Genomic DNA, 57,671 nt, shown 5'->3' on the forward strand with positions numbered 1-57,671 from the left:
AAATTGCAATTAAAGAAGGAATAGATATTAATCAAACTATAGCAGTTGGTGATGGTGCTAACGATTTACCAATGCTAAATTTAGCAGGACTTGGTATTGCTTTTCATGCAAAACCAACAGTAAAAGACAATGCACAAAGTTCAATTTCAAATATTGGATTAGATGGTGTGTTATATTTGTTAGGATATCATGATAAGCATATAGATTTAATAAAATAGATATTTTAATGACTATTTAAATAAAGCATTCATTAAAAAGTTATGAAAAAACATCTAAATTTGAATAATTCAATAAGTAATCAATTTTATAAAACCCAAACTAATGATTAGATCAGTACTACTTTTGTTGTTGACGTTTTCAGTACAATTAAGTGTGTCTCAAAATAAAACAAAACAAGAAGTTCTTCAACTTATGGCTGAAGACACTTGTGAATGTATAAAAAATGATTCTGTTGCATTTGCCAAAGATGTGAGTTTAGAAAAAAAAGAAATGGCTTTAGGTTTATGTATTTTTAATAGCTATAATAAACGTAAAGACGAAACAAATACATTTAAAGGTGATACGTTTGAAAACATTGAAGAAGTAGCTGAACAAGTAGGTATGCTTATGATATCTGTTTGCGGATCAGAGTTTATGGCAATATTTTCAAGTGATGAATTATATTCATTAGCAACTGATGAAGATGAAGATATGCCACCACCACCTCCAGCACCTAAAAATGAAAACGACTTTAATATGGAGGTCACATTATCATCTCTTCACAACGATGCCATATCACATATAACAGTGAAAGATGAGTTTGGTAAAGAACATAAATTTGTAGTTATTGAGCAATTTGAAGGATATGACTTATTAAAGACTAAAAACTTCAGTAAGCCTTTTAGAATTTATTATAGAGAGCAAAGTTTTTTCGATTTAAGTGAGAAGCGTTACGTTACAAAAAAGGTAGTTAAGTATTTAGAAAAAATATAGGTTTATGCTAGTAGATTTTAATACATTACCAGAAGAATCTCGTGTTTGGATTTACCAAGCTAATCGTTCATTTACTGATGAAGAAATTACAGAAATAGAATCTAAATTAAACGTTTTTATTGAAAACTGGACTGCTCATGGCAGCGATTTACAATCTGGATACCTTATTAAATATAAGCGTTTTATAATTATCGCCTTAAATCAAAACTTAAATAAAGCAACTGGTTGCTCAATTGATGCTTCAGTTCATTTTATTCAGCAATTAGAAAAAGACTATAATGTTGATTTAATGGACAAAATGAATGTATCATATAAACAAGGAGATTTCATTGCCTACAAAACGCTAATAGATTTTAAAAAAATGGCGAAAGACAAAGCTGTTTCTAAAAATACAATTGTATTCAATAATTTAGTTACTAATATTGCAGAGCTAAATGAAAATTGGGAAGTTCCTGCAAGTGAAAGCTGGCATAGTCGCTTTTTAAACTAGTAATAAATTATCTTAATAACCTTATTGATAAATCTATCTTAAAGTCTTACAATATTCTTTCTAAAAATGGTAATTTGGCACAGTTTTTAATCTTAAAACAGAAACAAATTACATGAAGTCCATTTTTTCCCTTAGTGCTATATTTTTTCTATCGATTTTCAGTATATTAAATGCTCAAAATAGTCCTTTACAAACTAAAGATGCTATTAAGCAACAAAAATGGGTTGACAGTATTTATAATAACATGTCGTTAGAGCAGAAGGTAGGGCAATTGTTTATGGTTAGAGCATTTTCTAACAATACTAAAGAGCATGAAAACTCTGTTTCTGAACTTATAAATAAATATCAAATTGGAGGTCTCATTTTTTCAAGTGGAGGACCAATTCGTCAAGCAAAACTTAATAATCAATATCAAGCTATATCAAAAGTTCCTTTATTAATAGGAATGGATGCAGAATGGGGTTTAAGTATGCGTCTAGATTCTACTTATGCTTTTCCTTGGAATATGACTTTAGGTGCAATTAAAGATGATAAACTTATCGAAGAAACTGGACGTTATATTGGTGAGCATTGTAAGCGAATAGGAGTGCATTTTAATTTTGCACCAGACGTTGATATAAACACAAACCCAAAAAATCCTATTATTGGTAATCGTTCTTTTGGTGAAGACAGAGACAATGTAACTGCTAAAGGACTAGCGTTTATGAAAGGCATGCAGGAAGCTAGTGTATTAGCTAATGCAAAGCATTTTCCAGGTCATGGTGATACTGATAGCGATTCTCATAAAACATTACCAACAATTACTTTTAATGAAAAAAGAATTGATTCTATAGAGCTTTATCCATACAAAAAACTAATAAAAGAAGGTTTAGCAAGTGTAATGGTTGCACATCTAAACGTACCTAGTTTAGAGCCTCGCCAAGGTTTTCCTTCTTCATTATCAAAGCATATTGTTACAGATATACTAAAAGATAGATTACAATTTAATGGATTAATTTTTACTGATGCCTTAGAAATGAAAGGCGTTTCAAATTACAGTAAACCTGGTGATATCGATTTGGCTGCTTTTTTGGCTGGTAATGATGTTTTGCTTATATCTGAAGATGTTCCTAAAGCAATTGAAAAAATTGTAGAAGCATATAATACAAATGAAATTTCTGAAGAGCGACTAGCGCATTCTGTAAAAAAAATACTTATGGCAAAATACAAGGTTGGGCTAAACAAATACAGTCCAATTGGAGTATCAAATTTAGTTGAAGATTTAAATCGTTTAAAAGACGATTTGCTAAACGAAAAGCTATATGAAAACGCTATTACTGTTGTTAGAAATCAAAAAGACCTATTGCCTTTACGTCGCTTGGAAGCACGCAAAATTGCTTATGTAAAGATGGGTGACGATGATGGCTCTGCCTTTTTAGACGAATTAAAAAAGTACACTCGAGTACATGAAATTAAAGCAGAACAATTAGATGAACTCATTATTCAATTACAAAACTACAATACAGTAATCGTTGGGTTTCATAAATCTAACGCAAATCCTTGGAAAGACTATAAATTCACAGATCAAGAGTTAGTTTGGTTATATGAAATTGCTAGAACAAATACAGTAATTTTAGATGTCTTTGCCAGACCTTACGCGCTTATCGACTTAAAGTCTGTTGAAAATATTGAAAGCATAGTAATGAGCTATCAAAATAGCGAGGTAGCTCAACGAAAATCAGCTCAATTAATCTTTGGGTCTATACAAGCTAAAGGAAGCTTACCTGTGTCTACAGGAGATAATTTTAAAGTCAATGATGGCATAAGCTATAATGCAATACAATCGTTAAGTTATGGATTACCTGAAAGTGTTGGAATGAGCTCAGAAAAGCTTAAAAAGTTAGATTCAATGGCGCTTTTGGCAATAAAAATTAAGGCAACACCAGGACTTCAGTTATTAGTAGCAAGAAAAGGAAAGGTTATCTATAATAAAACCTTTGGAAAACATACTTATGATGAGAACGAGCCAGTAAAATTTGAGGATATTTATGATGTAGCTTCATTAACCAAAATTTTAGCCACATTGCCTTTATTAATGGAACTTGAAGAAAAAGGAGTAATAACCTTAGACACTAAACTCTCTAAAATTCTTCCAGAATATCAAGCTTCAAATAAAAAAAATATCACAATAAAAGAAATGTTATCACATTATGCACGTCTTAGACCTTGGGAGCCATTTTATACAAAGACATTAGATTCGGCCACCAAAAAACCTAGTGCAGATTATTATAGAAGAAAGCCTAGTCCTAAATACAGTATAAAAGTGGCAGACGAAGTGTTTTTACGATATGATTATCCAGATACAATACAAAAAATTATAAAGGATAGTGATTTGCTTTCAACTTTACGATATCGCTATAGTGATTTTCCGTATTATATTTTAAAGAAATATATTGAAGGTTATTACGACAAAACATTAGATGAATTGGTTCAGGATCATTTTTATCAATCATTAGGAGCAAATTATACAACTTATAATCCGTCTTCAAAGTTTAGTGATGAAAATATTGTGCCTACTGAGATTGATGATTATTTCAGATATCAAAAAATACAAGGTTATGTGCATGATATGGGAGCAGCAATGCAAAATGGAGTAGGTGGACATGCAGGAGTTTTTAGTAATGCAAATGACGTTGCAAAAATTATGCAGATGTATTTACAAAAAGGATATTATGGTGGACAGCGTTATTTTAAACCAGAAACTATAGATAAGTTTAATACATGTTATTTCTGTACAAAAAATAACAGAAGAGGAATTGGTTTTGATAAGCCTCAACTAGGTGAAGATGGACCAACATGTGGATGTGTTTCAATGACAAGTTTTGGACATTCTGGATTTACTGGAACTTATGCTTGGGCAGATCCTGACGAGGATATTGTATATATATTTTTATCAAACAGAACGTATCCAAACGCTAATAATAATGTATTGTTGAAAGAAGGCATAAGAACCGAAATTCAGCGATTAATTTACGAAGCTATAATAGAATAACATGAAATGAGCCATAACAATAAGGTTGATACTAACCTAAATGGTAATGGCGAATAAAATAAATAATAGATGAAAATAGGAATTGTATGTTACCCAACATTTGGAGGTAGTGGAGTAGTTGCTACAGAACTTGGATTGGCATTATCTAAAAGAGGTCATGAAATTCACTTTATAACTTACAGTCAACCAGTACGTCTAGATTTATTAGGTAATAATGTCCATTTTCATGAAGTAAATGTTCCTGAATATCCACTGTTTTTATATCAACCATATGAGTTAGCTCTTTCTAGTAAATTAGTAGACATGGTTAAACTATATGGCATTGAAATTTTGCATGTTCATTATGCGATTCCACATGCATATGCAGCCTATATGGCTAAAAAAATGTTACAGGAAGAAGGCATTTATGTGCCGATTGTTACAACACTTCACGGAACAGATATTACACTTGTTGGTAGTCATCCGTTTTATAAACCAGCAGTGACCTTTAGTATAAACAAATCTGATGCTGTTACATCTGTTTCTCAAAGTTTAAAAGATGACACTTTGCGTTTATTTGATATAAAAAACGAAATAGATGTTGTACCAAACTTTATTGATTTTAGTAGACATAAAACACATTTTACTGACTGCCAGAGAGACATTATGGCAAATGAGAATGAAAAAATCATAACTCATATAAGTAACTTCAGAAAAGTAAAACAAATACCAGATGTTATAAAGGTGTTTTTTAACATACAAAAACAAATCCCAGCAAAACTGATGATGGTAGGTGAAGGGCCTGAAAGACTGGAAGCAGAGCAATTATGTGAATCTTTAGGCATTACAGATAAAGTTGTGTTCTTTGGAAATAGCAATGAAATAGATAAGATATTATGCTTTAGTGATTTATTCTTGTTGCCTTCAGTTACAGAGAGCTTTGGTTTAGCTGCATTAGAAGCAATGGCGTCTGGAGTTCCTGTAATTTCAAGCAATACAGGAGGAATCCCTGAGGTTAATATTGATGGTGTTTCTGGTTTTTTAAGTGATGTAAATGATGTGGAAGATATGTCTAAAAATGCAATTCGAATTTTAAGCGATAACAATCGCTTAAAAGAGTTTAAAGAACGAGCTAAGGATGAGTCTAAAAAATTCGATATATCTAATATAGTCCCTAAATATGAAGCTATTTATAAGCGTACATTGAAAAAATGTATGATTTTGAAATAACTACAATTTAATTTCAAAAAAACATACATCTGCATTATGATAATGACTAGGCAGCCCTTCATAATTTTTTAGTTTCCAGATTCCTAAAAAGTTAAAACCACTATTTTTATAATGCTCAATTAATCTAGTGTTATAACCACAAGTGTCTAATCTTATATATTTTTTATATTTTGCTTTGGCATATAATTTTGCCCAATCAACTATTTGTGATACAAATTTATGTCCTCTAAACTCTGGATTTGTAGCAATTCTGTGAATGTAAATAGAAGGATCAGTATCTCTATCTTCCCAAATTTCAGGGTCATTAAACGTTATAGCCCAAATACAGGCAATTTTATTATCAATAACCATTTTCCATTGTCTGCTGTCTTTAATTTCAGACATAACCATCTCTCTGTCAAACTCTGGCCATTGATTATCTGGAAATTTATCTTTTTGGTATTCCGTAGCTATTCTATATAAAGAGAAAATATTATCAATATCTTCAATTGTACTGTTTTGTATAGTCAAAGGATATTTTTTATAAATGTTTTTCAAATATACCTAATTAAATAAATCAAAAAAACCACCTAAATAAGGTGGTTTTAAATCTATTTTTAATTGATTTTATATTAAAATTGATATCTAATACCAAGAGCAATATCGAAATCTAAATCATTATTATCATACAACTCATCACCAAATCCTATTTCAGGTCTAAAGTCTAATGAAATTAATAATGGAATATCAAAATTATACTCAATACCTATATCTCCAGCAGCAAAAACAAAAGTATCTGTAAAATCATTACCATTGTTTGGGTTGTCAACGCTGAAAGATCCTAATCCACCTCCAACACCAGCATACCAATTAAAACCACCATCAATGTTCCAAACCCATTGGTATAAACCAGCTAATTTAAATCCATCATAGTTTTTTCCATCTCTCCAACCTAGATCAACTTCTAAACGATTATTATCACCTAAAGCACGTTGATAAGATACTTCAGCTCCAAAACCATCACTATCTCCTAGACGTAAACCTAGGGCGTTTTTCGAAATGTCTTGTGCATTCGATAATGTTGAAAATCCAATAATTGCAATTGCTAATAAAAATAATTTCTTCATAAGTTATAGTTTTTTTGTTTACATTAATTATATACGTTCAAATAGCTTAAAAAGACTATATAGAACAAATTCTTTAGTTCTCATACAAAAGTAACGCCAAAACATTAATTATATTAAATTTCTTTATAGATTTATAAACAATCTTTTTATTGATAATGATAACCAAAGCACAGTTTGAGAATTTTAAATCGCATTTAGATGGCGATTTTTTTATAGATGAGTTAATGAAATCTATTTATGCCACGGATGCTTCTGTGTATAGAAAACTACCTCTAGCTGTTGCTTATCCTAAAAATAAGAACGATATAAAAAAGTTAATTGCTTTTGCTAAAGAGCATAATACATCTCTTATTCCAAGAACAGCAGGAACATCTCTTGCAGGACAATGTGTTGGTGATGGAATTGTTGTTGATGTGTCAAGATATTTTACCAAAATATTAGATATAAACGAATCAAAAAAAACAGTAACTGTTCAACCTGGTGTTGTAAGAGATCAGCTAAATAATTACTTAAAACCTTTTGGTTTGTTTTTTGGACCAAATACCTCTACATCTAATCGATGTATGATAGGAGGAATGGTAGGTAATAACTCTTCTGGTACAACATCTATTCAATATGGAGTAACTCGTGATAAAGTTTTGGAGTTACAAACCATTTTAAGTGATGGTAGTGAAGCTGTTTTTAATACTATTTCTTCTGAAGAGTTTAAAAATAAAACCAAACTTAATTCACTCGAAGGTCATATTTATAATACGATTTATAAGGAATTAGAATCAGAATCTATTCAAAAGCAAATACTAGATAATTTTCCAAAACCAGAAATACACCGTCGCAATACTGGATATGCTATAGACGAGTTAATACATTCCGACGTATTTACTGATACTAAAGAGCAATTTAATATGTGCAAATTGCTTTCTGGAAGCGAAGGTACATTAGCTTTTACTACACAAATTACATTGCAGCTAGACGATTTACAACCGACTGAAAGTATTATGGTTGCTGCGCATTTTAAAAGTATAGAACAATGTTTAAATAGTGTTGAACTTGTAATGAAGCACAATCTATACACTTGTGAAATGATGGATAAAACCATATTAGATTGTACAAAGCATAATAAAACTCAACAGCAAAACAGACAATTTATTCTTGATGATCCAGAAGCAATATTAATGTGTGAGGTTAGGGGAAATACTTTAGATGGTGTTAAAAAGCAAGCAGAGTTATTAGTAAATGACATCAAAACATCAAATTTAAGCTATGCATATCCTATTCTAATTGGTGAAGAAATAGATAAAGCTGTTGAATTAAGAAAAGCAGGTTTAGGTTTGCTTGGTAATATTATTGGAGACGAAAAATCGGCTGCATGTATTGAAGATACTGCAGTTACATTACCAGATTTGGCCAATTACATAAGTGAGTTTACTCAATTAATGAAAAGTCACAACCAAAAGGCAATTTATTACGCTCATGCAGGAGCTGGAGAGTTACATTTACGACCAATATTAAACCTTAAAACTAGTAAAGGCGTTTCTGACTTTAGAAAAATAACAACTGATGTCGCGCATTTGGTTAAGAAATATAAGGGCTCGATGAGTGGAGAACATGGTGATGGTATTGTAAGAGCTGAGTTTATTCCAATGATGATTGGCAAAGAAAACTATCAAATTTTAAAACGAATAAAAGCAGCTTTTGATGCTAATAATATTTTTAATCCAGGAAAAATAGTAGATGCATATCCTATGGATGAAGGTTTGCGCTATCAACCTAATAGAGTAGAGCCAAAAATTGAAACGCTTTTAGATTTTTCGGCATCATTAGGTATTTTACGTGAAGCTGAAAAATGTAATGGTTCTGGCGATTGCAGAAGGCTGCCAGAATTTGGAGGTACTATGTGTCCAAGCTATAGAGCAACTAGAAATGAAAAAGACACTACTAGAGCAAGAGCCAACGCTTTACGTGAGTTTTTAACTAATTCTGAAAAACCAAATAAATTTAATCATAAGGAATTAAAAGAAGTTTTCGACTTATGTTTAAGCTGTAAGGCATGTGCTAGCGAATGCCCAAGTAGTGTTGATGTAGCGAGTTTAAAAGCAGAGTTCAAATACCAATACCAAAAGGCAAATGGAATTAGCTTACGAACTAAAGTATTCGCACATAACAATACTTTAAATAATTTTGGAAGCCATTTTCCAAAACTGACAAATTTTATGTTTACTAATGGTTTTACGTCTTCACTATTAAAAAAATCTCTCGGTATTGCTAATGAAAGAAGTTTGCCATTAATTTCAAATAATAGTTTAAATAAAAGCATTCAAGATGCTGTAAAACAAGATGTTAATAATAACTATATTAAAACAATATATTTCTTTAACGACGAGTTCACAAATCATTTAGATACACAAATAGGAATAGATGCAATTCAATTACTAACTACATTAAACTATAATGTTAAAATTGTAACTCATCACGAAAGTGGTAGAAGTTACCTATCAAAAGGATTACTTGAAAAAGCTAAAGATTTGACTAATAAAAATGTTTTAATATTTAAAGATTTAATCACTTCAGAAAGACCTCTTATTGGAATTGAACCTTCAGCCATACTTACATTTACCGACGAGTACATTAAACTAGCTGACGATAAAGTTTCTGCTGAACATATTGCAAAACATACATTTTTAGTAGAAGAGTTTATTCAGCAAGAAATAAAACTTGGCAATATTAAAACCGAACAATTCACTAAAGAAGCTAAAACCATTAAATTTCATGGGCATTGTCATCAAAAAGCTTTACGTAATCAATCATCTAGTTTTGATATACTAAATCTACCAGAAAATTATAAAGTTACAATTATACCTAGTGGATGCTGTGGAATGGCAGGAAGTTTTGGTTACGAAAAGGAGCATTTTGAAGTTAGTATGCAAATTGGTGAGCAGACACTATTTCCTGCAGTTAGAAGCGCTAGTAGTACTACAATAATTTCAGCAAATGGAACAAGTTGCAGACACCAAATTAAAGATGGAACACAGCGAGAAGCTTTACACCCAATTACAATTTTAAAGCAAGCTTTATTATAAGGGTTTGTTTATTGTAATTGCAGCAATTAAATCTTTTAACTCAACATCCTCCATACCTTTAATGTCTTCATCAGCAAAAAAAGCTGAGAGTTTATCATGATTATAATTATAAATCTTCCAGCGTTTAAACTGATACTCTAGTGCTGTGAAATTTTCAACCCAATCACCAGAATTTAGATACATTGTTTTTCCGTGTTTATTCTCTTTAAGCAGCATTTTTGGCTGATGAATATGGCCGCAAATAACATAATCATATCTGTTTTCGATAGCTAATTCTGATGCTACCTCTTCAAAATCATTAATATATTTTACAGCACTTTTTACACTATTCTTTATCCGTTTAGATAATGAATACTTTTCTTTTCCAAATCGTTCTAAACACCAATTAATAAATCTATTAAGTAATATAAGCAAGTCATAACCATAACCTCCTAATTTAGCTAACCACTTAGCGTTTTGGATTGACACATCAAATACATCTCCATGAAAAATCCACGCTTTTTTACCATCCAATTCTAAAACAACTTTATCTACTATCGAAATGTTTCCTATTGTTGTGTCACTGAACTTACGCAGCATTTCGTCGTGATTTCCTGTAACATAAATCACTTCAACACCATCAGAAGCCATATCAATTATTTTTTTTATTACTCTAAGATGCGATTTTGGAAAATAACGTTTGCTAAACTGCCAAATATCAATAATATCACCATTTAAGACTAGTTTTTTTGGTTGTATACTATTAAGATAAGTTAATAATTGTTTGGCATGACAGCCATAGGTTCCTAGATGTACATCCGAAATAACTGCGACTTCAATTTTTCTTTTTAATTTCAAAAGAATTCAAAATTTATATTTTATAATGCAAAGAACAGCTTTAAAAGTTATTAAATCTTTAACCCACAATTAATTATCTATGAGCAATTTGTTACCAAATTGTTACTTTAGTGCATTAAAAATTGTGCTCTTATGTAAATTCTATTTTTCTTTCTCTGATAATACAATTACATTAGCATAAAATACTCATTTATGGCTGGAAATTCTTTCGGAAAATTATTTAATCTAACAACTTTTGGTGAATCTCATGGACCATCAATTGGTGGTGTTATTGATGGTTGCCCTTCAGGAATTATGTTAGATTTCGATGCCATACAAAATGAAATGAACCGTCGTAAACCTGGTCAGTCAGAAATTGTTACACAACGTAAAGAACCAGACACAGTAGAGTTTTTATCAGGGGTTTTTGAAGGCCAAACGACTGGTACACCAATTGGTTTTATAATTCATAATACCAATCAGAAATCAAACGATTACTCACACATAAAGGATGTATATCGTCCTAGTCATGCCGATTACACTTACGAAAAAAAATATGGCATAAGAGATTACAGAGGAGGAGGACGCAGTTCTGCAAGAGAAACAGCTTGTAGAGTAGTTGCTGGAGCAATTGCTAAGCAAGTACTTAAAGACGTAAAAATTAATGCATTTACATCGTCTGTAGGTGATATTTTTATTAATAAGCCTTATCAAGAATTAGATTTTACTAAAATTGAAAGTAACGATGTACGTTGTCCAGACGAAGTTATCGCACAACAAATGATAGATAAAATAAAAGCTATCAGAAAAGAAGGCGATACAATTGGAGGTACAGTAACCTGTGTTATACAAAACGTACCAATTGGATTAGGCGAGCCTGTTTTCGATAAGTTACATGCTGAGTTAGGCAAAGCAATGCTATCTATAAATGCGGTAAAAGGGTTTGAGTATGGTAGTGGATTTTGTGGCGCAAAAATGAAAGGAAGCGAACACAACGACCAATTTAATTCTGATGGTACAACAAAAACAAACCTGTCTGGAGGCATTCAAGGAGGAATAAGCAACGGAATGGATATTTATTTTAGAGTCGCTTTTAAACCCGTTGCAACCATTATTCAGAAACAAAATACATTAGATAATAAAGGCAGTATCGTTGAAATGCAAGGCAAAGGTCGTCACGATCCATGCGTTGTACCTAGAGCAATACCAATTGTCGAAGCTATGGCAGCATTGGTGTTAGCAGATTTTTGGATGTTAAACAAATGCTATAAGTAGCTTATTCCTGCTTTCAGCTTAATCTTTTGTAAAACAAAAGGATATCGCTTCAATCAGGGCTAAAATAAATTCTCAATACTTGAGAAATAACTAAACAATTTTTTTATGAAAAACCTCGCTTTACATTGGAAAATATTAATAGGAATGGTTCTCGGAATCATTTGGGCTTTACTATCTAGCTCAATGGGATGGAGTTCATTTACTATAAATTGGATAGATCCATTTGGAACTATTTTTATTAATTTATTAAAACTCATTGCTGTACCATTAGTATTGTTTTCAATCATTGGTGGTGTAGCTAATATTGGCGACCCAAAAAGTTTAGGTAGAATGGGAGGAAAGACCTTACTTATTTACCTTACAACTACAGTATTTGCAATCTCATTAGGTTTAATACTTGTTAACACAGTAAAACCTGGTAAGCTAATTGACGAACAAAGCAGAATAGACAATCGTATTAATTACGAAATTTGGGCAGCTTCACAAGGTCATACCATAAAAGATGGCATTAATTATTTACATGATCCTGCATTTTTTAAAAGAGCTCAAGAAATTACTGAGTTAACTAAAAGCGATTTAAAAGAAGTTTCTGTAGCTGATAAATTAGAAAAAGCTGAAAAACAAAAAAACACGTCTCCATTACAACCTTTAATTGATATTGTTCCTGATAATTTCTTTTACTCTTTATCCAATAATGGGTTAATGCTACAAATTATCTTTTTTGCTATATTTTTTGGAGTTTGTGTGCTCTTTATTCCAGAAGAACAATCAAAACCTGTTTTAAACTTGGTTAACGGAGTTAATGAAGTCTTCCTCAAAATGGTTGATTTGGTTATGCAAGCTGCGCCTTTCTTTGTTTTTGCATTACTTGCTGGTGTTGTGAGCAAAATGGCAGGTGATGATATTGGTAAAGTAGTTGAGATATTTAAAGGTTTAAGTTGGTATTCTTTAACAGTGTTAGTCGGTCTTTTACTAATGATTTTTGTTGTTTATCCATTAATAATGAAAACTTTCGTTAAAAAAATTCCTTATACTGGTTTTTTCAAAGCTATGAGTCCAGCACAAACATTAGCTTTTTCAACGTCTAGTAGTGCTGCAACATTACCTGTTACAATGGAATGTGTTGAAGAAAATCTTGGTGTAAATAAAAAAGTAAGCAGTTTTGTATTACCAATAGGAGCTACAGTAAATATGGATGGAACCAGCTTATATCAAGCAGTTGCTGTAATCTTTTTAGCGCAAATGCACATGATAGACTTAACAATTGGTCAACAATTAACAGTTGTTTTAACAACAACGTTAGCATCAATTGGTTCTGCAGCTGTACCAAGTGCTGGTTTAGTAATGCTTATTATAGTTTTAAATTCTGTTGGATTAAATCCTGCATGGATTGCTATTATTTTTCCAGTAGATAGAATTTTAGATATGTTTAGAACTGTTGTTAATGTAACTGGAGATGCAACAGTATGTACAATTATTGCAGATGGTGAAAATATGTTAGATTATCACGACACTAAAAACCCAACTGAAACTTTCGATTTAGATTCATAATATAAAAGCTTCAAAGTTTGGTATTACCTAATCAGACATTTGTCTGAAAACTTATCTTGTGTTAGACATGCACTTGATAGGAATTTGATTCATTCCTAACTAACTGAAGTTAGGCTCAAATTGGTAAATCTCACTTTGAAGCTTTCTTTATTCATTTATTTATAAATTAACTCGCTTATACTTAGGGTATTTTACTGCATAAGAGAATTTATAGGTTTTTATGCTACCAGAAATTAATTTTACTTTCCATTCCATAATGCCTTTTTCACTATCATAGTTAGAAGTTCCAGTTTCTATATCTTCAATTTTTATATCTCTATTTTGGCTTATAGGAATTCTATCAAATAACACTAAATCAATATCAGATTGTTTTGTGTTTTTTACTTCAATTTCATAAGCTTTATTTACAATTTTATTACTGCCAATATATTGGTTCTTTTTAAAATCGTTAAGCTCATTTCGTTTAATAACCACATTTGGGTCAACACCTAAAGATACTGTTAAACTATCTGTAGTTGCTAACGGATTAATATTAGTTTTACCAGAATAGCTTCCTTCAAAATACACATTAGCTTCAGCAGGTAATAAATTGTACTGTTCCCAATTACCAATTTTAGCAGTTAAAAACACATTTTCATTTAATACTGGAGCAGCAAAATAAGCGTAGCTTGCAGGCACTGAATAGTTTTCAATTTCAATAACTGTTACATCACCATCAGTTGGAATGCTATATTGTTTTTTAATCTCAAAACGTGTATTTGTAATACCTTGTTCAATAACATCGCCTTTTGATGTGTAATTTCCTTTCTTGGTCGTTATTAACACCACACCATTTGAGCCTCTAGCTCCATACATTGCTATTGATGAAGCATCTTTTAGTACATCTACAGATTCAACATTATTTGGGTCTATATTATTGATTTGATATTCATCTGATAATATTCCGTCTACTACATATAGAGGTTGATTACCAGAAGCAATAGTGCCAATACCTCTTATTTTAATAAAAGAAGCACTTCCTCCTGTTGAATTTTCAATACTCTCACTTGTTACAGTAGTTAAAGATGAAGTAATTTGTTTCTTAGAAGTTGTGCCATACGCTGTAACAACAACTTCGTCTAACTGGCTTGCATCTTCATCTAAACTCACATTCATTATGCTAGAGTGAATTGGTAAGGTTTCACTATTCATTCCTATAAATGAATACACAAGTTCATTTCCTCCATTTAGCTGCAGTGAGTACTTACCATCGAAGTCTGTTTGAGTACCATTTGTTGTGCCCTTTACAATTACATTAACGCCTGGAAGTGGTAAACCACTTGCATCTAACACAAGCCCTGAAACGTTTTGAACCATTGGATTATATTTGTAGTTATAGCTTTTTGTTGCTCTATTACCATAAGCTGAATTATAACTAACAAAATTTAAATATTTTGGGCTTACATCTGGCTTTAAGTTATTGGTATTAGGATCGCTTGTAGATAGCGTTAATTTAATGTTATCCCAATTATTACCAGTACTTTGGTACACATGTGCCTTATAAGTTAATTGTAAAGGTGCATTTATTTTTTCTGCTTTTAAATCATAAATTGGAAACCAACCAGCATTTTTAACATTATATTTTATTACTAAGTCTAAGCTTACTGCAGTAGCAGTATTTAATTTTACTTTTATTTCACCTGTTTGCACTTTTTCGCTAACATTAAGTTCAGTTAGTTGTTTTTTTATTTCTGAAATCTCTTTTTGATAGATAGTTTTTTTCTTTTCAGAAGCATAAATTAAATTTTTGATTTCTGTAATACGTGTTCTGTAATATTCTGTAAACTGCTTAAGTCTTTCGAGATTTACAACTTGACTATCATTTCCTAAATGTCTGTTGCTCTGTATTAGATTAAGTTCTTCGTTGTATCCTGATATTAAATCGTCTTCAAACTGTATTTTATCTACAAAAGTCTTTATCGAATTTTGAAAAGCTTCTACATCGATAGTTTGATCTTGTTTTGCTAAATAATTTATACCATAATTAATTGAAAGAATAGACGCGTTTTTTAATCCTGAAATTTGAATACTATTTTCTTGAATATAAGGAGAAAGCTTATTGAATGTAAACTCGGTTGTGCCAACAGGAAGTTTAATTGTTGTTGTTCGTGTTATTTGAGCTCCACTCAAATACACTGTAACATTGTCTATTTTTGATGGTGTATTATTTGCAAAGCTTAGCGATGCTAATAATAAAAATGAAAGTAGTAAAGTCTTCATAAAGTGTTGATTTTTAAATTCTTTATAAAACTATATTTACCTGTCTTGAAATAAAACTTAACTTGAGTGAAGTATGATAGTTAGTTAGTGAAGTACACTTATGACTTAGTTAATATTTTAATTATACAAAAAATGCAACTCATAGAGTTTTTGTGCATTTTTACTTTTTTAATCAAATATTTTAAGGCGTTTAACGAGAATTTTATGCCTCAGCATAATCTTTAATTACATTTACAATAGTAAACTAATATGCTATTAATCAAACAAATAATTCCCTCATTAATTAGCAAATTAACTTGTTTTTGAGGTTAAATTAGTTTTTAAGTTTAGTTGTTAAATGTTAGAAAAGCTCTTCGTGCCGAAGAGCTTTTTTATGTTTTATAGGAATCTAATTATAGAAATTTTGACTTCAAATCTGGAGTAGGTATCATACACTCTTCTTTTTTACCATACCATTTGTAACGATTTTTTGCAATATAATCATAAACCCAATTTCTGATAATAGTTGGGATAATTAAAAATACGCTCAACAGATTGCGAGGAAACCCAAGTTTTGATGCAATTTTTAAAGCTGCTGTAGATTTATACGAAATACCATGCTCATTAGAGTAGAGTATTATAGAATCTATTTTATTAGTATCTATATTAAACTCCTTGATTATTTGTTGGCCAACTTCACTTTGTAACGCTGTAAAGAGAAATGCATTGTTTTTATCGTGCTTAATAATATATTGAACCGAAGCGTCACAAAGATTGCAAACGCCATCAAAAAGCACTAGTTGTTTATGTTTTGGTAATTGTATCATTTTACAGCTTCTACAAGTTCTAACTGATCAACACCAACATTAGTCGTAAACATTCCATAATTAATAACAGCTTTGTTTTTTTCAAGTTTATCAATACTTCCTACAGCTCTACCATCTTGCAATCGAACTCTATCGCCAACTTTAAATATTGGTTTAGGTTTAGGTGTAGCATCTACTTTTTTCTTAGCTGCTTTCTTTTTCTGGCGAATAACTTCCACTGTTTTTTCAGCTTCTTTAATAACCTTTTTTTCTTTCGCTTTCTGAATTTGCTTTTGTTTAACTGACACCTTTTTTCGTTTCGAATTCTCTATTTGAACTAATTTAAACAATTCATCCATTAATTCTCGCTTCTTCTTGTTGTCAAAATACTTTTCAGACAAATCATTCAATTTTTGTCCTAAATAAATCAAGCGTTGATTGCTATCATACAACTCTTGGTAGCTTTCTAGTTTCTTTTGAATTTTGGCGTTTATTTCTTCTAGCTTTTCAGCTTCCGATTGTGTTTTTCTCTCGTTTAGCTTTAATGACTGCTCTGTTTTTTCAAGTTTACTACGCTCTTTTTGAAGTTTAGCAATAGTAGCATCAAATCGGATTTTGCCTCGCTCAATTTTCTTTTTTGCTCTATTAATTAAGCTGTAAGGAATTCCGTTTTTTTGAGCAACTTCAAAAGTAAACGAGCTTCCTGCTTGCCCTAAAGCCAATTTATACATTGGTTCGAGACTTTTTTCATCAAAAAGCATATTTGCATTTTGCATAAAAGGTAACTCGTTAGCTAATATTTTAAGATTAGAATAATGTGTTGTTATAATACCAAAAGCTTCTCGATGATAAAACTCTTCTAAAAATGTTTCAGCTAAAGCGCCTCCTAATTCAGGATCACTTCCTGTACCAAATTCATCAATCAAGAACAAAGTATTCTTGTTGCATTTTTTCAAGAAATAATTCATCTGTTTTAATCGATAACTATAAGTGCTTAAATGATTTTCAATAGATTGGTTGTCACCAATATCGCTTAAAATTCTGTCAAACAAACAAATATTACTTCTTTCATGCACAGGAATCAACAAACCACTTTGTAGCATGACTTGAAGCAAACCTACTGTTTTTAGTGTTATACTTTTTCCTCCTGCATTTGGGCCAGAAATAACAATTATTCGATTATCTGAATGCAATTCTATAGATTGAGGATATGTTTTTAATTTCTTTTTCTGATTAGAAACATAAAGTAAAGGATGATATGCATTTTTTAACACATAAACCTTATCGTTATTAATTTCTGGCAAAATACCATTAATTGCATTCGCATATTTTGCTTTCGCAGAAATAACATCAATATCTGTTAGAAAAGCTTGATACTGCTCTAAAAGCGAAACATAAGGTCTTACAAACTCTGTTAATTGTTTTAATATTCGAGTAACTTCTTCTTGCTCATCAAACTCTAAATTATTGAGTTCTCGAGTATAACGAAATGTAGTTTCTGGCTCAATATAAACGATACTTCCTGTTTTACTACCTCCTAAAATAGCACCTTTAACTTTGCGACGATACATTGCCTTTACAGCTAAAACACGTTTGTTATCTACAACAGATTCTCTAATATCATCTAAATAATCTAAGGCACTATAGGTGCTTAAAGCCGAAGCAAAACTTTGATTTATTTTCCCCTTTATAACATTTATGCTTTGCCTTAAGGATAACAACTCATTTGATGCATTATCTTTTACATCTCCAAAGCGATCAATAATAGCATCTATTTGTTCAATCAATACTTTTGTGACTTGTATTGATGATGAAAACTGTGATAAAGTAGGGTAGTACTCTTCAAACTTTTTTAAGAAGACAATAATTTCGTTACAATTTTGTGAAATGGAAGCAATCTTCTTAAAACTTGAAGTCTCTAAAAACGAATTCTCAATTTTTAAATACTGAATTTCTTTAGTAATAGGCTCAAAACCATGATTTGGTATTCTATTTTCGTTATGTAAAGACGCTAAATATTCATTAGTATAATGTAAAGCTTCAACAACCATTTCTTTTGACGAATATGGCAAAACGGATAGTGTTTTTTCTTTACCTAATGCAGTAATACAGTATTCAGACACTTGGCCTAATACTTTATAAAACTCAATATCTTGTAATGTTTTTTCGTGAATGTTAATCATCCTTTGAATTCCTGTCATTTATAAAGGAAAGCAAATTTACGTATTACAATTGAGATGTGGAATTTTTGGGTAGTTCGCTTTCGGTTTTGTGTATGAAACGTAGCGTCTAAATAAACGCTAACTTTTCGGATTTAGCATGAGCCGAATTTTTTATTTTTATGTTTTATTTTCTTTTATAAATATAACCAAATAAAAAATTTGACGTACTTTGTAAATATACAAAAACCTCTCTAAAAGCCTATAATAGCTATGTTTTATACACGTTGTTGTGCAACGTTTTTAATCTCCACTCCAATCTGGATATCCTATTTGTCCCCAAAAATATCCGCTATCTTTATTGATAATATAAATAACAAATTGATGTTCCGTTTGAACAGTTTTCAAATATGTATCTTGATTTTTGGTAATCGGTTCAACATTTTCATTTATATATGTTGACACGCTTTCAATCAGCTGGTCATCTTCTGAACCATATAATTTAGAGAGTTCGTTTTTAATTTTATTCGAATATTTATGCATTTCGTTCTTTGTAACAAATTCAAGTGCTGATTCTCGGTCAAATTTTAGATGAAGCCATATTAGTCCTTCAAGGTCATCTTCACAATCCAATATTTCAACATTTTCAGGGAATTTTATTCCGCTTGAGTTTTCGAAGAAATCAAATTCGCAATACGATTTTGTTTTTACATTTTTACAAGAGATTAAAGAAATACCAAGTGTGAATACGAAGATTAAATTCCGTAACATTTTAGCTCGACTTCCAGGTTTATTTTCATTTTCTAATTCAGCTCGTGAATTTGTTTTCAGTTTACTCAATTCAGAAGTATTTTCGTTTTTTGACAAATGTTTCACAACGGTTAAGATATCATTCGTCATATATTATGATTGATATCATCCAAAAGCGAAGTTAGTTTTTAAATGCATAAATATCAAGTCAATAAACTTGTTTTTCTAGTCAAAAAGCAAACAAACTGTTAGTAACTAATTTATTTTACTATTAGTTGAATAAAATGATAATCATATTTTTACAGTATAAGTATTAATTCATGGAGGTTAACATACATTCAAGCTGGAAAACTCAATTAGAAGAAGAATTTAATAAACCATATTTTAAAGATTTAACGAGTTTTGTAAAGGATGAATATTCAAAACATCAATGTTTTCCTCCTGGAAAGCAAATTTTTGCAGCCTTTGATTGGTGCCCTTTTGATAATCTTAAAGTTGTTATTATTGGTCAAGATCCTTACCATGGTGTTGGTCAGGCAAATGGATTGTGCTTTTCTGTAAATGATGGTATTTCTCATCCACCATCATTAATAAATATTTTTAAAGAAATTGAGTCTGATTTAGGAATGCCGTATCCAACTTCAGGTAATTTAGAACGTTGGGCTAAACAAGGTGTACTGTTATTAAATGCTACTTTAACTGTTAGAGCTCACAACGCTGGTAGCCATCAAAAAAGAGGTTGGGAAACATTTACAGATGCTGTAATACAATCTATTAGTGATAAAAAAGAAAATGTTGTGTTTTTACTTTGGGGAGGATTTGCTAAACAGAAAACAAAGTTAATAGATACATCTAAACATCATGTATTAACTACAGGTCATCCATCTCCATTAAGTGCAAATAGAGGATACTGGTTTGGTAATAAAAGTTTTAGTAAAACTAACTCCCAGTTGGAGCAAGTTGGCTTGGAGCCAATTGTTTGGTAGAAACTGTTCTTTTTTGCTCCTGCTTTATAATGTAAGGCTTTTCTACTTGTTCTTTTGTTGATGTTTTATTACAACTAAAAGCAAGGAGTAAAAAATTTAAGACAACAAGAAATGTAAGAGTTAAAGTAATTATCATTATCATATTCTGTTAGGTTATGCCAATAAAACATTGACGATTGGGTATGACAAATGTAATTAAAATTTTGAGAAATAGAAAGTTAACTAAAAAAACTTAATGATTTGTTAAATATGAGTATGTAATGAGTAGTATTTTTTACTTCAGAATTTTAACAATTTGATTGTAGTCTTTACGCTTTTTCATGATGTCTAAATCCATAAGTTCGTTTTGAACTTTATTCACAGTAGTTTCATTAATAATATCTTGAGACCATTCGGTTAGAGATAACCATTCTTGTACATCTTTAAGTTTTTGATTATATCTGTTAGCAATTGTCTTATCTATACTAGGAATATCTTTAAACTCGATTGTAGTATTATTAATGATGTCTAAAATGGTTTTGACATCTTCTTCGTTAGATTCTAAAAATTCATTGCGAACAGCGATTACAAAACAAGGCCAAGGTGTTGGACAATAATCTACACACTTAAAAATTTTATCATCGACCAAAGGTTTAGTAGTAAATTTCTCCCACATAAAGTAGTCGGCATCTCCATTTGTAAGTGCTTTTACTGCACCTTCTAAATCTTGGATAACTTCAAATTTTAAATCTTCATCAAGATTCCAATTGTTATTTTCAGCATTTATATATGCCATTAAATGTGACCCTGAACCATAACGACTAATAGCAGCTCGTTTACCTTTTAAATCATCAATAGATTTAAATTTTGAATCATGGGCAACATGTATTCCCCAAATTAATGGCGATTGCACAAAGATTTGCACAATTTTACTCGGATTCCCTTCTACAATATCTTTAATAATACCTTCGGTAAGAATGACTGCCATGTCGATATCGCCTTTACGCAATGCTTTGTTCATTTGCCCTGTGCCACCATGATAATCTTCCCAACGTAAGTTTATATCTTGAGCTTTATACTCACCATTTTTAAGCGTTAAATACCAAGCTAAATTAAAATGTTCTGGAACGCCTCCTATTTTTATCGTTTTCATTAATCTTCTTTTACTCAACTAATTTATTTAAAGCATACACTATTAAATCATCTACAATTGTTTTTGGGTCATTACTAAATTCGCCTGTAGCTCTATTAGCTATAATAGCATTCATTGATAATGCTTTGTGCCCAAGCAAGCTTGCTAAACCATAAATTCCTGCTGTTTCCATTTCTAAATTAGTAATAGGCATTCCTTTATAATTAAATGATGCTAGTTTATCATTCAAATCGTTATCCTGAATAGGGAGTCTTAAAATACGTCCTTGAGGCCCATAAAAACCTACATTAGTTGCAGTAAAACCTTTTACTGTTCTAGCTGAACTCATTTTATTGAATAGTGATTCGTCACATTTTACTACATAAGGAGATGATTTTGAAACAAACCAATTGGTATGATTTATAATTGCTTTAGATATATCGTCATACTGAACGTGCTTGCTTTCATAAAAATGCAATAAGCTATCAAACCCAGCAGCATAATCACTTATTAAAAACGAATCGATTGGAATTTCTTTTTGGATTGAGCCAGAAGTTCCTATTCTAATAATATCTAACGATGTTAATTTACTTTTAATTTCACGCTTTTCTAAATCTATATTTACTAACGCATCTAATTCGTTAAACACGATGTCTATATTATCAGTACCAATACCTGTTGAGATTACAGTTATTCGTTTTCCTTTGTAAGTGCCAGTTTGTGTATGAAACTCTCGTTTTTTTGTTTGAAATTCAACAGTATCAAAATATTTTGTAACACTATCAACACGATCAGGATCTCCAACAGTTATTATTGTATTAGCTATATGTTCTGGACGCAAATTAAGATGATAAACACTTCCGTCTGGGTTAAGTATGAGTTCGGATGCTTTAATAGGCATTTATATTTGTTTTTATAAGTTTATTTTGATCTTCATTAAAATGGAAATCAAATTTATTTACACCTCCAAAAGGCATATTGTTATTTAATTCTGTTGAAAAATTATACTGTCCTAATAAGGCTTCATGACCTTTGCGATTAAGAGTAATACCTTCTTGATTTTCATCAAAAAATATAGACAGTTTTTCAATCATTCTCATGAGTTGTATATCACCAAAGCCATAATAACCTTGATAATTTAATGCGTATCCTAATAAATGCTGTCTGGATTTAATAGGATACTTTTTTACAATTTCTAATATATTCGTCTCTAAAACTGATAATCCAGTTTTTGAATCTGGAAATCGTCTTAAATGCGCTTTTAGGCAATTACTCAAATACTTAAAAGGCGACTTTTTTGTAATATATGGTTTAAAAAGATTGTGATCTTTACCACAATAAGTCTTCCAAAGTGTTATTAATAAATCAATATCAGCTTCAGAAAGTTTGATTTTTTCTTCGAAATGATTTAAAAGCTGCGTTGCACTTAACTCTGATAAACCTTTTAAATCGTTTTCTCCTTTTATACGTCCACTAGACACTAAATACAAAGGTGCTTTATTATTTTTTTGTTGTAATAAACTTACAACAGCCATTAAATTAATATGGCAAAACAAATCATATTCAAACCAAAGGATGATTTTAGAATACTCGCTAGTATTGTTTAAGGTTTTAATTTCTGTTTTAAACTCCTCTTCATTAACCTCAATATCATAATAATCATGAAGAAATTGTTTTCTTATAGAAAAGAAATGCTCTGTATCAATTTGTTCAGATGTTGGGCCCTCACATAACATTTCCTGCCAAGTCAAAATGTCGTCAGTGAAATTTAACTCTCTTAAATAATCGGTTAGACTATTTCCGTTAGTAATATGAAGAATTTTGTCTGACATTTATCCACCTACACGCTTTACATTAAATCCTTTTTCTTTAAGAATTTGCATTATTTTGTCTCTATAATCGCCTTGAATAATAATCTTGTCATCTTTAAAACTCCCACCAACACTTAATTTGGTTTTTAGTTCTTTGGCCAGCAGTTTAAAATCTTCAGTAGCTCCATTATAGCCTTCTAGAATTGTTATAGGTTTCCCTTTTCGCTTTTCGTACTTACAAATAATTGGGTCGTCTTGAAGCCAAATATCAGAGCCTTCATCAACATTTTCAGGAGTTTCAGGTTCATGTTCAGGGAACAACTTTTTAAGTTGGTCTTGCAAATCCATTAAAAACTATTTTTTTATTAAGCCCAAATCAACTAGACGTTCATGTAAAAACTCTCCTGCTGTAATATCGTCAAACCCTTTAGGGTGATCTTTATCTATACAACTATCTAAAACGTCTAATTTCATTTCACTAATAGGATGCATAAAAAACGGAATTGAGTAACGAGAGGTTCCCCAAAGTTCTCTTGGCGGATTAACAACACGATGTATTGTAGATTTTAATTTGTTGTTTGTATGGCGTGATAACATATCACCAACATTAATCATTAGTTCATCTGGTTCAGCAATAGCGTCAATCCATTCACCTTTATGATTTTGAACTTGTAGTCCACGTCCTTGAGCTCCCATTAATAGCGTAATTAAATTAATATCACCATGAGCAGCAGCACGAACAGCATCTTTTGGCTCTTGCAAAATAGGAGGATAGTGAATTGGTCTTAATATTGAATTACCATTATGTATGTAATTATCAAAATAAGTTTCTTCTAAATCTAAATGCAACGCTAAAGCACGCAAAACGTATTTAGCTGTTTTTTCTAGCATTTGGTAGGTTTCTTTACCAATTTTATTAAACTCTGGCAACTCTTTAACCTCTACATTTTCAGGATATTCTTTAGCGCGTTCTGGATCGTCTTCAACATATTGTCCAAAATGCCAAAACTCTTTTAAATCGCCTTGTTTTTGACCTTTAGCGCTTTCTTTTCCAAAAGACACATAGCCACGTTGACCTCCAATTCCTGGTATTTCATATTTTTCTTTAACCTCAAGAGGTAATGAGAAAAAATTCTTAACTTCTTTATATAAATTATCTACTAATTTATCATCTAAAAAATGACCTTTTAAGGCCACAAAACCTATTTCTTCATAAGCTTTACCGATTTCATCAATAAACTTTTGTTTTTTAACTGGGTCTCCAGAAACAAAATCTTGAAGATTTACACTTGGTATAACATTCATAGTCGTAGTGTGTTTAAATTTTAATTATACGTAATACAAAAGTAACGAAAATACTGCTAAAAGTTACACGATAATATCTCTTAAAAAAAAGTAGCTTTATCTATATGCCAATCAATTTTTATTTACTTTTGAATTATAAATATAATACATTAAATAATGTTGACATCAACAAAGAGCCATATCAATTACGATAAGAAAAACATAGACAAAAGAATTCTTTTACAGTTATATAAAAACATGCTGAAGCCTAGACTGATAGAGGAGAAGATGCTTATTTTATTACGTCAAGGTAAAGTGTCAAAATGGTTTTCTGGTATTGGCCAAGAGGCTATTTCTGTTGGTGTAACAATGGCACTTCAAAACGATGAATACATCTTACCAATGCATCGTAATTTGGGTGTGTTTACTACTCGAGATATTCCTTTACATAGATTATTTGGTCAGTGGCAAGGCAAAGCAAGCGGATTTACAAAAGGTAGAGATCGCTCGTTTCACTTCGGTACACAAGAGTTTAATATTGTTGGTATGATTTCTCATTTAGGCCCTCAAATGGGTGTTGCGGATGGTATTGCGCTTGCAAATTTACTAAAAGGTAAAAAGCATGTAACAGCAGTGTTTACAGGTGAAGGCGGAACAAGCGAAGGTGATTTTCATGAAGCTTTAAACGTTGCGTCTGTTTGGCAACTACCTGTTATTTTCTGTATTGAAAATAATGGTTACGGATTATCAACCACCACAAAAGAGCAGTATCACTGTAAAGATTTAGCAGATAGAGGTAAAGGCTACGGAATTGATTCGTTTATTCTTGATGGTAATAATATTATAGAAGTTTATGAAAAGGTTTTAAAATTGGCCGACAGTATTCGTAAGCGTCCGAGACCTATTTTGATTGAATTTAAAACCTTTAGAATGCGTGGTCATGAGGAAGCTAGTGGTACAAAGTATGTTCCTGCAGAGCTAATGGCAGAATGGGAAGCTAAAGACCCAATAGTAAACTTTAAAAATTTCTTGTTTAACGAAAAAATTCTCACCACTAAAATTGAAGAAGACTATACTAACGAAATTAAGGCAGAAATTGAAGCAGGAATACAACAAGCATTTGGTGAAGATGATATTATACCAGATGAAAGTGTTGAGTTAAATGATGTTTACAAATCTTTTGACTATCAACATATTGAACCTAAATCTAAACCTGAAGAGATTCGTTTTATTGATGCTATTTCACAAGGATTGCGTCAATCGATGCAACAACATAAAGACCTTGTAATAATGGGTCAGGATATTGCAGAATATGGAGGTGTTTTTAAAATTACCGAAGGTTTTGTAGAAGAGTTTGGAAAAGACAGAGTACGTAACACACCAATTTGTGAGTCTGCAATTGTTGAAGCTGCTATGGGATTATCTATAGTTGGTATAAAATCGGTTGTTGAAATGCAATTTGCCGATTTTGTGACCTCAGGTTTTAATCCAGTAGTGAACTATTTAGCAAAATCTCATTACAGATGGAACCAAAATGCAGATGTTGTTGTAAGAATGCCTTGTGGTGGTGGTGTAGCTGCAGGACCATTCCATTCGCAAACAAACGAAGCTTGGTTTACAAAAACACCAGGTTTAAAAGTAGTGTATCCTGCGTTTCCTTATGATGCAAAAGGATTATTAGCAACAGCTATTAACGATCCAAATCCTGTGTTGTATTTTGAGCATAAAGCTTTGTACAGAAGTATAAGACAAGAAGTGCCTACAGATTATTTTACCATTCCATTTGGAAAAGCCTCGCTTTTACGTGAAGGAAATGCTGTAACAATTATTAGTTATGGAGCAGGAGTTCATTGGGCTTTAGAAACTTTAGATAAAAATACTGATATACAAGCCGATTTAATTGATTTACGCTCACTACAACCATTAGATACTGAAGCCATTTACAATTCGGTTAAGAAAACTGGTCGTGCTATTATTTTGCAAGAAGATTCTCTTTTTGGAGGAATTGCAAGTGACATTTCAGCATTGATAATGGAACACTGTTTTGAGCATTTAGATGCTCCTGTAAAACGTGTGGCAAGTATGGAAACACCAATACCATTTATTAATCAATTAGAGAATCAATATATGGCTAAAGGTAAGTTTGAAGCTGCTTTAAAGGAATTAATGGCGTATTGATTTCTAATTTAGTTAAAAGCTGATTGAATTTAATGTCTTTTCAATTCCATGCTTTTTGATATTTTCTTTTATCATGGTTTGTTCTATAATATCAAGCTTATCAATATCAACATTAATCATTGTTAACTTTATATTCTTACCACTTTTTCTAGCTTCAGATAAAGGTATATGAACTTTCTTTCGCCAACTTTTACGTTCACCAATAATCTCTCCATTTTTGTAAGTCTTTCTGTAAATATTGTCCTCATAGTTATTCACAAATTTGGGGTAATGTTTCATAGGTCTAATGATGCCTTTGGAAGCTTTCCCAATATAAAATCTATAATATAGTTCACCAATACTTCCAATTTCAATTAAATAAATTACTGGTTTTTTTGGGTTTTCAGTATGATTAATTATTTCTGTATAAAGCTGTTTTGCAAATTTTAAATTCTTTTCAAATATTGAAGTCATACTTCTATTTTTTAGCCACAGCTTCAACTTCGTCTAAAACACGTAGTAAATTACCACTCCAAAGCATTTCTATTTCTTCTTCAGTGTAACCACGACGCACTAGCTCTAACGTTACATTAAAGGTTTCAGAGGCATCACTCCAACCTTCAATTCCGCCACCACCATCAAAATCGCTACTAATACCAACATGCTCTATTCCCATAGTTTCTACCAAATAGTCAATATGGTCAACAAAATCTGATACATTAACTGCAGGAGGCGCATCTTTCATTTTAGAAATTTTATCTTTAATTAATGGTCTTATTTTAGACAACGCATTAAAGTATGTTTCACGTGCTTCTGTTGTTAAAGCTTTCATATCCTTGCGATCTACCCATTTAAGTCCCATTGAGTCTAAATGTTTTATGGCAAGTTCTTTTTCAAATTCTGCTCGCTTTTCGTGCTTTTCGGTATTTAAATATGACGAAAAGGCAACTGTTTGCACAACACCTCCATTTTTTACAATCCATCCTAATTGTTCATCATCTAAATTACGACTATGATCACATAATGCTCTAGCAGATGAGTGTGACGCAATAATTGGCGCTTTACTTAACTCAACCATTTGTTTCATAGCGTCTTTTGATGGATGCGATACATCTATCATCATACCCAAACGATTCATTTCTACAATAACCTCTTTACCAAGATCACTTAATCCGTTATGTAACCAAACTCCATCTTCTTCACCTGTGTTACTATCACTTAACTGACTGTGGCCATTATGTGCTAGCGACATATAACGTGCTCCCAGATTATAAAATTTCTCAACATTTTTTATGTCTTTTCCAACAGGATAGCCATTTTCAATTCCAATCATTGCTACCTTTTTTCCAGATTTTACAATTCGTCGCACATCGCTTGAAGTTGTAGCTAATTCAATATCATTTGGCGCTATATCCTTACATAGTTTGTGTATTGCATCAAATTTTGATATTGCATTATCATAAGCGTTTTTGTAGCCTTCGTCTGTTAATGTATCTTGTCCTGTATACACTATAAACCAAGCTACATCTAATCCGCCAGTTTTCATTTTTGGTAAATTAACCTGATTATCTAAATTCTGAGTGTAGTTTATTGAATCAGTAAAGTTTTTAATATTGATATCGCAATGTGTATCTAAAGTGATAACACGCTCATGGATTGCTTTTGCACGTTCTATTAACGCAATTGAATCTTGAGCTGCATCATCTGTATTTGTTGATTTGGAATCGTTTTTACAAGACATAATGGTTAGCATTAAACTGGTGAGAATTAAATATTTTTTCATAATCGAAGAATTGTTTTGCAGACGTGAAGTTACAAAAATGTCTTAATTTTTGATTTATATTGTATATTTAAATATTATACATAAAGCTATGGCCTCAAGATTATGTTATTTTTTTATTTGCCTACTTTTTTTTAGCTGTAATAAATCGGCTATTGAAAATGAGAAGGAATACTCTTGGGAAACCATAAGAGTAACGGCATCTGCTTACAACTCTGTTGCAAGCCAAACTGATTCTGATCCTCATATTGCTGCTTGGGGAGACAGCCTAAAACCAGGAATGAAATATATTGCTGTATCTAAAGACCTATTAAGAAAAGGCTTAAAACACAATACACCTGTAAGAATTGAAGGGTTTAAGGGCTTGTATTTGGTAAAAGACAGAATGCATCCTAAATGGAAAAACAAAATAGATATTTACATGGGAACTGATGTAAAATCTGCCAAACTTTGGGGACGCAAAAAAGTAATTATAGATTACCGAACAAAAGCCCTTGAATAATTATTTAGTTTCTGCTTCCGAAATTAAAAAAGGGTAGGCATCTTTTACTTTTATTAATTCTGCCTCTGTTAATTTATTTGCCGATTTACCTAAAACAGATTTAGCATAATCTTCACGAAGTTCGTAATAAGCTTGTGTTAATATATCTTGCACAGCAACATACATTTCATAAGATGTAAGCTTACCATTTTGTAGCGAAATTATAGCTTCGTTAGGATTATCTGACGATTTAGCATCTTTTTTGCCATTGCAATAAACACAAGAAGCATCACCATTATTGTCTAAAAACGCTTTGGCTACTTCTTTTAAATCAGATAGTGCAACAATATTATCTTCAACAAAAATTTCGTCGTCATTATTAATAATAACTCTTAAAATGTTACGCTCGTTAATGTCTGTATCGCATGTTTGTCCAGGAGGACATTCTGCTGGTAGTTTTCTATTAATGCCTTTATCAGCAGAAATAGTAGTGGTCACTAAAAAGAAAATCAATAATAAAAATGCAATATCTGCCATAGAACCTGCATTAACCTGTGGTGAAGTGTTGTGTCTCATAATGATAAGTTTTAGATACTTAGATTATCACAAATATGATACCAGAAATAAGCACAAAAAAAACTGGTAAGTGATTAGCTTACCAGTTCGATTTTTTTGATTGATTGTTTTCAGTTTGCAAAAGCAAACCTTAAGCTTTTTCGTTTTCCATATCGTCATAAAGACCATTGGAATCTTTGATTATTTTAGATAAAGTCTTCATAATTTACAGATTTAATTGATTGATGAATATAAGTTCGTTAGTTTCTATAACGTCTTTTACTGTTCCAAGTATAACTTTTTGAATGCTCAAAAGTTCCTGTTAATTGATTGTTGCTTAAAGTTCTCATGATTTTATATTTTAATTGATTGATGAATTTAATCTTGTTAGTTTCTGTAACGTCTTTTACTGTTCCAAGTATAACTTTTTGAATGTTCAAAAGTTCCTGTTAGTTCATTGTTGTTTAAAGTTCTCATAATTTCTATATTTTAATTGATTGATGTTTATACCTAATAGACGACACAAAAATAAATTTGTTACAGTACTTTGCATAACAAGGTAATGATTTAACATATTTTAACAATTAAATAGTTAGCTTTCAATAGGGTAGAGGTAAAATAAAAATGTCAAATTGACTTTGTTTTATTGAAAAAATGTCAGTTTTATGCTAAAAAATGTGTTTGGTATTTTTTTTGAACTATAAGAATCAAAAATAAGTTTAACATAAAAATTTGATTAACTATGAGTACTTTAGTAACAATGCCAAAAAATGGCAGCGAAGTTTCAACAAACAGAAACAATTCTTCTTTACCAAGTTTTTCATCTTGGTTCGACAATTTATTTGAAAGTGGATTAGGAACAGGTTTTCTTTCCAATTTCAATACTGGGATAACCCTTCCAGCAGTAAACATTAAAGAAAATAAGGACGAATATTTTTTGGAAATTGCAGTCCCAGGAATGAAAAAATCTGATTTTAATATTGATGTAGATAATAATACATTATCTATTTCATCTGAGATTAAAGAAGAACATGAGGAGAAAGATGAAAGCTACACACGTAGAGAGTTTGGCTATTCTTCATTTAAAAGAACCTTTACATTGCCAGATACAGTAGAATCTGATAAAATTAAAGCAAAATATAGTGAAGGTATTCTTTCGGTTCATCTACCAAAAAGAGAAGAAGCAAAACAAAAACCTGCAAAACGTATTAGTGTTTCTTAATTAATTTTAACATCTAAGTAAAAGAGAAGCCTTTTTTGGCTTCTCTTTTTTATTTAATTGCTTTTTATTAAATGTTTTCAACAATAACAACCAATAACTCTAATAATGTCTTAATTTTGTACGAATTTTTTTGAAGAAGCTAAGTGTATGTCAGATGTAATTGAATTAAACAACGAACAAGAAACTAAGAAAAATCTATACGATTATCAGCTAGCTGATCTCAATCGTATTTTTGAAGTGTTCGATAATTCTCCCGAAAATTATAATTTACTATATCAGTTACCAACAGGTGGTGGTAAAACTGTTATCTTCTCTGAAATTGTACGTCGCTATATTCAAAATCACAATAAAAAGGTTGTTATTCTAACACATCGAATTGAGTTATGTAAACAAACCTCAAAGATGCTTTCTGGTTTTGATGTTAAAAACAAAGTCATAAACAGTAAGGTTAAAGAACTACCAGACCAAGACCAATACAAGTGTTTTGTTGCCATGGTAGAAACGTTAAACAACCGTTTAAACGATAAAAAACTAAACCTTGAAGATATAGGGTTGGTTATTATTGACGAGGCACATTACAATTCGTTTAGAAAACTGTTTAAGTTTTTTGAAAAATGCCTTATCCTTGGTGTAACTGCAACACCTTTAAGTAGTAATATTAAATTACCTATGAAAGACAATTACGATAAGTTAATTGTTGGTGATGATATTTCTACCTTAATAAAAAATGGTTTTTTAGCTAATGCAGAGCTTTATAATTTTGATGTTGAGCTTAATGGTTTAAAAATTGGAATTAATGGCGATTATACTGTAAAATCATCAGAGGCTTTATATACTAATTCGCATATGTTAAGCAAATTAATGTTTGCTTATGAAGAAATGTCTAAAGGAAAAAAGACGTTGATTTTTAATAATGGTATTAATACATCAAAAGAGGTTTATTATTCATTTAAAAAGGCAGGTTATAATATTAGACACCTAGATAACACGTCTACAAAACAAGAACGAAAAGATATATTAAAGTGGTTTAAAAACACTCCTGATGGCATACTAACTTCGGTAAGTATATTAACTACTGGTTTTGACGAGCCTACTGTAGAGTCTGTTATATTAAACAGAGCTACACGATCTTTAACTTTGTATTTTCAAATGATTGGTCGTGGTTCTCGTATTTTAGAAAACAAGACTACTTTTCAAGTATTAGACCTAGGTAACAATGTAGTACGATTTGGGCCTTGGAATCAATCGGTAGACTGGCAACATATTTTTAAATATCCAGATATGTATCTCGATAATTTAAGAAATGATGAAGACATAGAACGTGATTTTGTTTACGTCATGCCAGATTCTTTACGTGGAAGATTTAAAAAATCGCCTTCTATTGAGTTTGATATGAAAGATGAGTATCAAAAAGCATTAGGTGAAGGACTAAAATCATTTACAGCTATAGAGCGATCAATTGAGCAACATTCTAAAATATGTATTGAAAATTGTGAGACAGTACAAGAAGCTAGAGCGTTAACAAAAATTCTTCAAGATGATATTGCGTATCGTATAAAACAATATTCATACTGTATAATGAATAGTACTCAAAACTATAAAGATTGGTTATTTGAAGAATATAATAGAAAGTTAAGATTAAGTTTTAACGGAAAGTTTTAACGTTTTATTTAAAATTTTAGTGGTATTAATTCGTTAGTTTCGACATTAGGTATGATTTTTGATTTCATACAACTCTAAAAAAACAGTATATTTATTCAAGAGGAATTTAGGATGAAACTTAAGCTAACACTACTTTTTACTTTATTAATTACAAGCTCGCTATTAGCGCAAGTAGATGGTGAAAAGAAGTCTACTGCAATTCCTGCAGTAGAAAATAAAGATGAAAAGAAAGAAGAAACACCTAAACCTGCTCCAATACTAATTAGTCCTAGTGAAAAACCTAGTCTTACTAATACTAGCAAAGAAAATATTAGTGGTATAAAAATTAAAAATCCTACTTATAAAAACCCAAATAAGCAGTTTTCAATGATTGATAATAGTACACTTATTAATCCTAGTACAATTTTTGAAAAAAAATGGGCTGATGAAAAGAAAAAACGCGAAGCAGAATCTTTAACACCTGAAAAGTTAGGAGACCAATTTTTAGGAGATTTTAAAATTACTGGCGAATTTATTAATGTTATTTGTCGTGATTTTGGTGAAGAAGATGGTGATTTAGTTCGTGTTATAGTTAATGATGATGTTTATGTGGCTAGGCTTGAATTATTGAACGGTTTTAAATCATTTAAAATCCCTTTAGTTGATGGCATCAATAAAGTTGATTTTTATGCCATTAATCAAGGTTTAGTTGGCTATAATACTGCTGAATTTCAAATTTTTAGTGATACTGAAACACTAATTTTTACAAAGTCATGGCATTTGTCAACTAATTCTAAAGCTACGCTTGTTTTTATAAAACAATAACTTCTTTTTTATCCAAATTTATAGTCCTTTTACAACTTCTAATTAAAAATAATGAAGTAAATTTATGTACAAATAAATGCAAAGGCTTAAATATAATGAGCAAAAATAACCTACCTAAAATTGTTATTATTGGAGCTGGATTTGGAGGTATATCTATAGCTAAATCTTTTAAAAACAAACCAGTTAATGTGTTGCTGATTGATAAGCACAACTATCATAATTTTCAGCCCTTAATGTATCAGATAGCTACAGGTGGACTAGAACCAGATAGTATTGCATATCCTGTAAGACGAATTTTTAGAAACCAAGCTAATTTTAGTTTCAGAATGGCTAATGTAATTAGTGTAAACACAGAGTCCAATTTACTACACACAACCATTGGAGATGTTACTTACGATTATTTAGTTATAGCCACAGGAAGTACAAATAACTATTTTAATTTCGAACCAGTAAAACAAAAACTACTTACTCTTAAGTCAATTCCTGACGCATTAAACATACGCAGTTATATCTATCAGAATCTAGAAAAAGCATTAGTAGAACAAGATAAAAGACCTATTGAAGACATCATTAATATTGCTATAATTGGTGGTGGTCCAGCAGGAATTGAATTAGCTGGTGCTTTAGCAGAAATGAAACATTATGTATTACCAAAAGACTTTCCAGATTTAGATTTATCAAAAATGGAGATAAATTTATATGAAGCAGCTCCTAAGCTTTTAGGTGCTATGTCTGAAGATTCTTCAAAAATGAGTTTAAAATATTTAATTAGGCTTGGTGTTAATGTTCATTTAAACTCAAAAGTTGAAGCTTATGATGGCACAAAACTATCACTTGAAGATGGAAGTAATTTTATTACAGATACTGTTATCTGGACAGCAGGAGTAAAGGCATCACCAATAGATGGCTTATCAAAAGAGGTTATTACTGGCGGAAACAGAATTTTAGTAAATGAATATAACCAAATAGATACTACAGAAAATGTATTCGCTATTGGTGATGTTGCTGCCTGTGTAACACCAGAAAATCCAAAAGGCCTACCAATGTTAGCTCCTGTTGCTCAACAACAAGGTAAATTGCTCTCAAAAAATTTAATTAAACTAATCAATAAAAAACCAATGACGCCTTTTGTTTACAAAGACAGAGGTGTAATGGCAACTATAGGTCGCAAAAAGGCAGTTGTAGACTTACCTAAATGGAAATTTCAAGGCACATTTGCCTGGTTGGTTTGGATGTTTATACACATCATGTCGCTTGTAGGTTTTAGAAATAAGTTTGTAGCATTTTATGATTGGATGTCAAATTATTTTACTTACGATAAGCCATTAGGACTAATTATCAGACCATATAAGCGACAAGAGTAAACTTTATTATAAATATTGAATTCTATAACTTATCTTTGAGGAGTTTTGGGAATTACCTTAATAATTCTTATCTTAACTCAACATTGTTTCCACTGGATTAATCTTTAGGTAAATCAATCTCATCAATTGCCTTTCCAAATTATTTGTTTAGTAATTCAATTCACTTAATATTAATATTTTATAAAAAAGAATGGCAAAGTCGCAACAGACCTATAGCAAAATTGAAAAAGAAAAAGCTCGTGCTAAAAAGCGTGAAGAAAAACAAAAGAAAAAAGAAGCTCGTAAAGCTGAAGGTGGAAGTGGAGGAATTCAATTCGCTTATGTAGATGCTTACGGAAATTTAACTGATACTCCACCAGATCCAGCTGACAAGATAAAAGTTGATGCTGAAGATATCGTTTTAGGTGTTCCTAAAAAAGAAGAAGGTGAAGAAGAAGATCCACAAAGAACTGGAAAAGTATCATTTTTTGATAGCTCAAAAGGTTTCGGATTTATTATCGATACCGAAAACAACGAAAAATACTTCTGTCACGTTAGTGGCTTATTAGATGAAATTTTCGAAAATGATAAAGTTACGTTCGAACTAGAACGTGGTATGAAAGGTATGAATGCTGTAAGAGTTAAGAAAGTTTAAGTAGTGATTCTACTTTAATAACTTCTGCCATTTGCATTGTACCTAAATGATGGTGGCCAATGCGCACTCTCACTAGGCGTAATGTTGGAAAACCAACTGCAGAAGTCATTTTGCGTACTTGTCTAAATTTACCTTCAGAAATTATTACAGAAATCCAACTTGTTGGACCATGCCTATCATCTCTTATTTTTTTAGATCGTTTTGGAAACTCAGGAATTGAGTCTAATTTTCTAACCTTACTAGGTTGAGTATTATATTTAATTCCTTCAAAACCAATTTCAACACCTTTCTGTAATTGTTTTATGGCAACATCAGTAATATCGCCATCGACTTGCAAATAATATTCCTTTTCAGTGTCACCTTTATTAATCTCGTCGCTTAATTTTCCGTCTGTAGTTAATAATAAAAGTCCCTCGGAATCTTCATCTAACCTGCCAATAGACATTGTGCCATTTTCAAAAGGAAAAAGCTCAGAAATGAACTTCTTTTTTTGTTCATGCTTAGCATTACTACCAAACTGACTCAAATAACCATAAGGTTTAAAAAGTTTATAGTGATGGTGAAGTACAACTTTACTATTATCCATTTAAAATACTAAAAACAAGTTCTTTAGTTAATTTTTTACCATTAGCTTTAGCTTTAATATCTGTAAAGTTAAATCTAAAATCACAACCTGTTTTATACTCACTACAACCATAAGCAGCCTTGCCTTTTATAACAGTACCTTTTTTACATTTAGGACAAGAAATTACATCAGGAATTACTTTTTTAGCTGCTTTTTTTACTTTCTTTTTTGTGTGATTTTCTGCAGTAATATTAGCCTTTTTAGTTTCGCTTCTAACTTCATAAACCAACTCATCAACCATTTTCTTCATGTTATTAATAAACGTCGCTGCACTATAGGTGCCTTTTTCAATGTCTTTTAATTGCTTTTCCCATTGACCAGTAAGTTCAGCACTTTTCAATAGTTCATTTTGTATAGTATCAATCAGCTGAATTCCTGTTGGTGTTGGTAATATTTGTTTTTTATTTCTAACTATATACTTACGCTTAAATAATGTCTCTATAATACTTGCACGTGTTGACGGTCTTCCTATACCATTTTCTTTCATCAAATCACGCAACTCATCATCATCAACTTGTTTTCCAGCAGTTTCCATAGCACGTAGGAGTGAAGCTTCTGTAAATTGTGAAGGTGCTTTTGTTTGTTTCTCTAAAAATGATGGCTCGTGTGGTCCTTTTTCTCCTTTTACAAAATTTGGCAATATATCTTGTTCTTTTTTAGAACTATCAGCAGTTTCAAATACAACGCGCCATCCTTTTTTTAAGATTTCTTTTCCTGTAGTTTTAAAAGATACATCGTCAACTTTACCAATAACAGTAGTATTTGATACAGAGCAATCATCATAAAATACAGCTATAAAGCGTCTTGTAATGATATCATAAACCAATTGCTGATTTGGTTGCATGTGGCTTTCAACACCTGTTGGAATAATTGCGTGGTGATCGGTTACTTTTTTATCATTAAAAACCTTAGTCGATTTCTTTATTTTTTTTCCTAAAAGAGGTGTTGTTAATTCTGAGTATTTTGTTAAGTTTTTAAGTATACCTGCAACTTTAGGATATACATCACTAGGCAAGAAAGTGGTATCAACTCTAGGATAAGTGACTACTTTTTGCTCATATAATTTTTGAACAATATTAAGTGTTTCTTCAGCTGAAAAGCCAAATTTAGTATTGCAATACACTTGTAATCCTGTTAAATCGAATAGTTTTGGCGCATAATCTTTACCTTTCTTTTTCGTGACAGAATCTACAACAAATTCATGCTCTTTAACTTTATTGGCTAGTTTTTCACCATCTTCCATGTTTAAAAAACGTCCTTCCTCATAACTAAACAAAGTATCTCGATACATAGTTTGCAATTCCCAGTAAGGTTGAGGTACAAAATTTTCAATTTCTTTAAATCGACCAACTACCATAGCTAATGTTGGTGTTTGCACTCTACCAACTGATAATACTTGCTTATAACCACCATGTTTTACAGTGTACAATCGTGTAGCATTTATTCCTAAAAGCCAATCACCAATAGCTCTAGAAAATCCAGCATAATAAAGATTATCATAATTCTCTGATGGTTTAAGGTTATTAAAACCTTCTTTAATAGCTTCGGTTGTTAACGATGAAATCCAAAGTCGTTTTATTTCGCCTTTATAATTAGCTTGTTGCAAAACCCAACGCTGAATCAGTTCTCCTTCTTGACCAGCATCACCACAGTTTATTACCAATTCGGCAGCATCAAAAAGCTTTTTTACAATATTGAATTGCTTTAAAATTCCTGCATTATCAACCACTTTGGTTTTAAATTTCTCAGGAAGCATTGGTAAATTATTTAAATCCCAACTTTTCCAATATGGCTTATAGTCGTTAGGTTCTAAAAGTGTACAAAAATGCCCAAAAGTATACGTAACAGCATAGCCATTACCTTCATAATAACCATCATGTTTGGTGTTTGCTCCTAAAACAGAAGCAATTTCACGAGCTACACTAGGCTTTTCAGCAATACATACTTTCACTAAATCTGCGGATTTTAAAGTTTATAAGAGGCTGCAAAATAAGAAATTTTACAAGCAATTTAAGGTTTTTTTTAACAGTTGTCTAAAATGATTATTTAACAGTAATGCCTATATTTAAGACTTTTAAAATCAACCACACATGACAATACAAAAAACTCTTCAACTATTTGTTATAATAGTATGTTTACTATTACCAACAACTAACTTTTCTCAATCTAAAAAGAAGAAAAATAAAAAGACAGAAGTTGTTGCACCAACACCACCTAAAAAAAAGGATAATGGTATTAAAGACTACAGCGAAGTTATTACCAAAGACGCCATTACAGACGAAGGATTATTTAAAGTTCATAAAATAAAAGATAAATACTATTACGAAATCCCTTTCAATTTACTCAACAAGGATATGTTATTGGTAAGTCGCATTGCAAAACTCCCTTCAGGATTAGGAGGTGGTTATGTAAATGCAGGAACTGAAACCAATGAACAAATGGTTGTTTGGGAGCGTTTCCAAGATAAAATACTTATTAAAGTAAAATCGTATAATGCGGTTGCAAATGATAGCTTGCCAATAAATATATCTGTTAGAGCCAATAATTATGAGCCTACACTATATGCTTTTGATATTGCAACATTCAGTAAAGACTCAACAGCAGCTGTTGTGGATGTCACTAAATTTTATAGTAGTGATGTTAAAGCGATAAGCGGACTTTCTGCAGATATGCGTGATGCTTATAAAGTTAGAAACTTAGATGATTCTCGTAGCTTCATAACTTCAGCAAAGAGTTTTCCGATGAATATTGAGATTATTCAAGATTTCACTTACAATGCTTCAAAACCACCTGTTCATCCAGAAACTGAAACGATTAGTTTACAGATGAATCAATCAATGATTTTACTGCCTGAACAACAAATGCAACCACGACTTGCCGACCCAAGAGTAGGTTGGTTTACTGTAAGTCAGTATGATTATAGCAGCGAAGCTTTAAAATCTGATCAAAAAACATACATACGTCGTTGGCGATTAGAACCAAAAGACCCTGAAGCATACAAAAGAGGTGAGTTGGTTGAACCAATTAAGCCAATAGTGTATTATTTAGATCCAGCAACACCTGAGAAACTGCGTAAATATATCAAACAAGGTATAGAAGATTGGCAAAAAGCATTTGAAACTGCAGGTTTCAAAAATGCTATTTTAGCTAAAGACCCTCCAACAATAGAAGAAGACCCAGAGTTTAGCCCTGAAGATATTCGCTATTCTGTGATACGTTATGTAGCAAGTACTACACGTAATGCCACAGGACCAAGTGTTTCTGACCCAAGAACTGGTGAGATTATAGAAAGTGATGTTATTTGGTATCATAACCATTTACGCTCTTACAGAAACAGGTATTTACTAGAAACTGGTGCTGCAAACCCTTCAGCAAGAACTTTAGACACTCCAGATGAAGAAATAGGAGAGATGATGCGCATGGTAATAGCTCACGAAGTTGGTCATGCTTTAGGTTTTCCTCATAATATGGGAGCAAGTTGTGCTTATGATGTTGAAAGTTATAGAAATGGAGCATTTACACAAGAATTTGGTATTGCCTCAAGTATTATGGATTATGCTCGTTATAATTATATTGCGCAACCTGGAGATACAAACATTCGTTTTATAAGACAAATTGGACCTTACGATCACTATGCTACAAATTGGGGTTATAGATGGATTCCTAATGAAACTACAGAAAGCGAAACTGCTACTTTAGATAAATGGATTATGGCAAAAGATGGAGATGTAAGATATAAATTCGGAAAACAAAGTAGTCGTTTTGATCCATCTGCTCAAACTGAAGATATTGGAAACAACTCTATAAAAGCGAGTACTTATGGACTAAAAAACCTTAAATATGTTGCAGAACATTTACCAGAATGGACAAGTGATAAAACCAATGATTATGAAGACTTAAATGAGTTATATGGCGAGCTTTTAGGTGTTTGGAGTCGTTATGTTGGCCATGTAGTTACTCATATTGGAGGCGTTTATGAAGACACTAAAAAACCAAATCAAAGTGGAGTAGTGTACACACCTGCTTCTAAAGACGATCAAAAAGCAGCTATGGCTTGGTTGCATGAAAATGCTTTTGCATCTCCAACCTGGATATTAGATGTCAATACATTACAATCTACCGAATATACTGGTTATACTGAGACTTTTAGAAGCTTACAGGCAAGACATTTAAATAATATTCTAGATTTTGATGTTTTAGGAAGGTTAATCGATGGGGAAGTGGTTAGTGCTGAAAATTATTCAGCTCTAAATATGTTACAAGACTTACGTAAAGGTATTTGGAAAGAACTAAACAGCACTAAATCGGTATCTGTTTTCAGAAGAAACCTTCAACGTGTATATATAGATAGAATGCAGTATTTAATGACTGAAGAATTAAAACCAAGTCGTTTTGGTAGTTATTATAATGTGAACCAATCTGATGTAAGAGCATTAGTAAGAGGCGAATTAAACACTTTAAGAAATTCAATAAAATATATAAAGAATAGTGTTTCTAATACAGAAACTAAGTATCATTATGAAGATTGCATTAAGCGTATCGACATGATTTTAGATCCAAAATAATTTATGACAAACACTCAATTAATATTTAAAAAACGACCAATAGGAGTTCCTGATGCAAATACATGGTCTATAGAAAAAAATCCTATTCCTGAACCCAAAGAAGGTGAAGTGCTTATTCAGCAGCATTATGTATCGTTAGATCCAGCAATGAGAGGTTGGATGAATGAAGGCAAATCGTATATAGAACCTATAAAAATTGACGATGTAATGCGAGCAGGTTCAATAGGAAAAGTTATAAAAGCTAATAATCATCCAAAGTACAAGGTAGGAGATTGCTTAACAGGTTGGGGAGGTGTTCAACAATATGTGGCAACAACAGCAGAAAACTGGTATAAAGTTGACGATACTTTAGCACCAATGCCAATGTATTTAGGCACTCTCGGAATGCCAGGAATGACAGCTTATTTTGGAATTTTAGAAGTCGGAAAAATTAAATCTGGTGATACAGTTCTAATTTCAGGAGCAGCTGGAGCAGTAGGCAGTGTTGTTGGGCAAATTGCAAAACTTAAAGGTTGCACAGTTGTAGGTATAGCTGGAGGAAAAGACAAATGCGATTATATGATTAATGAACTTGGATTTGATGATGCTATCGATTACAAATCTGAAAATGTAATGTTGGCTTTAAGAACAAAATGCCCTAAAGGAATTGATGTGTTTTTTGATAATGTTGGTGGCGATATTTTAGATGCTGCCTTAGTACATTTAAGAATGCATGCTCGTGTGGTTATTTGCGGAGCCATTTCGCAATATAATGCAACCACTCGTGTAAAAGGACCAAGTAACTACTTGTCATTATTGGTAAACAGAGCAACTATGCAAGGCATGGTGGTTTTAGATTATGCCAAAGATTACGGAAATGCAGCTGCTGAAATGGGCAAATGGCTAGCTGAAGGCAAATTAAAAAGTAAAGAAGATGTATATGAAGGCATTGAGAATTTTCAAAGCACTTATAACAGATTGTTTACAGGAGAAAAAAACGGAAAACTAGTACTTAAAGTACTTTAACTATATTAAATCGATTCATACAACAACTAACTTATGAAAAAATCAACCTTTCTGTCGTTTATAGCATTACTATTATGTTTACAAACGATACATTCACAAAAAACAAAAAAAGAAGACAAGCAAGCCTTAGACACAATTAAAATTAGTGGTTTAAAATGGCGAAGTATTGGTCCTTCATTAACATCAGGACGTATTTCTGATATTGCTGTTAATCCAAACAATCCATTCGAGTATTATGTAGCGAGTTCTGCTGGTGGAGTATGGAAAACAATTAATTCAGGAATTGAATACACACCAGTTTTTGATGGTGAAGGCTCATTTTCTATTGGCTGTGTAACTATCGATCCTAATAACACAAATGTTGTTTGGGTTGGAAGTGGCGAAAACAACAACCAACGCTCTGTAAATTATGGCGATGGTGTTTACAAATCTACTGATGGAGGCGCAAGCTGGACAAATATGGGATTAAAAACATCTGAACATATTGGACGTATTGTAGTGCATCCAGATAATTCAGATGTGGTTTATGTTGCTGCTATTGGTCCACTTTGGAGCAAAGGTGGTGAGCGTGGTTTGTACAAAACTACTGATGGTGGAAAAACATGGAAAGCAGTATTAACTGTTGATGAACATACAGGTGTAAACGATGTGGTTATGGATCCTCGTCATCCTGAAGTGTTATATGCTTCTACGTTTCAACGCAGACGTCATGTGTATACTTATGTTGGTGGAGGACCAGGTTCTGGATTGCATAAAAGCACAGATGGTGGTGAAACATGGACAAAAATTCAAAACGGATTACCAACAACTGAATTAGGTAGAATTGGTTTAGCTATTTCGCCAGCAAATCCAGAGTTTATTTATGCTATTGTAGAAGCAGCTGATGGAAAAGGCGGATTTTTCAAATCGACAAACAGAGGTTCTAGTTGGGAAAAAATGGGAGATCATAGTACTAGCGGAAACTATTACCAAGAAATTATTGCCGATCCAGTTGATGAAAACACAGTGTATTCAATGGATACTTGGATGAGCGTTACTAAAAATGGAGGTAAATCGTTTGATATTGTAGGTGAAGATTATAAGCATATCGATAATCACTGTATGTGGATAGACCCAAACAACAACAAACATTGGCTAGTTGGTAGTGATGGAGGTGTTTATGAAACCTTTGATGCTGCTAAAACTTGGGATTTTAAAGAAAATATTCCTGTAACTCAGTTCTATAAAGTGGCTGTTGATAATGCTTATCCGTTTTATAATGTATATGGAGGCACTCAAGATAACTTTAGTATTGGTGGACCATCTAGAGTAATTACAGATCATGGTATTACTAATTTCGATTGGTTTATAACAAATGGTGGCGACGGATTTGAATCTCAAATAGATCCTGAAAACCCAAATATTGTATATGCACAATCACAATACGGATTTTTAGTACGTTACGATAAAAAAAGTGGTGAGGCTGTCGGAATTCAACCAAAGGAACGTCAAGGCGAAAATGCTTATAAGTTTAATTGGGATGCGCCATTAGTTGTAAGTAAACATAAAAGTGGAAGGCTTTATTTTGCTGCAAATAAGCTATTTAAGTCTGATGATTATGGTAATAGTTGGAGTGTAATTAGTGATGATTTATCACAGCAAATAGACAGAAATACACTTAACGTTTATGATAGAGTTGTAAGTATTGATGCTGTTGCTAAAAACGGTTCAACGTCACCTTATGGTGCTATTGTAGCGTTATCGGAATCGCCAATTGATGAAAATTTAATTGTTGTTGGTACTGATGATGGATTAATTCAAATTACTGAAGATGGCGGAAAAACATGGCGAAAAGTGAGTGCTATTTCTGGAGCTCCAAATATGTCGTATGTAAATAATGTGCATGCTTCAAAACACAATGCTAATGTTATTTACGCTGCATTTAACCACCATAAATATGGCGATTTTAAACCTTATCTGTTTAAGTCTTCCGATAAAGGTCGCACTTGGACTTCAATAAGTGGTAATTTACCAGAACGTGGCTCTGTATATGCTTTTGAAGAAGATCATAAAGATGCTAATTTACTGTTTTGCGGCACAGAATTCGGTGTGTATTTCACTCCAAATAGTGGTGGACGCTGGAAAAAGCTAGGCAATGGTTTACCAACCATATTAGTAAGAGATATTGCTATACAAGAGCGTGAAAACGATTTGGTATTAGGAACATTTGGAAGAGGATTTTATGTTTTAGATGATTATTCGTCATTACGAACTATAGAAAATGAAAATCCGAAGGAAAAAGCTATTATTTATCCAATTCGTACAGCATTAATGTGGGAAAAAAGTACGCCTTTAGGCTTGCCAGGAAAATCTTTTCAAGGCGATAATTTTTACACATCACCAAATTTAGGCCCAGAAGTGATGATTACGTATTATTATGATGATACTTATGAATCGTTGAAAGACCAACGTCAGAAACGTGAAAAAGACCTTATTAAAGGTAATAAAAGCACGCCTTATCCTAGTTATAATGCGCTTAAAGCCGAAAATAATGAATCTGCACCACAATTATTGTTTGTATTTAAAGACGCTAGCGGAAACATCATAAAAAAGGAAACAAAATCACCAACTAAAGGTTTACAGCGTTTTCATTGGGATTTAAGATACACACCACAAAACCCTGTAAATTTCAATACACCAGCATTTTACAATCCGTTTTCTGGTAAAAATGAAGGTACATTGGTTGTACCAGGAACTTATACTGTAGAAATGCAGTTGTTTAAAGATGGTATAACAACAACACTTGTGCCTGCAACAACTTTTGAAGTAAAAGCATTAGACAATACTGTTATGCCAGCAGAAAACAGAGCTGAAAAAGTGGCATTCCAAAAGCAAATATCTGCTTTAGAAGCCGATTTAGAAGTATGTCAGTATTTAATGGGAGAGATGAATACCAAAATTAAATACATAAAAGAAGCAATAAAACGCTCAGAGCAGCCTATGGATAAGCTATACCAAACTACGTTAGCTATCGAAAACAAGCTTAAAGACATTAATATTCAATTATATGGCGATCCTGTGAAAGCAAGATTAGATATCGACCAAGTACAAAGTCCTGCAAATAGATTAGGAACCATTGGTTACGAGCAAAAATACTCAACAGCAACGCCAACACAAACGCATAAAGATAGTTATGCAATTGCAAAAGCTGAAATTCAAAGTATCAGACAGATGATAGAAACATTATCTAAAGTAGATATTAAACAATTAGAAGAACAACTCATAAAAGCTGGTGCACCATATACACCAGGACGCGGACTTAAAGATTAACCATCGAGACTTTTTTCTCATTAAACAGCTAAATGAACCTTGTGTTTGTTTAACTGTTTTTTTTATGAGCCATTGCAACAGAAGAGTAGTTACTTTATATGATTCGTATAATTGATGTAAACAGATAAATACTCGTAAATGTTTTGAATATTGAAGTATTGGAGCACAAGTTTTGAAATATTCTATTTTACATAATATAAATTATAGTACAAATGTTCATTTTTGACTTTTTGCTTAAAGAGTATAATAGTATTCCATTTGATAGCTATAATGTTATTATGTAAAATATCCCAGTAACATCGCGTTGCTATTGAATAATACTAACTTGGGTCATTAAACAAGAATCGGTGTGCTACGCACAGTTAATTATTTATTTGTATCTATAATTTGTCGTTATGTAAAATAGCCACTGCCAAACGCTCGATTGTTTTTATAAAATCAAATTGCTTGTTGCAATTTATTTATAACTCAATTTCCAGCCGCTTGCCAGCGCCAAAATAAAAGCTAACCTTTTTACTGTTATTGAAATTTTAGCGTATTTGATTAATTGTGCACAATATTTTTTTCTAAGCGATTCTCATGGATTGCCATAAGAGCTTAAATTTTATGAAATCGAGTTTTTTACGAGATTCACGAACTCCTTTAAAGTTTCTGCAAATAATTAAATGAGTGAGTAAAAATAAAATTCCAAGCACTTATTCTATTCTCGTTACTATTTAATCTTTTTTTGGATTGTAATTACTAATATTATGTAAAATAGAAATTGAAGATTTAAACTATTTAAGTTTTGGTTATATCTTTTTTTCTTGGATAAAAAAAGAAACAAAAAAATCATGACTGCATATAATTTTGGAAACAATTACGGTTCGTTACGCTATATTTTAGGAAACATTGTAACTTAACCAAGATTTCTGAAGAAAACGTTTCAAACGCAGAAAAACCAATAATAACAGTAACTAAATCCCTAAAATATTACGCTCCTCTCTCCTATTGTTTTAGCCAAAATTTTATGAGGTCGTTTAAAATCTATTCGGCATAATAAATTTTCTCATTCTTTCAGATTCAGCGCTTCTGTATTGCTCTTGAATCTTACTCTTTATGTAATCCTTAATAGGAATAATGGCTAATTTATCATGAAACCTATCAACGTTTTCGAGAAGATTTGTCCATTTTTTTGCATAAAGTTCTCCCCAAATTACTTCTCCTGATTGAACTCCTGCATTTCCTATCCAGTCAATATTTTTAAAGAAATCTAAACCAGAATTTACACTTAAAAAATTATGAAATAATTCTTCATACTTTTCAACCATACACTCTCTTATAGTATCAAATATTATTTGAATGCTCTTACTTTCGAATGCATTTTTAGTGATAAAATCTTTGATAAAAATATAAGCGTTTTGTTTTTGTTCATCGCTTTTCAGATTATGAAATAATGCCGAAACAGAATGTTCAACAAATCCAAAATATAGCTCTTTTCCAATTAATAAGTCTATTATTTCCTCAATATTGGAATAGTCTTTAGAATTATCCCAAATGAATGATATTTCAAGCCCTTTAATATCTCCATGCACATCATATTTTGTGTAAAAATGAGAGAAAAAATCAAAAAGAAATTTAGGGTACTTACTATAAATATTTTTGAATCCAGTTTTTTGATAATCAAAAGACAACCCTGATTTACCTAACTCAAATTGTTGAAAATAAGATTTTTTTAAAAGGTCATAATCTTCTTTAAAAATATTTAAATTATCAGTGAACGGATAGTCGGAATAGGTTATTCTAATTGATTCGTTTTCAATCTTCAAAAAAATAATATTGATTACTTTTTTTAGAAAATCTTCATCTATAACATTAAATTTCGATAACTGATCTAAATATATATAGCTCGGTTTATTTATACCTTGTATTGTGTCTAAAGCCTCATTATAATAATACTCATCAATATGTTCATTAGGTAATCTCACTAATGAATCTATTTTCCAATGATTACTATATTCATTGTTCCATTTTTTTAGCAGTTTCCAGAGTGATAAAGACCATTTCTTTGATGTATTATTTATTGTAAATAATGTTTTATATAAGGTTCTTATATTATAGTTTTTATCTAAATATTGCTCGAGTAAATCGAATCCAACTTCATTATTATTAATAAAATTTTCAGAAATAATTATGTCAATTGAGTTTTCAATTTGTGAATTACTTACCTCACTAACTTTTAGAACATTTTCAATCGAATCAAAAAAAGAATTAAAATTTTCATTACTTGAAAAAGTGAAATGTTCCTTTAAATTTTCTGTTTTTAGTTCCTCATATTTTCTCCAATCAGTATAGTCATATTCATCTTTATCTCTCAATCTATTCCAGTCAATTCTTCTAAAGTTTCTATATTCAAGTGTATCAAATTTTGGTTTTAGTTTTTGGTATGACAAATTTGTAATACCTTTTTCACGATTTAATGAATTTATAAGTTCATTAACTACAAAGGTTTCTTTAAATGATTTTGGAGAAAAATATTCAGAAATAAATGGAACTAATAAAGTTAAATCAAAATCAATTATTTTAGGATTTCTATTTCTATATTCAGGTTTATATTCATTTATAACTTTCACAACTTCACTTCTACTTTCTTTAAAGCAGTAGAAAAGAGTTTCCCAGATATTCTTTCGAATTTCTCTAATTTCTTCACTATCTGTAATTGGATAATCATAAATTGTAATTGAATTTTTTCTGCCACCATGAGTTATATGAAATGAGTGTTTTAAAAAAGTCTTTGCTAATTCAATGAAAGCTACAGAATAATGATAAAAACCTTCTTCAATTTTTACTTTCAATAAATTTATAAACGTTGACTGTCTTTTGTAAGCGTAATTTTCATCAGGTTCATCAAACAATAAAGTTTCTCTAATTCTTCTAACAAATTCAGGTAAATGTTCAGGTTTCTTCCTAACATATTCAAATCCTAATTCAATTGACGGTATAAAAGAATCACTAAAATTTCTAAAAAAACGTGATAAATAATCTATAGTTAATTCTCTATTATGAACAAAATCATTTCTTTCATAAAAGGCAGAGTATCTTGGGTTTTTAGGTTCGTCAATTAAGTTTATTTTATTTAGGAAGTATGCTAAAGTTGCATCAGGTTTATAGAACCAAAAAACATCTAAAAATTCTAATAATTTTGAATGATCACCTTTATTTACACCAATATATTTATCAATTACAGGATTAATTTTAGACAAAACCTTTTCATAACCGAACGAATTATTTGCAGGGATAATACTATCTTTAATATTATATTTATGTGTTTCGAAATAATTAAATAGAAGAGTTTCAAATGATAATAATCCATCTCTAATGAAAACAATATAAAAGAAATATGTAGCCATTACCTGTTCTGAAATACGAATGTGATTATATTGAATCTCTACAAGTTCCTTTTGATGCAATTGTTCAATTGCTTCATTGAATTTATAATAATCCAAATTGAAGTCTAATAAGATTTTATTGATAAAACTTCTATTTTCTCTATCAATTGTGAAAAAGAATGAAACAAGAGCTAAAGAATTTAGTAAATCTTTATTAGAAAATAAATCAAAATCAATTGCATAACTTTTGAAATAAGATTCAAACAAGTCTCCAACATCACCAAGTAAAAATTCTATTTGTTTTTCTAAAGCTAACCGAGCTCCCATTATAGCAAGACGAGCATTTCCATCTGCAATTTGAACAATCTTTTTTTGATATTTACTGTTTTTTATTTTGAATGAATCGCTTTCTAATATTTCAATTATTTCTTCATCAGAAAACTTTGGAATATCTATTGTTTCATAATTAAAATCATGACATAAATTGTAAATATCTGATAAGGCATAATTTCTAACAGTTATAACTAACTTTAAGTTCCCTTTTTTCTTTGATTTAAAAAAACCAAAAATTTGAGATAAGTTTGGCAATTGTCTATTAGCATCATCAATCAAAAGAATATAGTTTTTATCTTCTTTCAATTGAATTTTTAGATCTTCATAAATATCAACATCTTTTTTTGCAATTACATAAGATATATATGAAGGGTTTTTTTCTTTAAAAACATTAATTGCTTGTATTCCAATCTTTGTTTTGCCAACGCCTGCTACTCCAGATAATATTAATAAATTGTTAGAGGTTAATATAGATTGAATACTCTCAAGTTCTTTTTGTCTATGAAAAAACAAATTATCAAGTGGTGTAGATAATTGATTAGCTCTATTGTTATACTCACTTATGAACGTTTCAAAAGGCAATATTTGTCCTGTGTCTAAAGACATTTCAAGGAAATCTCTTGCTAATGAATAATATTTAGATAGAATATCTAAAGCTATTGTATCAATACCTATTAATTCAATATTTATCTCTTTTTCTGATGCATACGTTTGTAACGATGTCTCTTCGGATACTTTAAGTCGACTATTAAAACATACTATTATTTTATTAATTTTACTTAATTCAACACCAGTTTTAGATTCATCCAAACACTTGTCAATATCGTCTTTTATTTTTGTGACTATTGATGTCGCTTGTGTTGTATATTCAATATATGCTAATTTATTGCCTGATATTCTCATAAATGAATCTGGAGTGCCGATTATTGTTTTTAGTTTTCCTAATTGACTTCCAGTACGATTCAAACTTGAATATTCATTCTCTCTCATAGTCAAGTATGTGTCACAAAGATTTTGAAACCCAGCTCCATCAATAGCTAATAGCTTTTGTTCTATTAATTGTAAACGTCCTGACATATTTTTCTATATTTTTTAGATTAAAAAATTATTTTTTAAAAATCTTTCGGAATGCATTTATATATTTATAAATAATCTAATAATAATGAAAATACCAGATTTTAATAAAGAATTTTTTTGCATCGCAAATGTCGATGAACCAGTATTATCTGCGATAGTTTCGAGTTATGTTTCCAAGAAAGGTTTCTACACTCCAATGTTCGAGTTTTATTCTGTTACATCAGCTGATTCCAATAAATCTGATTCAGAAATTGATGAACATCACTTAACAAGAAGTAGAGCTCGTCAATTCAATATAAAAATAGGAAATACAATTAGAAGATTAAGAGGTTGTGATAATATTTTATTAATAGGTTTAACAGAAAATCAACAAAGCTATTTGAAATTTCCAAAAGATTATAATGTAATTGAAATTAATGACATCAATGATGTTACATTTGTCTTGGGTTCAATGGTTGATAAGAGTAATATTTTAAGCTGTAAAGAAAGTCAAATTTATGAAGGTCTTGTTCAAGCCTTATCAAGTGATTCTATTTTGCATATCGATTTTAAAGCAGATGATATTGTTCCTTATTTAAATAATGAAGGAGGCATTGTTGTGGTTGAAAATGTTGATAAGGTTGGTGTTGTCATTGCAATAAATTATGGCATATCAATTAGTGCCAATGTTTTAATAACAAGTTCTTTAAAAATCGATAAAAGAAAAATATCAGCCTTTATTGAAGAGTGGAAAGATGGAAATCAAAATTCATATAATGATTTGAGTTCTTTTATTTATCCAAAAGTTGAAGATGTCAAGTTTGAAAATTATGATTTCGCAACATTTTTTACGGAAGGAGCTCCTTATTCACTTATTCTAAAAAATGTTATACCCATCTCACACGTGCATCTTCATTTAAATCCAGATTTTTTTATATTTAATAATCTGTATTTTGAGGATTCCCAAACTCCATATTCTGCATTAGTTTTTTCTCCTTTAGAGTTTAAAGATGAAGAAACGAATTTTGTAATAGATGAACTCACAAAAAAGGGTTATTATGTAAAAGAGTTAGTTGGTGAAAATGCAACATCTCACAATATAAATTATCATGTAAGAGAATACCCTTTTAACTTATTACATATCTGTAGTCATGGTGGAGAAGTTGATGGTTACAGCGTTAAACATAAATTTATTGATAGTAATGGCGATGAACATATCATAGAATATGATGAAGTAGTAAGCTTTGCTCCATCAAGATTAGAAGAAAAAATTCCTGTAACTTCTAAAAAGATTTGGAAAAAATTCGATGGTTATAAATGGAGAAGTGAAGAATTAAAAGCTATTGGATATCCACAGTATGTTTATACAGATATGCTCAATTCGACAAGAAACATTGATAAGAAAGAAAGGAAACCTAAAAAGAATATTCCATATTCGTGTGCTATTAAATGTTCAGATTTTAATTATCAAGCAATGTTTCATCATTTAGCATCGTCACATTCTCCATTAATTTTTAATAACACTTGTTGGTCTTGGTCTGATATAGCAGATTCATTCATATCTGTTGGTTCAAAAGGATACATTGGAACGCTATGGAATATTAATAATAACATAGCTGTAAAGTCAGCAGAAGTCTTTTATAAAAATTTATTTAATTCCACTATACTTGAAGCATTTAATAAATCAATTAAAGAAACAACTGGAAGTAAAGATGAAAATATATATATATTTTGGGGTTTGCATTTTAGTTCATTTAAGCAGGTTGCAGATGTTCAAATGTCAAAAAACACTGTTGTTGTAAAACTTTTAAAATCAATAGAGATTTGGAAAGAAAAATTGGATAAAACAACCGATAAACCTATGCGAGAAGAAATAGAGAGAATAATTAAATGGATTTCTAACCAATTATCAAAAAATTTCACTGAAGAAATAATTGATATATTGGGTAATGGTAAATCATAAGCCATTCCACACATATTATGCTTCCCTCCTATGTCGTCGCATAAAAAGTGTTCCATTAACATTGTGAAAACAACTTTTGTCAAGAAAAAAATAAAGAAAATGATGTTTTAAACTTTCGCTTTTAACCAAAGCTCAAGTTACATAACGCGGAACATTATAGTACAATATATAACAATATGATAATAGCACAATGTGGTGCTATTTTATATAGTTGCTTATTATTGCTTCTGTTAAAGTTAGTAATGATTTAATTTTATCAGCATCATAAGCATTTGGATGTGCATTAGAAAACATTCCTCTATCGTTGTCAAAATAAGTTCCTGATTGATTTTTATTCCGTTCTGACATTGCTAAATCATACAAAATATCAACACCTTTCTCTGCAGGAGACCAATGTTGACCGTAAGCTTCGTTTGCCATTTTAGTATTTAAAAGTGAGCCAGGATTTACAGCAATAGTAGTAATATTAGGATGCTCTTGAGCAAATTTAAAAGACCACATGGTTAATGCTAACTTACTTTGAGCGTAACTTTCGCTTGCATTAACTGTAGCGTCGCCAGTTAACACATCTTTTTGAACGGTAGATTGTGCTGCCGAACTTAAGTTTATAATTCTCGCATTTGTTCCTTTATCTAAAACCGATACAATGTTATCTGTTAAAACTACAGGTGCAAAATAATTTACAGCCATTCTGATGTCTAATCCTGCTTTAGTTTTATCTGTTGGACTTTTATATATGCCAGCATTATTTATAAGAATGTCTAATTTAGGCACTTCATTTTTTATTAGACCTGCTAATTGCTTTACTGCTTTTATATCTGAAAAATCTGTAACAAAACCTTTGATATTCTTATTGTTTGAGACTTCTTTTAATTCTGAAACAACAGTATTTAGTTTTGCTTCATTCCTACCATGCAGATATACATGATGCCCTTCTTTAGCTAATTTTAAAGCAGTTAATTTTCCTATTCCGTCTGTACTCCCTGTTATTAATATATGTTTATTCATTTTGCTTTTCTTATTTGTGTTCAGTTTTACTTTTAACTGTCACCTTGAGCGCAGTCGAAAGGTTTTGAATAGTTATCGGCTGCACTCGAAATGATATTATGCTTTTACTGCAATTTATTCAAAAGTTTTTATTCTGTTTAAAACGGTGCAATCATATCTTTAGGTTCATCTGGTAAACTCCAACGTTGGTGTGCTGTAACATTTTCTAATGCAACATCTTTGATGGTGTTACTACTGATGTTTCCGTAACTATTTGTGCTACCACGTGGAATTTGCATATGATCGCCATACAGCCAAACCACTAAATTACTGCGTTGTCCGCTAGTAATTGGATGTGTTGCATGTGGCACATTACCTCTGTGAATAATGGCTTTACCAGGCTCAAACTTTGTTTGTACCGTTTTTCCTGACGCTTTATCATAAAAATCAACTACAGAACCTGTAAATGCTTCATCGGGTAAATTAATGTTGATATTTAAGGTAGCAGCCGAAGCATCTGTATGCGCATGTAAATCCTTGTCCTTATCTGGATTGTACTGAATTGAAAACCCAAAGGTTTGGTTGTCATAGCCATAAGTACCTAATAACAATCGTGCAATCGGACGCATATATTTGTCCATAATAGCGTTGTAAAATGCCTGAAAATTAGGTGCTGCCAGATGTCCTTCAGAGCGAGGATCGAGCATCATTCCATAACGGTTTAATTGAATACCGTAAGGTGCACGTTTTGGAATTTCTGAATTTACAGCATCTTCTAGATAATTACGAAAATCGGCTAAACGCTCTAAATCAAAAAACTGTGTTTCATAAACACCTGGAATAATTTCTTTCCATAAATCGGCAACAGCGTTTTCTTTTTCTGGGTTTTCCCAAGCGTCGTTAATCGCTTGTCGCAAACCAGGATCAAGTAAGGTTTCGTCTGGGATTAGTAAATTGTTTTTATTTTCTATTTCCCACTCAGCCCAAGCTTCTTCTAATAATTTTCGTTTATCATTCCAAAATTTAGAAACTGACGGTTCACGTCTTAATGAAGCTTCACGAGATGGAACTTCTAGAGCACGAGCTTCTGCTAATGCATTTGTATTTGTTATTGTTTTCATAATTTCTACTATATTTTTATAATTGAATCTCTTGCAAATCCATTAGCATAGATTCCCAATTCTTTTGGTTGTTATGGTCGAATTGCGCACCATTTTCATCTGCAATTGTAAAACGCTTAATAGCTGGTGTTTTACTGGTTGCTTGAAATAACTGGTAAGCTTCTTCTTTTAAAGCGTCTTTAATTGGTAAATCGATAGAGGCATAAACAGCACGTTTACAAGCTTCGATAGATTCTGCTGGGAATTTAGAAATACGTTCTGCTAAAGCATCAACATAAGATCCAATCTCGTCAGCATCTAATGCTTTATTGATCGTTCCGAATTTTTCAGCTTCGTCTGCATCCCAATCTCTTGCTCCCAAAATAATTTCTAACGCTTTACCTAGTCCTGCTTGTCTTGCCATACGAGACGCTCCACCTCCACAAGGTAAAATTCCCATACCAACTTCCATTTGCATGAATTTGGCTTTTCCTCTTGCTGCAAATCTCATGTCTAATGCTAATGCCATTTCGTGTCCTCCACCACGTGCAAAACCTTCAATTTTTGCTATGGTTGCTTGTGGCACATTACTTAATCGTTCTAAAACCGATTGTAGGTCCAATAGCTGCACTTCATTTCTTGGCACAGCTTCTGTAGACATGTCTCTAAGTAAATTAGTATCGTAATGACAAACCCAATACCCAGGATTTGATGATTGAAAAACGACCACTTTTACACTTCTATCGCGCTCTAAACGTAAACACAAACTGCTTAAGTCTGCTAACATTTCTTGGCCTTGTACGTTTACTGGTCCGAAGTTGATATCAACCGTTAAAATTGCTCCGTTTTGTTTTGCTGTAAATGTTTGAAAATTTTTGTAATCCATGATTTCTAATGTTTTAATTAATACTGTTTTTTTTGTTATGTTTTAATTACAGTACAAACTTACCTCAGAGATCAAGGTGTTTTTTGGTAGAAAACAATGTGTTATTGGTAAAAAATAAGGTTTGTAGTAAAAACCTAGGCTAAATTGGCTTTATAGACACTTAAACTTATGCCTTTATATGCTTTAAAAGTTTTATTTAAGTGGCTAGAATCTGTAAAACCAAGCTCTATAGCAATTTCAGAATCTTGTGCATCTGTATACTTTAATCGTGTTTCTACTAACTTCAATTTATAATTAATGATGTATTTCTTTAAAGACACATCTGTGTGTTTTTTAAAATACTCACTGATGTAATTGTCTGCCATATGAAATTCTTCAGCTAGACTTTTAGTAGTTAATACTTCAGCATTATAAATATTAGAATGAATAAAATTTATGATTTGCTGTATTTTTGAAGATTTTACCTCTTTAATAGTTTCAACATTTATATACTGAATATTTCTGGCTATTAAATGAAGAATTACAGATAAAGAATTTTGAATGATGAAAATATCATTGGATAGTTTATTTAGATATTCAGTAGTTACCATATTTACTAAAGACACCAAATGTGCTCTGTCTGAAGTGGTTTCAAATTGCATCTCACGTAGTTGATGACTTTCGCTATTTAAAATTTCTTCGATTTTTCGAAACCAATCATTAACAGGAAGAGTTGCGTTATGGGAAGAGGTATTTCTAAAAAAACTCTTTAAAAACTTAATAGCTGTTACTGTTGTCGGTGTTTCAGCTTGTATAATATAAATGTCATCAGGAATAAATACAAAAATACTATTGTCCTTATAAGGCACTGTCTTGCTATTAATTTTTATAGTTCCTTTACCCTTTTCTATATAAACAATTTCGAAAAAACGTATTGTCGTGTATTGACAAAATGTAAAAAATGTTTCGTCCTTATACTTCTGAATTACGATATTTTCGATAATGGTTCTTGGCACAGCATAAATATATGTAAACAAAATTTAAACTTGAATGTTTTATAAAAGAAGCCATTTCACACACATTCCACTACGCTCCTATTGTCGCTTCGTAAAAAGAGTGTTCCATTAACATCGTAGAGAAACATTTGTCTAGAAAAAAATAGAGAAAACTGTGTGTTAAACTTTCGCTTTTTACCAAAGCTCAAGTTACATAACGCAGAACATGATAGTACAATTGAAATAGCGACATTTAAATGTTTTGAATAAAACTATCGAGATCCGTATCTTCAGAAAGATTAAGTTTTTTTCTAACCCGATATCTACTGGTATTTAAAGATGCTATGGTAATATTTTGAAGGTTAGCGATACTACGACTATCCATTTTGAGTCGAATAAAAGAGCATAATCTAATTTCGTTTTTACTTAAATTAGGATAGTTTGTAGAGAGCTGACTATAAAATGCATCACTGAGTTTGTCTACGCGTTCAAAGAAGTCTTTAGTGTCAGAATCAAAACTCACTTTGTTTTTTATTTCTTGTTCTAAATCCTCAATGAGCTTGTCTTTACTTTTGGTAGGCGCCAGTTTAATATCTTCAATTTTAGTTTTTAACAGGTTGGCCCATTTTTGACTTTGGGTAAGATTTAAAGCAAAGTCTGAGAGGTCTCTCTTTTTTGAATCTACATCAGACTGCAATTGTTCATTTTTTAAAGACTCATATTGAAGTTCCTTCTCTATTATTAATCGCTTGTTTTTTGAATTGATTAGAATTTGACGACGGCTTAAAAATAGTCCCACAAGTACAATGGTAGTTAGTAAAACGACTAATGCCATTAACCAAAGTTTTAGCCTTTGGCTCTTAATTTTATTCTCCTTCTGAATACGGTCTATTTTAAAATTAAGCGTTATACGGTCTAATGTCATATCATTAAACTCTTCTTGCCATTTCATATTATCAGTATTCTTTATATCCTGTAAACTGTCAGAAAAGCTTTTAACCCGTTTAGCTACGTTATAGGCCTCTTCAATATTTTGCTCTTTTAATAGAAGGTTTTCTTTAACGATTAAAAAATCCAGCATGGACGTAGCTGGGTATTCAGCTTTATTGTTTTTATCATTTATGATGGCTTCTAATTGTTTAAAATGGATGTTAGCAGCTTTTAAATTATTTAATTGAAGATTTGTGTTTACAAGTTGGGTACCTGCACTTATTAATCTAGGAACATCTATTTTGTCTGATCTTTCTTTTAAAGCGTATTTATAAAGCTCAAAATTAGCTTCATATAGCGGCAATGCGCTTTTATAATTATGTTGGTCTGAATAAACATCTGCAATATTATCTCTTATACTACCTATTAGAATATGCTGCGGAAATTTAGATTTAGTAATACTATAAGCTTCGTTAAAATATATTAAAGCTGAATCTAAGTCTTTCTTTGTCCAATAAAAAAACAGACCATAATTGTTAATTGCTGAAGGATAGAAAATATCATAATGCGCTTTAGCGAATTTAATATACGTTTTGTGAATCATAGCAGCACTATCTAGTGAGCCAATTTTTGCATAGTTTTCTGCTAAAAGACTATAAACAACCTTACGTCTTACTAAATAATCATTAATTTCAGCTTCAGTTAATTCATTTTCAATAGACTTATAATAATCAAAAAAGGCCTTATATGATTTTATGGACTCTTTAGTAAAGCCAATGCCTCCAAATAAATTTCCGGAATGTAAATAACCATCTAGCTTAAGTGTTTTATGCTCATTAACAAGAATTTTTAATAAGTCTAATCGTTCAAAATGTTGCTTTAAATAGGTTTCAAGTTGGGTTTCAGAAAAGGAAGCTCTTGTAAAAGTTTTGTATTCACTCTCTGGAAATGCCTTATTCATAATAGCACTAATACTGTCATATTTTTTTAGTGCCTGTTGGCTATTAAGTGCTTTTTGTTGTGCAACAACTGTAAGTGTTGACAAAATAATGCAGATAGACGTAATTGTGCGTTTTAAATGTTTCAACAATTGGGTGATATATTATTTTGATGCAATTAAAGATACATATTAGTATGGCAAAGTTGTAAGTAATTAGAGTAATTTTTTTTAAGAACAGTTTCGTGTACTACAAGTATTGCAATGGAATGAATTTGAAGTAAATGGTAAAAAAACAAAGC

Annotated in this window: 43 protein-coding genes (1 of these 43 cut by a window edge); 20 read left to right on the forward strand and 23 right to left on the reverse strand. The window is 31.2% G+C overall.

Going from position 1 to position 57,671, the window contains the following annotated elements:
* The 5 genes from serB to bshA form a co-directional block, all read left to right on the forward strand.
* Positions 1-218: the 3' portion of a phosphoserine phosphatase SerB gene (gene serB / locus IEW41_RS07375; RefSeq protein WP_188605698.1), read on the forward strand. It extends 1,006 nt beyond the left edge of the window; only the last 218 of its 1,224 coding nucleotides appear in the window; its start codon lies beyond the left edge, outside the window; it ends in the stop codon at positions 216-218.
* 103 nt (positions 219-321) lie between these two features.
* Positions 322-972: a hypothetical protein gene (locus IEW41_RS07380; protein ID WP_188605699.1), complete on the forward strand. Its 651-nt coding sequence runs from the start codon at positions 322-324 to the stop codon at positions 970-972.
* Positions 973-976: 4 nt separating this feature from the next.
* Positions 977-1,462, forward strand: coding sequence for an ABC transporter ATPase (locus IEW41_RS07385; protein ID WP_188605700.1), 486 nt, complete (start codon positions 977-979; stop codon positions 1,460-1,462).
* 112 nt (positions 1,463-1,574) lie between these two features.
* The gene (locus IEW41_RS07390; protein WP_188605701.1) at positions 1,575-4,493 is read left to right on the forward strand and encodes a serine hydrolase domain-containing protein; all 2,919 of its coding nucleotides are present in this window, start codon (positions 1,575-1,577) and stop codon (positions 4,491-4,493) included.
* Between the two features lie 69 nt (positions 4,494-4,562).
* Complete coding sequence (gene bshA, locus IEW41_RS07395; protein WP_188605702.1) at positions 4,563-5,702, forward strand: N-acetyl-alpha-D-glucosaminyl L-malate synthase BshA; 1,140 nt, start codon at positions 4,563-4,565, stop codon at positions 5,700-5,702.
* On the opposite strand, the gene IEW41_RS07400 is transcribed toward bshA, so the two are convergent.
* Positions 5,703-6,212: a GNAT family N-acetyltransferase gene (locus IEW41_RS07400; RefSeq protein ID WP_188605703.1), complete on the reverse strand. Its 510-nt coding sequence runs from the start codon at positions 6,210-6,212 to the stop codon at positions 5,703-5,705. It lies immediately after the preceding gene.
* Positions 6,213-6,313: 101 nt separating this feature from the next.
* Positions 6,314-6,808 (reverse strand): hypothetical protein, encoded by a 495-nt coding sequence (locus tag IEW41_RS07405; protein ID WP_188605704.1) that lies wholly within the window; start codon positions 6,806-6,808, stop codon positions 6,314-6,316.
* A gap of 155 nt (positions 6,809-6,963) precedes the next feature.
* Here IEW41_RS07405 and IEW41_RS07410 point away from each other — a divergent pair, with 155 nt between their 5' ends.
* The gene (locus IEW41_RS07410; protein WP_188605705.1) at positions 6,964-9,885 is read left to right on the forward strand and encodes an FAD-binding and (Fe-S)-binding domain-containing protein; all 2,922 of its coding nucleotides are present in this window, start codon (positions 6,964-6,966) and stop codon (positions 9,883-9,885) included.
* On the opposite strand, the gene IEW41_RS07415 is transcribed toward IEW41_RS07410, so the two are convergent.
* Entirely contained in the window at positions 9,880-10,722 is an 843-nt protein-coding gene (locus tag IEW41_RS07415; protein WP_188605706.1) for a UDP-2,3-diacylglucosamine diphosphatase, read from the reverse strand. The two genes, IEW41_RS07410 and IEW41_RS07415, sit on opposite strands and share 6 nt — an antisense overlap.
* Positions 10,723-10,914: 192 nt before the next feature.
* Here IEW41_RS07415 and aroC point away from each other — a divergent pair, with 192 nt between their 5' ends.
* Both aroC and IEW41_RS07425 read left to right on the forward strand, forming a co-directional pair.
* Complete coding sequence (gene aroC / locus IEW41_RS07420; protein ID WP_188605707.1) at positions 10,915-11,976, forward strand: chorismate synthase; 1,062 nt, start codon at positions 10,915-10,917, stop codon at positions 11,974-11,976.
* Between the two features lie 105 nt (positions 11,977-12,081).
* Complete coding sequence (locus IEW41_RS07425) at positions 12,082-13,527, forward strand: dicarboxylate/amino acid:cation symporter (RefSeq protein ID WP_188605708.1); 1,446 nt, start codon at positions 12,082-12,084, stop codon at positions 13,525-13,527.
* 159 nt (positions 13,528-13,686) lie between these two features.
* Here IEW41_RS07425 and IEW41_RS07430 read toward each other — a convergent pair whose 3' ends face one another.
* The 4 genes from IEW41_RS07430 to IEW41_RS07445 all read right to left on the reverse strand — a co-directional run bounded on the left by IEW41_RS07430 (position 13,687) and on the right by IEW41_RS07445 (position 19,606).
* Positions 13,687-15,786: a DUF4139 domain-containing protein gene (locus IEW41_RS07430; protein WP_188605709.1), complete on the reverse strand. Its 2,100-nt coding sequence runs from the start codon at positions 15,784-15,786 to the stop codon at positions 13,687-13,689.
* Positions 15,787-16,178: 392 nt separating this feature from the next.
* Positions 16,179-16,592: a thiol-disulfide oxidoreductase DCC family protein gene (locus IEW41_RS07435; protein ID WP_188605710.1), complete on the reverse strand. Its 414-nt coding sequence runs from the start codon at positions 16,590-16,592 to the stop codon at positions 16,179-16,181.
* Positions 16,589-18,754: an endonuclease MutS2 gene (locus IEW41_RS07440; protein ID WP_188605711.1), complete on the reverse strand. Its 2,166-nt coding sequence runs from the start codon at positions 18,752-18,754 to the stop codon at positions 16,589-16,591. The genes IEW41_RS07435 and IEW41_RS07440 overlap by 4 nt, the downstream gene beginning before the upstream one ends.
* A gap of 279 nt (positions 18,755-19,033) precedes the next feature.
* Positions 19,034-19,606 carry a hypothetical protein gene (locus IEW41_RS07445; RefSeq protein WP_188605712.1) on the reverse strand — a complete coding sequence of 191 codons (573 nt, stop codon included), beginning with the start codon at positions 19,604-19,606 and terminating at the stop codon, positions 19,034-19,036.
* A gap of 194 nt (positions 19,607-19,800) precedes the next feature.
* Between IEW41_RS07445 and IEW41_RS07450 the strand changes: the two genes are divergently transcribed.
* Positions 19,801-20,466, forward strand: coding sequence for a uracil-DNA glycosylase (locus IEW41_RS07450; protein ID WP_188605713.1), 666 nt, complete (start codon positions 19,801-19,803; stop codon positions 20,464-20,466).
* Positions 20,467-20,740: 274 nt separating this feature from the next.
* Here the strand turns inward: IEW41_RS07450 and IEW41_RS07455 are convergent, their stop codons facing one another.
* The 5 genes from IEW41_RS07455 to IEW41_RS07475 are packed head-to-tail and all read right to left on the reverse strand — an operon-like array spanning position 20,741 to position 24,693.
* Positions 20,741-21,598 (reverse strand): substrate-binding domain-containing protein, encoded by an 858-nt coding sequence (locus IEW41_RS07455; protein ID WP_188605714.1) that lies wholly within the window; start codon positions 21,596-21,598, stop codon positions 20,741-20,743.
* Between the two features lie 10 nt (positions 21,599-21,608).
* Complete coding sequence (locus IEW41_RS07460; protein WP_188605715.1) at positions 21,609-22,478, reverse strand: nucleoside phosphorylase; 870 nt, start codon at positions 22,476-22,478, stop codon at positions 21,609-21,611.
* The gene (locus IEW41_RS07465; protein WP_188605716.1) at positions 22,468-23,409 is read right to left on the reverse strand and encodes a DUF1835 domain-containing protein; all 942 of its coding nucleotides are present in this window, start codon (positions 23,407-23,409) and stop codon (positions 22,468-22,470) included. Before IEW41_RS07465 ends, IEW41_RS07460 begins: the two co-directional genes overlap by 11 nt.
* Positions 23,410-23,736, reverse strand: a complete 327-nt coding sequence (locus IEW41_RS07470) for a translation initiation factor (RefSeq protein ID WP_188605717.1) — start codon at positions 23,734-23,736, stop codon at positions 23,410-23,412.
* 6 nt (positions 23,737-23,742) lie between these two features.
* Positions 23,743-24,693, reverse strand: coding sequence for an isopenicillin N synthase family dioxygenase (locus tag IEW41_RS07475; RefSeq protein ID WP_188605718.1), 951 nt, complete (start codon positions 24,691-24,693; stop codon positions 23,743-23,745).
* Between the two features lie 156 nt (positions 24,694-24,849).
* On the opposite strand from IEW41_RS07475, the gene IEW41_RS07480 reads away from it, so the two are divergent.
* A complete protein-coding gene (locus IEW41_RS07480; RefSeq protein WP_188605719.1) occupies positions 24,850-26,850 on the forward strand; it encodes an alpha-ketoacid dehydrogenase subunit alpha/beta in 2,001 nt (666 codons plus the stop codon).
* Between the two features lie 12 nt (positions 26,851-26,862).
* Here IEW41_RS07480 and IEW41_RS07485 read toward each other — a convergent pair whose 3' ends face one another.
* Positions 26,863-27,303: a hypothetical protein gene (locus IEW41_RS07485; RefSeq protein ID WP_188605720.1), complete on the reverse strand. Its 441-nt coding sequence runs from the start codon at positions 27,301-27,303 to the stop codon at positions 26,863-26,865.
* Positions 27,304-27,307: 4 nt separating this feature from the next.
* Positions 27,308-28,612: a dipeptidase gene (locus tag IEW41_RS07490; RefSeq protein ID WP_188605721.1), complete on the reverse strand. Its 1,305-nt coding sequence runs from the start codon at positions 28,610-28,612 to the stop codon at positions 27,308-27,310.
* 88 nt (positions 28,613-28,700) lie between these two features.
* Between IEW41_RS07490 and IEW41_RS07495 the strand changes: the two genes are divergently transcribed.
* Positions 28,701-29,111, forward strand: a complete 411-nt coding sequence (locus IEW41_RS07495) for a 3D domain-containing protein (protein WP_188605722.1) — start codon at positions 28,701-28,703, stop codon at positions 29,109-29,111.
* Here the strand turns inward: IEW41_RS07495 and IEW41_RS07500 are convergent, their stop codons facing one another.
* A complete protein-coding gene (locus IEW41_RS07500) occupies positions 29,112-29,666 on the reverse strand; it encodes an ExbD/TolR family protein (RefSeq protein ID WP_188605723.1) in 555 nt (184 codons plus the stop codon).
* A 721-nt stretch (positions 29,667-30,387) separates the two neighbouring features.
* Between IEW41_RS07500 and IEW41_RS07505 the strand changes: the two genes are divergently transcribed.
* The 5 genes from IEW41_RS07505 (at position 30,388) to IEW41_RS07525 (ending at position 35,331) form a co-directional block, all read left to right on the forward strand.
* Positions 30,388-30,867, forward strand: a complete 480-nt coding sequence (locus tag IEW41_RS07505) for an Hsp20/alpha crystallin family protein (protein ID WP_188605724.1) — start codon at positions 30,388-30,390, stop codon at positions 30,865-30,867.
* Between the two features lie 147 nt (positions 30,868-31,014).
* Positions 31,015-32,529, forward strand: a complete 1,515-nt coding sequence (locus IEW41_RS07510; RefSeq protein ID WP_188605725.1) for a DEAD/DEAH box helicase — start codon at positions 31,015-31,017, stop codon at positions 32,527-32,529.
* 111 nt (positions 32,530-32,640) lie between these two features.
* Positions 32,641-33,333, forward strand: coding sequence for a hypothetical protein (locus IEW41_RS07515; RefSeq protein ID WP_188605726.1), 693 nt, complete (start codon positions 32,641-32,643; stop codon positions 33,331-33,333).
* A gap of 95 nt (positions 33,334-33,428) precedes the next feature.
* The gene (locus IEW41_RS07520; protein ID WP_188605727.1) at positions 33,429-34,697 is read left to right on the forward strand and encodes an NAD(P)/FAD-dependent oxidoreductase; all 1,269 of its coding nucleotides are present in this window, start codon (positions 33,429-33,431) and stop codon (positions 34,695-34,697) included.
* 190 nt (positions 34,698-34,887) lie between these two features.
* Positions 34,888-35,331: a cold-shock protein gene (locus IEW41_RS07525; protein ID WP_188605728.1), complete on the forward strand. Its 444-nt coding sequence runs from the start codon at positions 34,888-34,890 to the stop codon at positions 35,329-35,331.
* Here the strand turns inward: IEW41_RS07525 and IEW41_RS07530 are convergent.
* Both IEW41_RS07530 and IEW41_RS07535 read right to left on the reverse strand, forming a co-directional pair.
* Positions 35,318-35,917 carry a pseudouridine synthase gene (locus tag IEW41_RS07530; RefSeq protein ID WP_188605729.1) on the reverse strand — a complete coding sequence of 200 codons (600 nt, stop codon included), beginning with the start codon at positions 35,915-35,917 and terminating at the stop codon, positions 35,318-35,320. The two genes, IEW41_RS07525 and IEW41_RS07530, sit on opposite strands and share 14 nt — an antisense overlap.
* On the reverse strand, positions 35,910-37,907 hold the full coding sequence (locus tag IEW41_RS07535) for a DNA topoisomerase 3 (protein ID WP_188605730.1): 1,998 nt from the start codon (positions 37,905-37,907) through the stop codon (positions 35,910-35,912). The genes IEW41_RS07530 and IEW41_RS07535 overlap by 8 nt, the downstream gene beginning before the upstream one ends.
* 139 nt (positions 37,908-38,046) lie before the next feature.
* Between IEW41_RS07535 and IEW41_RS07540 the strand changes: the two genes are divergently transcribed.
* Genes IEW41_RS07540 through IEW41_RS07550 form a run of 3 tightly spaced genes read left to right on the forward strand, consistent with a single transcriptional unit; the run spans position 38,047 to position 44,835 of the window.
* Positions 38,047-40,521 (forward strand): zinc-dependent metalloprotease, encoded by a 2,475-nt coding sequence (locus tag IEW41_RS07540; protein ID WP_188605731.1) that lies wholly within the window; start codon positions 38,047-38,049, stop codon positions 40,519-40,521.
* Between the two features lie 3 nt (positions 40,522-40,524).
* Entirely contained in the window at positions 40,525-41,526 is a 1,002-nt protein-coding gene (locus IEW41_RS07545) for an NADP-dependent oxidoreductase (RefSeq protein ID WP_188605732.1), read from the forward strand.
* 33 nt (positions 41,527-41,559) lie between these two features.
* The gene (locus tag IEW41_RS07550; RefSeq protein WP_188605733.1) at positions 41,560-44,835 is read left to right on the forward strand and encodes a WD40/YVTN/BNR-like repeat-containing protein; all 3,276 of its coding nucleotides are present in this window, start codon (positions 41,560-41,562) and stop codon (positions 44,833-44,835) included.
* Between the two features lie 1,019 nt (positions 44,836-45,854).
* Here the strand turns inward: IEW41_RS07550 and IEW41_RS07555 are convergent.
* Complete coding sequence (locus IEW41_RS07555; RefSeq protein WP_188605734.1) at positions 45,855-49,613, reverse strand: nSTAND3 domain-containing NTPase; 3,759 nt, start codon at positions 49,611-49,613, stop codon at positions 45,855-45,857.
* Positions 49,614-49,698: 85 nt separating this feature from the next.
* Here IEW41_RS07555 and IEW41_RS07560 point away from each other — a divergent pair, with 85 nt between their 5' ends.
* A complete protein-coding gene (locus IEW41_RS07560; RefSeq protein WP_188605735.1) occupies positions 49,699-51,555 on the forward strand; it encodes a hypothetical protein in 1,857 nt (618 codons plus the stop codon).
* Between the two features lie 198 nt (positions 51,556-51,753).
* On the opposite strand, the gene IEW41_RS07565 is transcribed toward IEW41_RS07560, so the two are convergent.
* The 5 genes from IEW41_RS07565 to IEW41_RS07585 all read right to left on the reverse strand — a co-directional run bounded on the left by IEW41_RS07565 (position 51,754) and on the right by IEW41_RS07585 (position 57,519).
* Positions 51,754-52,563, reverse strand: a complete 810-nt coding sequence (locus IEW41_RS07565) for an SDR family NAD(P)-dependent oxidoreductase (protein ID WP_188605736.1) — start codon at positions 52,561-52,563, stop codon at positions 51,754-51,756.
* A 137-nt stretch (positions 52,564-52,700) separates the two neighbouring features.
* Complete coding sequence (locus IEW41_RS07570) at positions 52,701-53,663, reverse strand: 2OG-Fe(II) oxygenase (protein WP_188605737.1); 963 nt, start codon at positions 53,661-53,663, stop codon at positions 52,701-52,703.
* A gap of 16 nt (positions 53,664-53,679) precedes the next feature.
* Positions 53,680-54,528, reverse strand: a complete 849-nt coding sequence (locus tag IEW41_RS07575; RefSeq protein ID WP_188605738.1) for an enoyl-CoA hydratase/isomerase family protein — start codon at positions 54,526-54,528, stop codon at positions 53,680-53,682.
* Positions 54,529-54,662: 134 nt separating this feature from the next.
* A complete protein-coding gene (locus IEW41_RS07580; protein ID WP_229660196.1) occupies positions 54,663-55,544 on the reverse strand; it encodes a helix-turn-helix domain-containing protein in 882 nt (293 codons plus the stop codon).
* A 211-nt stretch (positions 55,545-55,755) separates the two neighbouring features.
* Entirely contained in the window at positions 55,756-57,519 is a 1,764-nt protein-coding gene (locus tag IEW41_RS07585; RefSeq protein ID WP_188605739.1) for a transcriptional regulator, read from the reverse strand.
* Positions 57,520-57,671: the final 152 nt, after the last annotated feature.

Source organism: Aquaticitalea lipolytica, assembly GCF_014641635.1.
GTDB lineage: Bacteria > Bacteroidota > Bacteroidia > Flavobacteriales > Flavobacteriaceae > Aquaticitalea > Aquaticitalea lipolytica.

What these genes read in the sequence shown, in the direction of transcription:
- IEW41_RS07380 (WP_188605699.1), top strand. Translation starts at nt 322, where the DNA reads ATGATTAGATCAGTACTACTTTTGTTGTTGACGTTTTCAGTACAATTA.
- IEW41_RS07385 (WP_188605700.1), top strand. Translation starts at nt 977, where the DNA reads ATGCTAGTAGATTTTAATACATTACCAGAAGAATCTCGTGTTTGGATT.
- IEW41_RS07390 (WP_188605701.1), top strand. Translation starts at nt 1,575, where the DNA reads ATGAAGTCCATTTTTTCCCTTAGTGCTATATTTTTTCTATCGATTTTC.
- bshA (WP_188605702.1), top strand. Translation starts at nt 4,563, where the DNA reads ATGAAAATAGGAATTGTATGTTACCCAACATTTGGAGGTAGTGGAGTA.
- IEW41_RS07405 (WP_188605704.1), bottom strand. Translation starts at nt 6,808, where the DNA reads ATGAAGAAATTATTTTTATTAGCAATTGCAATTATTGGATTTTCAACA.
- IEW41_RS07410 (WP_188605705.1), top strand. Translation starts at nt 6,964, where the DNA reads ATGATAACCAAAGCACAGTTTGAGAATTTTAAATCGCATTTAGATGGC.
- aroC (WP_188605707.1), top strand. Translation starts at nt 10,915, where the DNA reads ATGGCTGGAAATTCTTTCGGAAAATTATTTAATCTAACAACTTTTGGT.
- IEW41_RS07425 (WP_188605708.1), top strand. Translation starts at nt 12,082, where the DNA reads ATGAAAAACCTCGCTTTACATTGGAAAATATTAATAGGAATGGTTCTC.
- IEW41_RS07430 (WP_188605709.1), bottom strand. Translation starts at nt 15,786, where the DNA reads ATGAAGACTTTACTACTTTCATTTTTATTATTAGCATCGCTAAGCTTT.
- IEW41_RS07435 (WP_188605710.1), bottom strand. Translation starts at nt 16,592, where the DNA reads ATGATACAATTACCAAAACATAAACAACTAGTGCTTTTTGATGGCGTT.
- IEW41_RS07440 (WP_188605711.1), bottom strand. Translation starts at nt 18,754, where the DNA reads ATGATTAACATTCACGAAAAAACATTACAAGATATTGAGTTTTATAAA.
- IEW41_RS07450 (WP_188605713.1), top strand. Translation starts at nt 19,801, where the DNA reads ATGGAGGTTAACATACATTCAAGCTGGAAAACTCAATTAGAAGAAGAA.
- IEW41_RS07455 (WP_188605714.1), bottom strand. Translation starts at nt 21,598, where the DNA reads ATGAAAACGATAAAAATAGGAGGCGTTCCAGAACATTTTAATTTAGCT.
- IEW41_RS07460 (WP_188605715.1), bottom strand. Translation starts at nt 22,478, where the DNA reads ATGCCTATTAAAGCATCCGAACTCATACTTAACCCAGACGGAAGTGTT.
- IEW41_RS07465 (WP_188605716.1), bottom strand. Translation starts at nt 23,409, where the DNA reads ATGTCAGACAAAATTCTTCATATTACTAACGGAAATAGTCTAACCGAT.
- IEW41_RS07470 (WP_188605717.1), bottom strand. Translation starts at nt 23,736, where the DNA reads ATGGATTTGCAAGACCAACTTAAAAAGTTGTTCCCTGAACATGAACCT.
- IEW41_RS07475 (WP_188605718.1), bottom strand. Translation starts at nt 24,693, where the DNA reads ATGAATGTTATACCAAGTGTAAATCTTCAAGATTTTGTTTCTGGAGAC.
- IEW41_RS07480 (WP_188605719.1), top strand. Translation starts at nt 24,850, where the DNA reads ATGTTGACATCAACAAAGAGCCATATCAATTACGATAAGAAAAACATA.
- IEW41_RS07485 (WP_188605720.1), bottom strand. Translation starts at nt 27,303, where the DNA reads ATGACTTCAATATTTGAAAAGAATTTAAAATTTGCAAAACAGCTTTAT.
- IEW41_RS07490 (WP_188605721.1), bottom strand. Translation starts at nt 28,612, where the DNA reads ATGAAAAAATATTTAATTCTCACCAGTTTAATGCTAACCATTATGTCT.
- IEW41_RS07495 (WP_188605722.1), top strand. Translation starts at nt 28,701, where the DNA reads ATGGCCTCAAGATTATGTTATTTTTTTATTTGCCTACTTTTTTTTAGC.
- IEW41_RS07500 (WP_188605723.1), bottom strand. Translation starts at nt 29,666, where the DNA reads ATGAGACACAACACTTCACCACAGGTTAATGCAGGTTCTATGGCAGAT.
- IEW41_RS07505 (WP_188605724.1), top strand. Translation starts at nt 30,388, where the DNA reads ATGAGTACTTTAGTAACAATGCCAAAAAATGGCAGCGAAGTTTCAACA.
- IEW41_RS07510 (WP_188605725.1), top strand. Translation starts at nt 31,015, where the DNA reads ATGTCAGATGTAATTGAATTAAACAACGAACAAGAAACTAAGAAAAAT.
- IEW41_RS07515 (WP_188605726.1), top strand. Translation starts at nt 32,641, where the DNA reads ATGAAACTTAAGCTAACACTACTTTTTACTTTATTAATTACAAGCTCG.
- IEW41_RS07520 (WP_188605727.1), top strand. Translation starts at nt 33,429, where the DNA reads ATGAGCAAAAATAACCTACCTAAAATTGTTATTATTGGAGCTGGATTT.
- IEW41_RS07525 (WP_188605728.1), top strand. Translation starts at nt 34,888, where the DNA reads ATGGCAAAGTCGCAACAGACCTATAGCAAAATTGAAAAAGAAAAAGCT.
- IEW41_RS07530 (WP_188605729.1), bottom strand. Translation starts at nt 35,917, where the DNA reads ATGGATAATAGTAAAGTTGTACTTCACCATCACTATAAACTTTTTAAA.
- IEW41_RS07540 (WP_188605731.1), top strand. Translation starts at nt 38,047, where the DNA reads ATGACAATACAAAAAACTCTTCAACTATTTGTTATAATAGTATGTTTA.
- IEW41_RS07545 (WP_188605732.1), top strand. Translation starts at nt 40,525, where the DNA reads ATGACAAACACTCAATTAATATTTAAAAAACGACCAATAGGAGTTCCT.
- IEW41_RS07550 (WP_188605733.1), top strand. Translation starts at nt 41,560, where the DNA reads ATGAAAAAATCAACCTTTCTGTCGTTTATAGCATTACTATTATGTTTA.
- IEW41_RS07555 (WP_188605734.1), bottom strand. Translation starts at nt 49,613, where the DNA reads ATGTCAGGACGTTTACAATTAATAGAACAAAAGCTATTAGCTATTGAT.
- IEW41_RS07560 (WP_188605735.1), top strand. Translation starts at nt 49,699, where the DNA reads ATGAAAATACCAGATTTTAATAAAGAATTTTTTTGCATCGCAAATGTC.
- IEW41_RS07565 (WP_188605736.1), bottom strand. Translation starts at nt 52,563, where the DNA reads ATGAATAAACATATATTAATAACAGGGAGTACAGACGGAATAGGAAAA.
- IEW41_RS07570 (WP_188605737.1), bottom strand. Translation starts at nt 53,663, where the DNA reads ATGAAAACAATAACAAATACAAATGCATTAGCAGAAGCTCGTGCTCTA.
- IEW41_RS07575 (WP_188605738.1), bottom strand. Translation starts at nt 54,528, where the DNA reads ATGGATTACAAAAATTTTCAAACATTTACAGCAAAACAAAACGGAGCA.